We start from the raw sequence: 57,462 nt of genomic DNA on the forward strand, positions 1-57,462 counted from the left end.
GATCCGCCACCGCCTCCCGCTCATCCGCGATCAACGGCACGTTGTCGGGCCCCAGCACCAGCGGGCGGACCGTGAGTGACTTCCAGTCCCGCAAACCGAACTCGATCGGCTGCGCCGCCCACCGCGCGGTCGCACTGCTCTGTGTGGTCACGATCAGCACCGGCTCGCACCGGTACTTCTCGTACAAGAACGACAGGTAGTACGGCCAACTCCCGCGCTTCCGCCCGTCCATCTCCCCTGCGACTCGACCACGAAGAGATAGGGCCTCTCGTCCGTCTCCACCCACAGCAACGTGTCCACCCGACGCTCGACCGGCTCGATCTCCGTCAGATCCACGTTCAGCGCGACGAACTCCCGAGGCTCGGGAAACTCGACGCCCAGCACTTTCTGCAAGGCGTTGGTCAACAGCGTCGGATCCTTCTGGAAGATCCGATGCAACGCCTCATGCGACGACCCACCATCACGCCACCCCCAGCTCACACCACACGTACTTGCCCCGGTCCCCGAACCGGGACGACGGCTGCCAGCCCCAGCACTCCGCACACGCGGCCACCAGCCCCAACCCCCGCCCCGCCTCAAGATCCGTCACCCCCTCCAACGACCCCGGCGGCTCCGGAGGCACGGGATCCGCATCCCACGCTCCGATCCAGACGACGCCCTCCGGGGAACGCCGGACCCTCAGCGCCGCCGGCCCCTTCGTGTGCCGTACGGCGTTGGAGACCAGCTCCGCCGCCAACAGCTCCGCGGTGTCGGCGACCCCGATCAGGCCGTGCATCGTCAGGATCAGACGCAGAGTGCGGCGGCAGATCGTCACCGCTCTGAGGTCGTTGGGGACGGAGAGCGTGTAGTCCCAGGATTCGGGCATGCGTCATCAACTCCGGTGAGGTGGGGGGCATTTCACGCGCGGTGGCATCGCCGCACAGCGAGTGCGGTGCACTTCCACAGCGTGTCCGTTACGTCACTGAAGGTAGAGACATAATTTGGGACGACGCAAGTCGTTGCCGTAATCTTCCCCCCGAACGAGGTTCTGCTTCTCAGCAGTTCACGACCGGGAGGAAGACGTGACGCGCAGGAAACAGCCCACGTCACGCCAGGCGCGCCTGGGTTCCGAGCTGCGCAAACTTCGCGAGGCTGCAGGACTGAAAGGACTCGAAGCCGCCGCGCTGCTTGGGACGGACTCGGCCCAGATCAGCCAGATCGAGTTCGGCACGGCAGGCGTGAGCGAGGATCGCGTACGGCGACTTGCCGCTCACTACTCCTGCGCGGACGCCGAGTTGATTGAGGCATTGGTGACGATGGCGACCGACCGAACCCATGGCTGGTGGGAGGAATACCGGGGTCTGCTACCGACATCGTTCCTGGATCTCGCCGAGTTGGAGTACCACTCCTCGTATCGCCTCGACGTGGAGTTCCTGCACGTCCCCGGGCTGTTCCAGACAGAGGACTACGCCCGTGCCATCTTCTCGTACCGAGTCCCCGAACTCCCCGAGAGCGAGCTTGAGCTGCGCGTCCGTCACCGTATGGAACGCAAGGCCGTCATCGGCGAGCCTGCCCGCGTACCCTACGAGGCCGTGATCCACGAGGCCGCCCTGCGCATCAGGGTCTGCGACCGGGCCGCCGCGCGCGCTCAGCTCGATCGCATCCTTGACCTCTCCGAAGCACCTCACGTCACCGTACGGGTCATTCCGTTCGAACTGGACGGCTTCGCCGGCGCCACCAACGCCATGATGTACGCGGGTGGCATCGTGCCGAAGCTGGACACAGCCGTGCGCGATGCGCCGCATGGCGCGGGGTTCATCGACTCCGAGGCTCAACTCAGCGCATTTCGAACGCTCTTCCGTAAGGTGGAGTCTGCGTCCCTCAATCCCGAGCGCTCGCGTGACTTCATGCACCACCTGTCGAAGGAGCTGTGAGGCACACCGTGACCGTTGACAACTGGCGAAGGTCGTCCCACTCGGGAAGCGGCGACGGCAACAACTGCGTCGAGGTCGCCCACTCCCCCACCCGCATATCCGTCCGCGACTCAAAAGCCTCCACCAGAGCCATCCTCACCCTCCACCCCCGCGCCTTCGCCGCCTTCGTCAACGCGCTGCGGGACGCTCACTCCTGAGCTGCCACCAGCTCCGTCTCGAAGCCGTCCTCGTTCTCCAGGTAGGCCGCGTAGTGGTCCGGGCCGCCGGCGTGGGGATGGCGGTCGGGGAAGAGGAGGGTCCACCCGTGTGCCGGAGCGGCCGTCACCAGTGCGTCGACCGTCGCCCGATCCCGCACATGGAACGCCAGGTGGTTCAGGCCCGGCCGCATCCGGTCGTGGCCCGCGTCCCCGCCCCGTAGCGCCGGTGACCGCTCGACCACCACATATGTCTCCCCCAGGCGCCAGCTCCGCCCCTCGGGCCAGTTCTGGTACGGGGTCCAGCCCAGGCTTCCCAGCAGCCAGCCCCAGGACCCGGCCGCCCGGTCCAGGTCCGGCACCCACAGCTCTATGTGATGAAGCACCCAAGCACCCTCGGCCCAATGGAAGTTGACAGGTGTACTAGAAGAAGGCCGTTCCTGACCCTGCATTCAACATCATGTGGCACACTGCCGCGGTGGTCGATCATTCGTACGCGGATCTCTCGCTCGCCGCGCTCTACGACAGCCTCAACCCGTGGGGGCCGGGTGACGACTTCTACCTGGACCTGGTGATGTCCGCCGGGTCCGTGCTCGATGTGGGCTGCGGGACCGGGCAGTTGCTGCGGCGGGCGCGCGGAGAGGGGCACGGCGGGCGGCTCATGGGGATCGATCCGGCCGCGGCGATGCTCGTGCAGGCGCGGCGCGGTGAACCCGGCGTCGAGTGGGTGCTCGGCGATCTCCGCACCCGCCACTGGGACGGCGCCGGCTTCGACCTCGTCGTGATGACCGGTCATGTCTTCCAAGTGCTGCTCAGTGATGAGGAGTTGCGGGCCGCGCTGACCGCTGTACGCACAGCCCTCTCCCCCACCGGCCGCTTCGTCTTCGAGAGCCGCAACCCTGACGCCCGCCCCTGGGAGAGCTGGACCCGCGACCGCGTGCAGGAGGTCGTCACCGCCGACGACTCGACCGTAAGCGTTCGGCATGAAGTGCTCGGCCCTCCGGTCGGCGACCGGCTCACCTTCACGGAGACCTTCGAGGGCGGCCTCTGGAACCGCCCCCAGGTCAGCCGGAGCACCCTGCGCTTCCTCGGTTCCGCGTCCCTCTCCGGCTTCCTCGCCGGAGCCGGACTGACGATCGTGGCGCAGTACGGCGACTGGGCGCGCGGGCCGCTGACCTCCGACAGCCCCGAGATCATCACGGTCGCCCGGCCCTCCTGACGTCCGCACAACACCGGCTCAGGGTCAGCATGGGCGGCAGGTTCCAGGAGCAGTTGCAGTGAGTCAGGGCTAGGAGCACGTGACTGGTGTCCTGGCTGCTCGTTGGTTCGATCACGGGGACCCGAAGGTAGTGGAGAGTGGTCCGAGGGCACATACGGCAGGACAACAGCTTTCGGCTCTCGGGATTTTGCATCCACTCTGTCCGGAGTAGGTCTGGCCCCGGCCCGGGAGACTGGCCACACTTTGGACTGCAGGGCGTCGATTGTCGGGGGAACTGATGGATCCTACGCTTGCACTTCTGGCCGGCGCGGGTGGCACGGCGCTGGTTCAGGCCATGATGGGTGATGCCTGGGCCGGTGTGCGCGACGCCGCGGCCAGGCTGCTCGGTCGTGGCGACGCAGAGCGCGAGTCGAGCACTCTGACTCTGCTTGACGCGTCGCGGCGATCTGTCAGGCAGGCGACTCCGGGCTCGGAAGAATCCGTTCACGCTGCGCAGAGCGCCTTGTGGGCCGCGCGCTTCGCGGCAGTTCTGGAGAGCGAACCAGAACGTGCGGTCCTGCTGAACGCTCTGCTCAGCCTCGCCGCAGCATCAGCGGCGACCGCCACGGGCGCGAACACGCAGCACATCTCGGCGGGTCGGAACGCCTACGTCGCCGGGCGGGACCAGACTCTTCATTTCGGCTCGCAGCCAGATGGCGGTCGCGACTGACGTGGCGGAACCCGGGGGAAACTACCAGCGTATGGCGTCACGACGCGACGTCTACGGCGCAGGTCGTGATCTGCACCTGAATATAGGCACAGTCAGCGGTGGTCGGGAACCACCGTCATTCACTCTCCCGTACGATCGCAGCAGGCCGGTGTTCATCCAGTATCTCAATCCCGAGGTGCTGGCCTGCTACGGAATGTCATATCAGAGCATTCGTTCGCAGCAGATTTTGCGCTGTTCTCTGCAGATTACGAGACTGGCCGTCCTACTGACCGACGCGAGTCTGGTTTTCCCCGCTTCCTACATTTTCGAAGTGCCGCACTTCTCGGATTTCCTGCGCGAGATCTCGCCACTGATGGCATCGGGCGCGATCACCTGCGTCGCACCCGTAATCGATCTCGAAGAGTACCGGGAACTAAAGGCAGAGGAGTACAGGAAAGACAGCGTCAATCCCTACTCTTCCAAGGTGCTGCACGAAACGGAACGTTCCATGGCCTGGCAGCCCCGCATGGGGAGTTCATCGGCGGACATAGCAGCACTATGGGAATCCGCCTTCGAGAAGGATGGCGACTTTTCCGGGCTCACCGAATCGGTTTCGGCGCGCTGGAGTGGGCGACCGGACGAGATCGAGGAGCTGCTCCACTCAGTACCGAGAAGGCTTGACGGCCAGGCCGTGGTGGGTAGGTTCGTCCAGAAGGTCATCCCCGTCGCACTGTCACCTCGCGAAACGATTCGCATCAACATGTTGCTGTCACGGGCATACTTGATCAGCTATCTGCGGGACCTCAGAGCCAACATGCTCGTGGACTTCGACCACTCAGACCTTTCCTGCGGAATGTCGCCCGAGCGCGACAGCTTTCGATTTTCGCTGATCTCGGCACGACAGTTCGACCTGGCACTACAGTGGATGGGAATTCACGGGTATGTCCATTATGTCGCGACCTGGCATCATCTCATCTCTCTCCGCTCCATGCCCGAGTTCGGCGAATTGACACTCGCATTATTTGCACATAATGCGCCGGTATCGCTCAGATCGGCCGTCATACGGACCCGCAGAACGAGCGATCTCGAGAATGCCGACAATCTTGCACAGGCAAAACGGAATATCTGCGCCGTGGCATCACAGTTGTGCTAGCATTGCAACCCTTCAGCGAAAGCGGGAAGGAGACAGAATGAAGATGTTACTCTCAGTATACTGTTCAGGCTCGATCGCCAAAGGTGCCGGCGACGAAAAGAAATCCTACTGGACAGAGGTCGAGAAAGACGCAGTACGTCAGTCGGTAAACCCCTACGACGTCGCGTTCCTGAATCCCGACGATCCCATTGTCGACCCGGCCAACGTACTCGGTCAGTTCGGTCGCGACATGTACCAGGTGATGATCGCCGATGCGGTGATCGTGGACGCCAGAGAGCGCAGGGGACTGGGTATCGGGGTTGAGCTGGCCGCCGCTGTCGCCCTCGGAACCCCGGTGATCGTCGTGGCCCCGCGCAACTCGAAATACAGGCTCGACGAACTCAGTTACCGCGGCGTCACGGTCACGGACTACATCCATCCGCACCTCGCATCCTTGGCTTCATACGTGGTCGAAAGCTTCTCCGAAGCCGGCCAGGCCCTCGTGAAAACGGTCGGGGAGAAAAGTCCTCCAACTCGTCGGCCCAAGTGGCTGGATCCGGCCATCAAGGAATACTGCGACAACATGCTGCAAAACGATCCGCCCATGCTGGCTGCACAGGAACTGCTGGGACTGACGAAGTAGCCGGAACGCGACGGAGGGCGCCCCGTGATCACCCGTTTACCCGGTAGTTTCCTGGAGAAGATCGAACGCCCGGACTCCTGGCCACGTATCTATTTGGCCCACAACGAGCCACTAGAGCACATCATGTTCGACCGGAACCTGACCGGGATTGAATTTAGGCGTGCATGCCTGGCGGCATCCATGTTATTCGTCGATCACCTCGCCGACGAATTCGATGCAGAGTCCGCTGCTGAACTTCTCATTCTCAGCAAGGGAATCGTGTACCAGCTCGCGGAAGCCGTCGCGAGGCAGACCGGAAAGAATCTGCCGACGAACTTCATCGCGACGTCGCGGGTTTCCGTGTCGGATGATCACGTGGGCATCGCAGTCCCGTATACCAACTTTGACGCCCCGAGCCGTACCTTGCTGATAGGCGACACCGTGGCTTCGGGCGCCACTGTTACAGCAGCGCTTGAGAGATACCGACAGGTCCACCCACTCGACGCGGTCTTCATCGTGTCTTACGCCGGTGCACTGGTCGGGGCGCACAGGATCGCCGAATACTGTCGGCTACATGCGATCGAGGTTGCATTCCTTTTCGGGCTGGCGGGCTTCGGGCTCTCCGGTAATGGGTTCGATCTTTCGTTCCTCCACCCTGAAACAATCACGCGCGACGAATATCGTGTGCGTGCTGCCCGGCAGTTCGACGGCCGCCCCGTCTCAGCCGTCGGCTGGGACTTCGGTTCGCAGGCCACCGCACCCCGAAAGTATCGCCAGCTCTGCTGGATCGAGGCAGAGAAATGGCAGCTCCAGGGAGCTGCCTGCTTCAAAGAAGCCGAGCAGCCGAGCGAACCCAACCTCCTGCGCCATGAAGAAGCAGCCTACTCAGACTTCTCTCCCGCCCTCGGAGACGAGCTGTAAGCGCTCCCTGATAGAGGCAACGATTTCGCCCTGCGGGCTACTGGCATCGATATCGAAGCATGGCCATCGCGAGCTGAAGATCTCCCTCACGGAAGGCAACGTCTCGCGGAACCGCTTGCTCCTCTCCAGGAGCGGGACAATGGAGTCGTCCGGTCGCCGGCGCAGCAACGGAGAATCACAGCATCCAGCATCTTCTCGCGTGTTCTGACCGCAGGTCCCGCACACGAAACGGGCGGCCGAACGTGCGATGAGAATTTCCTGTGGAGCGTCGAGGATGAATCCAACGACCCGGTCACCGGACATGTTGACGGAATCGAGAACAGTCGGAATGTGCATGGCCTGCTCTACTGTTCGCGGATATCCGTCGAAAACAAGTCCGACACCTGTCTCCTTCGGCACATAGGCCTCCAGGAGTCGGCAGTACACCTCGACCGGCATAGGTATGCTGCGCTCCATCCGAGAAGCGATCAGTTCGCGCAGCTGAGGATCTTGGGTGTTTTTGGCTGCTTCTCGTAGAACCTGGCCGCTCTGAAACGCTTGGAAACCGTGTCGATCCGCCAAGAGCTGGGAAGTGGTTGACTTCCCGGCACCGGGTGCGCCGAGGATGAAAATGACGGTCTTTTGCCGGGCGGCAGATTTACTCATTCATCTCCCGTGGCTCCGCAGGGTCACACTGTAGCTACCACGTCAGTCGCAGTTCATGCATCGAACCGGCCCGCGTGCACCACGGAGCTGAAGTCCCGGCAAGGGTCCTCTCTCTACTCCCCCGCCCCCTCCTCCAGCGCCACCAGTGCCGGGTCCAGCACGATGTCCTCGTCCCTCGCCTCCGTCGTCGGCTCCTCGGGGAAGTGGCAGGCCGTCAGGTGGCCCTCCTGGTTGCCGGAGATCCGCACCAGCGGCGGCTCCTCCGTCGCGCACTTGTCCTGGGCCTTCCAGCAGCGGGTACGGAAGCGGCAGCCGGAGGGCGGGGAGATCGGGGACGGGACATCGCCGGCCAGGCGGATGCGCTCGCGGCCGGCCGACTCCCCGTCGTCCGTGAGGTTGACCTCCGGTACGGCGGACAGCAGGGCGTGGGTGTAGGGGTGGCGGGGACGGTTGTAGATCGCCTCCCGGTCGCCGACCTCGATGATCTTGCCGAGGTACATCACCGCGACGCGCTGCGAGAAGTGCCGTACCACCGCAAGGTCGTGGGCGATGAAGAGGAAGGCGATGCCGAGTTCCTTCTGGACCTTCTGGAGCAGGTTCACCACCTGCGCCTGGATGGAGACGTCCAGGGCGGAGACCGGCTCGTCGGCGACGATCAGCTTCGGCTCCAGGGCGAGCGCGCGGGCCACGCCGATGCGCTGACGCTGGCCGCCGGAGAACTCGTGCGGGAAGCGGTTGAAGTGCTCGGGGTTGAGGCCGACGATCTCGAGGAGTTCGCGGACGCGTTTCTCGCGGCCGCCCTCCGGGGTGATGCCGTTGATCTCCATCGGGCCGGAGATGATCTTGCCGACCGTCTGGCGGGGGTTCAGCGACGAGTACGGGTCCTGGAAGATCATCTGGATCTCGGAGCGGATCGGCGCCAGCTGCCTGCGCGTCGCGCGGCTGATGTCCTTGCCACGGTAGGCGATCGAACCGCTCGTCGGCTCCAGGAGGCGGGTGATCAGGCGGCCGGTCGTCGACTTGCCGCAGCCGGACTCGCCCACCAGGCCGAAGCTCTCCCCCACCCGCACGGTGAGGTCGATGCCGTCCACGGCCTGGACGTGCCCGACGGTCCGTTTGATCGGGAAGCCGCCCTTGACCGGGAAGTACTTGGTGAGTCCGGAGACCTCGAGGAGTGGCTCCCCTACGGTGACCTGCTCGCGCTGAGCCGGGAGGACCGTGTCCTCTGTCATGACGTGTCCTCCAGGGCCTAGGCCAGTCGGGGTTTGATCTCTTCGATGAAGATGGTGCGTTTCTGGTCCGCCGTGAGGTGGCACGCCGAGGCGCGGTCGGGGCCCAGCAGCGGGCGTTCGTCCACACAGCGGCCGGCGGCGCCCGCCACCCGGTCCTGGAAGGTGCAGCGCGGGTGGAAGCGGCAGCCGGAGGGCGGGTGGAGCAGGGAGGGCGGGCTGCCGGGGATCGGGCTCAGTGGGGTGTCCAGGTCGGAGTCGAGGCGTGGCATCGAGTTCAACAGGCCCCAGGTGTACGGGTGTTGGGGCGCACGCAGGACCTCGTCCACCGTGCCCCGTTCCACCGCGTTCCCGGCGTACATCACCATGATGTCGTCGGCCATGTCGGCGATCACCCCCAGGTCGTGGGTGATGAAGATGATGCCCGATCCGAACTCCTGCTGCAGGTCCTTGAGCAGGTCGAGAATCTGCGCCTGGACCGTCACGTCCAGGGCGGTGGTCGGTTCGTCGGCGATCAGCAGGTCGGGGTCGCAGACCAGGGCCATGGCGATCATCGCGCGCTGGCGCATACCGCCGGAGAACTGGTGCGGATAGTCCTTGGCCCGTTCCCGGGGGTTGGGGATGCCCACCTTGGCGAGCATCTCCACGGCACGCTCCCAGGCGGCCTTCTTGGAGACCTTGCGGTGCTTCATGTAGGGCTCGGCGATCTGCCGGCCCACCGTGTAGAACGGCGACAGCGCGGTCAGCGGGTCCTGGAAGATCATCGCGGCCCGGTTGCCGCGCAGCTCCTCCATCTCCTTCTCGGTGGCGGTGATCAGCTCCTTGCCGTCGAGCACGATCTCGCCGTCGGTCTTCGTGAACAGCGGGTTGTGCAGGCCGAGGACCGTCAGGTTGGTGACGGACTTGCCGGAGCCGGACTCGCCGACGATACCGAGAGTCCTGCCGCGCGCCAGGTCGAAGGAGAGCCCGTCGACCGCCTTCACGGGACCGTCCTCCGTGGAGAACGTCACCTGGAGATCGCGGACCGAGAGGAAGCCGTCCGGCGCGTTCGCCGCCGGTGCGCCCTCGGGCTTGGTCACTGTGGTCACGGTGTCGCTTCCTAAAGGTCCTAAGAGAGGCGGATGCGCGGGTCGATCCACGCGTACGTGATGTCGGTGAAGATGTTGATGACCAGGATGAAGAAGGCGCCGAAGAGCATCACGCCCATCGTCAGCGGCAGGTCCTTGTTGACCGCGCCGTCCACCGCGAGCCGGCCGATCCCCTGGAGGGAGAAGGTCAGTTCGGTGACGACCGCGCCGCCGAGCAGCGCGCTGAGGTCGATGCTGAAGACGGTGACGATGGGGATCAGCGAGCCGCGCCAGGCGTAGCGGAAGAAGACGTATCTACGGGACATGCCCTTGGCCTTGGCCGTGCGGATACTGTCCTCGGCGAGCTGCTCGATCATCGAGGAGCGGGCCATACGGGTGTACTGCGCGGTGAAGATGGTCGCCATCACGCACACCGGGATCGACATGCCGACGAACCAGCCGACCGGGTCCTGGGTGATCGGCACGTACTTGGGGTCCTCCATCCAGCCGGTGCTGTAGACGAGGACGGTCAGGACGATCGGGCCGAGGAAGTAGATCTGGAAGGAGCTGAGCACCATCGAGGCGCCGGTGGCGACCTTGTCGATGTAGGTGCCCCGGCGATAGGCGGCGATCATGCCCGCTCCGACGCCCACGATCAGGAAGACGGCCGCACCGCCGACGGTCAGCGTGGCGGTGAGCGGGAAGCGGTCCATGATCGTGCTCCAGACCATGTCGCCCGAGTAGAACGACACGCCCAGGCAGGGGGCCGAGCAGTGGCCGGTGGGGAAGTCCCGGCCCATGACGATGCCGGACATGAAGTCCCAGAACTGCTGGGCCAGCGGTAGGTTGAGGCCGAGGGCCTCGCGGATGTCCGCCAGGCGGGCCGGTGTGCAGTCCTTGCCACAGGCGAGGGAGGCGTAGTCGGAGGGGGCGGCCACGAAGAGGAAGAACGTGGCCGCGCCGATGAGGAACAGGGTGACGGCGGCGCCCACCGTGCGCCGGACGATGAACTGGATCATGACGGCCTGGCTGCTCTCTGCAAGGACGGCGAGGACGGGTGAGGGGTTCGCGCAGGGCCGCGGAGGCACACCGGGGGGTGCGCCTCCGCGGCACCGGAGCCGTTGCCTACGACTTCAGGTAGAGCCGGGTGACGTCGATGTAGCTGGAGACGCTGCTGTAGCGGGCGCCGCCGATGTTGGAGCCGAACAGCTGGAGCTGCTTGGTGTACCAGAGCGGGGCGGCCGGGTTGACCTTCTCCAGGATGTAGTGGTGCGCCTCGCGCCAGGTCTTCGCGGCCTCGGTCGGCTGCTGGGTGAGGGCCTTCTTGATCAGCTCCTGGACCTTGGGGTCGTTGATGTGCGAGTAGTTCGCGGAGCCGTCGGCGACCTGGTCACCGTCGTAGATCGGCGTGACGACCGTGCCCGGCGACGGCCAGTCCTGGCCCCAGCCGGTGATGTACAGGTCGTAGGGGTTGTCGAGCTTGCCGATCTGCTCGTAGTAGCTGGCCCCGTCGACCTCCTTGGAGACGACGTCGAAGCCGACCTTGGTGAGGGCGTCCTCGATGGCGACCTTGCGGCGCTGGCCCGCCTCGGTGTTGGCGTAGGCGAAGACGACCTTCTTCTCGGCGGCGGGGACGCTCTTGAGGATCTCCTCGGCCTTGGCGATGTTGCCCTGCGGGGTCTTCAGCCGGCCGTAGGGGTCGTAGGTCGCCTCGTAGCCCGGCAGGGTCGGCGCGAACAGGTTGGGGGCGACGTCACCGCCGTACGCACCGCCCTCGCCGGCGATCAGGGACTTGGAGTTGACCGCGTAGGTGATGGCGTCGCGGACCTTCTTGTCCTTGACCCGGTCAAGGTTGAAGGTGAGCGTCATGACGTACGGCTGGTAGCCCTTGATGGTGCGCTTGTACGTCTCGGTGTTCTTGACGACGTCCTGGATCTGGGTGGCGTCGACGCTGCCGGTGAACTGCATGGCGTTCTTGGAGTCGCCCTGGTCGGCGATGAGCCGCTTGGTCTGGGTGGACTCGGTGATACCGAAGGCGAAGTTGAAGCCGTCCACGTACTGGTGGCGCACGGAGTCGGTCTTGGGGTCCCAGTTGGTGTTCTTGACCAGGACGAGGGACTTGCCGGACTTCGACGAGGCGATCTTGTACGGGCCGGTGGCGACCGGGGCCTTGTCGTAGTTGGCCTTGGTGTCGGTCTTGGCAGGCACGATGCCGTAGCCCGCCATGGCGAGGGTCTGCGGCAGGTCCGGGCGCGGGGTGTCGAAGTGGAAGATCACCGTCTTGTCGTCCGGGGTGTCCAGGACCGAGGCCGGCAGGTGCTTGGAGCCGAAGCCGCCGTCGGGCAGCGCCTTGCGGTAGTCGGCGCCGCTCAGCCAGCTCTGCAGATAGGTCGGACCGTCGAAGATGAACTTCGCGTACAGCCGCTCGACGCTGTGCCGGACGTCGGCGGAGGTGATCACGTTGCCGTTCTGGTCCTTGACCCCGTCCTTCAGGGTGAAGGACCAGGTCTTGCCGCCGTCGGAGGACTTGCCCGAGTCGGTGGCGAGGTCGCCGACGACCGAGACGTTGCCCTTGTCGTCCTCCTGGAACTGGGTCAGCCGGCGGAAGAGCAGGTTGGCGATCTGGCCGGCGTCGGAGACGTAGATCTGGCCCGGGTCCAGGTGGGTCAGCGGCGTCTCCTGGTAGATCTGGATCGTGCCGCCGCTCTTGGCGCCGGCCACGTCCTTGGCGGGGCCGGTGGAGTCGGCCGCGCCGAGGTACTCGACCGCCTTGGACTGGACGGCGGCCTCCTTCTGGTCCTTCTTGGAGTCGGTGCCGGACTTCCCGCCCTCGTTCTTGGAGCAGGCGGTGAGCGCGAGAGAGCCGGCCGCGACGGCGATCACGAGGGTCTGCGCTCTGCGGGACAGCAGTGAGCGATGAGACATCATGTGGCGAATCCACCTATTTGTCGGTTGTGATCCCTGAGTGCTGCCGTGCGCCGGCCGTGAGACCGACGGGGGGCGGCAGCCACCCCCACCCAAGGGACGTCCTATCGCCCGGACTTGGGGTCGAACGCGTCTCGGACGGAGTCTCCGAGGAGGTTGAAGCACAGGACGAAGATCACCAGCGCGACGCCCGGGAAGAACATGAACGCGGGGTCCTGCTCGGCGTACTGGGCGCCGGCCGCGAAGAGGCGTCCCCAGTCCGGGGTGGGCTCGACGAACCCGACACCGGCGAACGAGAGGAAGGCGATGCTGAGGATGGTGCTGGGGAGCTGGTACGTGAACTGCACGAGGATCGGCGTCACGACGTTCGGCAGGATCTCCTTGCTGACGATCCGCCAGGGCGAGGCCCCCGAGACCCGGGCCGCCTCGACGAACTCCCGTTCCCGCAGGGACAGCACGGTGGAGCGGACGATGCGCGCCATGCCCATCCAGCCCAGCAGCCAGAGCACGATCAGGATGGCCAGGGCCCGGAAGTAGGTGGGCGTCTCCTCGCGGGGATCGACGAAGAACGAGGTCACCACGGGCATGAAGGCGATGAAGAACAACTGCTGCGGGAAGGACAGGAAGAAGTCCGTGACACGGCCGAGCCAGTAGTCCGTACGGCCGCCGAAGTAGCCGCCGATCAGGCCGATGACGATGCCCGTGACCATGACCAGGACGGTGATGCCGAGCGCCATGAAGAGCGAGGTCCGCATGCCGTACAGCAGCATGGCGTACAGGTCACGGCCGTACTGCGGCTCGACGCCGAACCAGTGGTCGCCCGAGACGCCGCCCAAGTAGCCGAGCGGCAGCCCGAATTCGTCCAGGATCGGCTTGTCCGCGTAGGTGGGGTCCTGGCCGTACAGGGTGTACGGGTTGGTGCCGGAGAGCTTCGTCAGGAGCGGGGCCGCCAGGGAGATCACGAAGTAGGCGATCACGATGACCGCGCAGACGACGCCCGTACGGTCGCGCTTGAAGCGGATCCACATCAGCTGGCCGGGGGAACGGCCTTCGAGCGAGTCCGCTCCGGACTTCGCCGGGGGCGCTGGTTCGCCCTCGGCGACGGCCGAGGTCCCGCCGTCCTCGATGTCGATAGGACTGGTCACAGTTCGTCCGTTTCACAAGTGTGGGTGGGGGGCTTCCGGGTAGCCCGAGGAACGCACGGCGAAGCGGCGGGAAACCGCAGTCGGACGCGCGTAGTCGAACGGCCGCGCTACACGGCCGGACGGATCCTCAGAAGCAGCCGCCGAACGAACAGGACGAACTGAACAAGAAGGACGAACAGTTGGAACGGGAATGGCCTGATGGCGCGAGTGCGACCCACCTGGTGTTCGTGACACCACGCATGGGAGTTCCTCCTCATGACTTCACGTGTTCACCAACAGGAGGCTTCCGTCCATACCCTCCGACACCCCTGACGGAGGGTCAGACACCCCCTGGTGCTCGTGAGTCGAGCGCTGTCCCCACAGCGCGTGACCCATTGACCCGAGCGCTACGCGGCTAACTATCTGCCATGAGTCAGGTGCCGACCACAGTCTTTAAATCTCAATTCAGTCACAGCTGATGCGAAGTTCTTCCAAAAACTGGACAAACTGTTCGCAGGGAGAAGGCCACGAAACGGACGTGTTACATGGCTATCGGGCGGCGATCTCCGCATTTCGGACACTGGCCGAAGGCTGCCCACGTCCGCTTACCCGAAAATGGGTTGCAAAAAGCCCGGGTACCCCCATCCTGGGGGCACCCGGGCTCAGGCGTCCTGTGATCAGCCGTGCTTGGCGCGGCTGGCGGCGCGGGCCCGCTCGCGGGCGTCCAGGTTCACCTTGCGGATGCGAACGGCCTCCGGGGTCACCTCGACGCACTCGTCGTCACGGCAGAACTCCAGCGACTGCTCCAGGGAGAGCTTGCGCGGCGGGACGATCGCCTCGAACGAGTCGGCCGAGGACGACCGCATGTTCGTGAGCTTCTTCTCCTTGGTGATGTTCACGTCCATGTCGTCGGAGCGCGAGTTCTCGCCGACGATCATGCCCTCGTACACCTCGGTGCCGGGGTCGGTGAACAGCACACCGCGCTCCTGGAGGTTCGTCATCGCGAACGCGGTGACGGCACCGGAGCGGTCGGCGACCAGCGAGCCGTTGTTACGGGTCTGCAGGGGGCCGAACCAAGGCTCGTGGCCCTCGTGGATGGAGTGGCCGATACCCGTACCACGGGTCTGCGTCAGGAACTCGGTACGGAAGCCGATGAGACCGCGGGACGGCACCACGAACTCCATGCGGACCCAGCCCGAGCCGTGGTTGGACATATTGTCCATCCGGCCCTTGCGGACGCCCATGAGCTGCGTGACCGCGCCCATGTGCTCCTCGGGCACGTCGATCGTCATGCGCTCGACGGGCTCGTACGTCTTGCCGTCGACCTGCTTGGTGACGACCTGCGGCTTGCCGATGGTCAGCTCGAAGCCCTCGCGGCGCATCTGCTCGACCAGGATGGCGAGCGCCAGCTCACCACGGCCCTGGACCTCCCAGGCGTCCGGACGCTCGGTGTCGAGCACCCGGAGGGAGACGTTACCGATCAGCTCGCGGTCAAGGCGGTCCTTGACCTGGCGGGCGGTGACCTTGCGGTCCTTGACCGCGGCCTTGTTGTCGGCGCCCTTGCCGGTGCCGCCACGGCCGACCAGCGGCGAGGTGTTCGTGCCGATGGTCATCGAGATCGCCGGCTCGTCGACCGTGATCAGCGGCAGCGGGATCGGGTTCTCGGTGTCGGCGAGGGTCTCGCCGATCATGATGTCCGCGATACCGGCGACGGCGCAGATGTCACCCGGGCCTGCCATCTCGGCGGGCTTGCGGGTGAGTGCCTCGGTCATCAGCAGCTCGGTGATGCGCACGTTGGACATCGTGCCGTCACGCTTGATCCAGGTGACGGTCTGGCCCTTGCGCAGCTCGCCCTGCTCGACGCGGAGCAGCGCGATACGGCCGAGGAAGTTGTCGGCGTCCAGGTTGGTGACGTGCGCCTGGAGCGGGGCCGACTCGTCGTACTCGGGGGCCGGGACGTGGGAGAGGATCGTGGAGAAGAACGGCTCCAGGCTGTCGCTGTCGGCCGGGACGGTGCCGTCCTCCGGCTTGGTCAGCGAGGCCACACCGTCACGCGCGCACGCGTAGACGATCGGGAACTCGATCTGGTCCTCGTCGGCGTCCAGGTCGAGGAAGAGGTCGTAGGTCTCGTTGACGACCTCGTCGATCCTGGAGTCCGGGCGGTCCGTCTTGTTGATGCACAGGATAACGGGCAGGCGCTGCTGGAGGGCCTTGCGCAGCACGAAGCGGGTCTGCGGCAGCGGGCCCTCGGAGGCGTCGACCAGCAGGACCACCGCGTCCACCATGGACAGACCGCGCTCGACCTCGCCACCGAAGTCGGCGTGGCCCGGGGTGTCGATGATGTTGATGGTGATGACGTCGCCGCCATCCTTGGGGTGGTACTTCACGGCCGTGTTCTTGGCCAGGATCGTGATGCCCTTCTCACGCTCCAGGTCGTTCGAGTCCATCATTCGGTCGTCGAGCGACTCGGCGGCGTGCGCAGCGAAGGCACCGGCCTGCTTCAGCATGGCGTCGACGAGGGTCGTCTTGCCGTGGTCGACGTGGGCGACGATGGCGACGTTGCGGATGTCGTGGCGCGTGGCCATAGTGCGGCGTACTCCCGGAGTGTGAGGAAGGGGCCTGCGCGTACATCGGTGTTACGCGGACCCTGCCGGGCTGAACACGCCACGGCCTCACCCCATGGTACGGGGCCAATCGACTGCTGGCTCGCGGGGCTACATATATGCAGCTCAGAGCACTCAACAACGAGCGATCAGGCCATCAACCAGGGGCGCGGGGCTGTATCAACATGCGGCTCCGCCGCGTGGGCGCGACCAGCCCCCACGCACCCGCGCCCGACAACGAGACCCGTCTCCACCTACCCCTTGGTCGGACTCGCCGATACCTTCGCCCCCTTCTTCAAAAAGCCCATGTCCTGATAAACCGGCGTCTGGAACCCGAACGCCCCGACGTTCACCAGCCCCTTCCGCACCCCCACGACCTGGGGCCTCTGGTACAGCGGCAGCGACCCGGCCGAGGCCCAGATCCGCGAGTCCGCCTTCTGCAGCAGCCCGTCCGCCTCGCCCTCGTCCAGCGCCCCCAGCGCCTGGTCGAAGAGCTGGTCCACCTGGTCGGTGCCGACCCTCGTGTAGTTCTGCTCGACGTTCAGCGACCCGTCGGCGCCCACCACGGGCTTCGCGTAGATCGGCCGCGCGTCGGTCGCCGGGAACGCCGACGACGGCCACGAGTACAGCGCGAGGTCGTACTCCCCGGACGCGATGTGGTCCTTGAAGTAGCTCTCGTCGGAGACTTTGGTGATCTCGGTCTGGATGCCGACCGCCGCCAGCATCTGGGTGATCCGTCCGGCGACGTTCTGGAGCGTCTCCGACCCCGGCCCGGACGGCAGCACGAACCGCAGGGTCAGCGCCTTCCCGTCCTTGGCCAGCGGCGCGGCCGCGGCCCCCGCGCCCTTGGGCGCGGCCGTGCCCTTCGGCGCGTACGCCCCCGGCGCCCCGTGGGCGTGGTCCTTCTGGTGGTCGCGGGTGTCCTTGCCGTCGGGCCCCTTGTCGTCCTCTCCGACGATGTACTGCCCGTCCTGCCCGCCCTGGGACTCCTCGCTCTTGTCGCCCTTGCCGGCCTTGTCGCCCTGCTTCGCCTTGTCGCCCTTCCCGTGCTCCGCGCCGGCGGTCTTGTCCTCGGCCTTGATCGGCCCGCCGGCCACCCACCCCGCGTCGGCGAGCAGCGCCTGCGCCTCATGGGTGTCGAGGCCGCCGATCGCCCCGCTGCTGTCGGCGTAGGCGGCCTGCCCGGAGAGGGCGAGGTGGCTGCCGACCGGCACGGCGGGCAGCCCCAGCGGGGTGAGCACCAGCTTGGCCAGGGCCTGGCGGTCGATCGCCCGGGCGACGGCCCGCCGTACCCGATCGTCGGCGAGGGGGCCCTCGGAGCCGTTCAGGGCCAGCTGGGTGTAGGCGGGCTCCAGCGACTTGCGGACGTCGAAGTCGCGCAGCTCGTGCTGCTGCTCCAGCCACTTGGCGATGGCCCTGCCGAGCTTCTTCCGCCCGTCGGGCAGCCTCTCCGCGTCCATACCGAGGGCCAGCGCCCAGGACCGCAGCTTCTTGGCGGAGGTCTTGCCGGCACCTTGCAAGGGCATGCCGGTGCCCTTCTCGCGGCCGGCGACGATGATCTGCTCGGCCTCGGAGGCGTCGATGTCGGCGACGTCGACCGTGCCGGCGGCGAGCGCGGCGGCCCGCTGCCCGCGGTCCACGGCGTGCAGGTCGATCTCGTCGAGCTTGGCCGGGCGGCCCCACCAGCGCGGGTTGCGGGTGAGGACCACGTCCTTCTTGGCGGTGTCGATCCTGTCGACCCTGTAGGGCCCCGCGGTGACCATGAGCTTGCGGCGGGCGCCGTCGTTGAAGGCGTCCGGGGTGCCCATGACGTCCTTCGAGTACAGCGGGGAGAACAGCGACTTCCAGTCGGTGTACGGCCGGTCGAAGGTGACCCGGACCTCCAGGTCGTTGGCGCCGCGCTCGATCTTGGCGATGCGGTCGTAGCCGGCGTTGCGGGCGGTCCAGTAGGCGGAGTCCTTGCCGGACAGGGCGCGCCACTGGGCGGCGAAGTCGGCGGCGCCGATCTCCCGGCCGTCGCTCCAGACGGCCCGCTGGTCGAGCTTGTAGAGGACGACCTGGCGCGGCTCGGTCTCGATGACCTTCGCGGATTCCAGGTAGTCGGGGTTGCGGACCGGCTTCCCGGTGGCGTCCATGGTGAACATCGACGGCAGGACGGCCTGGGCGACCCGGGTGGTGCCGGCGTCGGCGTCGGCCTGGAAGGTGTTGAGGGTCTCCGGTACGGCGTCCACGGCCATCTTCAGCGTGCCGCCCTCGGCGACGGAGTCCCGGGGGACCGCCGCGATGTCCTGTGCGGCGAGCGGCTTGCTGCCCTCGTCGTCGGAGCTGCAGCCGGCGAGGAGGGGCACGGCGAGCGCGCCGGCGGCGAGGAAGGCGATTGCGCTTCGCTGGTGGCGCCGGGATGGGCCTGGGCCGTCGTTCGTCTGCGGCGCCGTCGTGGTTGCTCGCGCAGTTCCCCGCGCCCCTTCGGGGCGCTGCCCGGCGCCGACTCCGCGGTGAGACATCTCTACTACCTCCGTGTGGCCCGGTACCACGGGTGCGGTCTGTTCACGTTTGGGGGTATTTTGGAGTTGATCACATGTACGTCAGAAGTACGGACCCCACTGAAATGGACGGGGTCCGTCGGCCGGGGACGACACGGCGGCGGGGACGGCCAAACCCCACCCGTGCGGCGCAATCCCGGCGCGAACAGAGCGCGTGCGGGCGTGCGACGGAGGCGCGCAATCCGCCAATCGCTGCACATGGCTTCACATCAGCAGGTGTGACGCGCAACACTCGCAGGCGCATGAACGTTGCCGCCTTGGACCACGGGGTCCGGAAGTGAGGTCACGTCATGTCCGTGCACGACGACCTGACGTCAGTCCAGCGCTGCCTTGAGGACCTGAACCGGTCCGTCGGCCGCCTGGAGCAGCAGCTCGGGAGCGGCGGACTGGAGATGCGCCGCGTCCGGGCCGACGCGGCTCACCTGCGCGAGAGCGTGGCCCTGCTGCGGGAGGCGGCCAACACCGCCGCCCCGGGCAAGCGCCCCGAACTCGTCACCATCTCCGACGATCCGTACGACATCAACCTGTGGACGGACACGGACGACGAGGGTCTCGGCGCCCGCGACCGGCACGCACCGTAGGAGCGCTGACCGCAGGCCCCCACCCCCGACCCCGACCGGAGTCATCCGTTGGCCACTGGTACGGAACCACATCAGAACAGCGGCGGTGTACGCACCCGTACACGCGCCGCGATCTCCGCCCCGCACCTGCGGACCGACCGCTGGTGGCTGGCGCCCGCCGTCACCGCGGCCGGTCTGTTCGCGTTCGTCGTCTACTCGACCTGGCGGGCCTTCTCGAACGCGCACTACTACGCGGCGCCGTACGTCTCGCCGTTCTACTCGCCGTGTCTGGCGGAGAACTGCAAGAACATGCCGTCCGGCCCGAACGCCGATCTCTTCGGCAGCTGGTGGGCGATCTCCCCGGCGATCATCATCCTGATCTTCCCGCTGGGCTTCCGCCTGACCTGCTACTACTACCGCAAGGCGTACTACCGCAGCTTCTGGGCGTCCCCGCCGGCCTGCGCCGTGGCCGAGCCGCACGCGAAGTACACCGGTGAGACCCGCTTCCCGCTGATCCTGCAGAACGTCCACCGGTACTTCTTCTACTTCGCCCTCCTGGTCGCCTGCGTGCTGACCTACGACACGGTGCTGTCCTTCCGCGACCCGCACGAGCGCTGGGGCCACATGGGCCTGGGCACCCTGGTCTTCCTGGTCAACATCGTGCTGATCTGGGCGTACACCCTGTCCTGCCACTCCTGCCGGCACATCGTCGGCGGCAAGCTCAAGCACTTCTCCAAACACCCCGTGCGCTACAAGGCGTGGCAGTTCGTCGGCAAGCTCAACGCCCGGCACATGCAGCTCGCCTGGGCGTCGCTGGTGAGCGTGGCGCTCGCCGACTTCTACGTCTATCTCCTCGCGTCCGGTGTCTTCGACGATCCGCGATTCTTCTAATGAGTGGGGCCTTCTGATGGGAGCGGTGGAACGGCAGCAGTGGGACGTCGTGATCGTCGGAGCCGGCGGCGCGGGGCTGCGGGCCGCGATCGAGGCGCGCGAGCGGGGCGCCCGTACGGCGGTGATCTGCAAGTCGCTGTTCGGCAAGGCGCACACGGTGATGGCCGAGGGCGGCATCGCGGCGGCCATGGCCAACGTCAACGAGCACGACAACTGGCAGGTCCACTTCCGCGACACCATGCGCGGCGGCAAGTTCCTCAACCAGTGGCGGATGGCCGAGCTGCACGCCAAGGAGGCCCCGGACCGGGTCTGGGAACTGGAGACCTGGGGCGCCCTGTTCGACCGCACGAAAGACGGGAAGATCTCCCAGCGCAACTTCGGCGGCCACGAGTACCCGCGCCTCGCCCATGTCGGCGACCGCACCGGGCTCGAACTGATCCGCACCCTCCAGCAGAAGATCGTCTCGCTCCAGCAGGAGGACAAGAAGGAGACCGGTGACTACGAGTCCCGGCTGAAGGTCTTCCAGGAGTGCACGGTCACCCGGATCCTCAAGGACGGCTCGCGCGTGAGCGGCGTCTTCGCGTACGAGCGCGAGACCGGCCGTTTCTTCGTCCTGGAAGCGCCCGCCGTGGTGATCGCGACCGGTGGCATCGGCAAGTCCTTCAAGGTGACGTCGAACTCGTGGGAGTACACGGGTGACGGGCACGCGCTGGCCCTGCTGGCCGGGGCGCCCCTGCTCAACATGGAGTTCGTGCAGTTCCACCCGACGGGCATGGTCTGGCCGCCGTCGGTGAAGGGCATCCTCGTCACGGAGTCGGTGCGCGGCGACGGCGGGGTGCTCAGGAACTCCGAGGGCAAGCGGTTCATGTTCGACTACATCCCGGACGTCTTCAAGGAGAAGTACGCCGAGTCCGAGGAGGAGGGCGACCGCTGGTACGAGGACCCGGACCACAACCGGCGCCCCCCTGAGCTGCTCCCCCGCGACGAGGTGGCCCGGGCCATCAACGCCGAGGTGAAGGCGGGCCGCGGCTCCCCGCACGGCGGGGTCTTCCTGGACGTGTCGACGCGGATGCCCGCCGAGGTGATCCGGCGCCGGCTGCCGTCCATGTACCACCAGTTCAAGGAGCTGGCGGACGTCGACATCACCGCGGAGGCGATGGAGGTCGGGCCGACCTGCCACTACGTGATGGGCGGGGTCGCCGTCGACTCCGACACCGCGGCAGCGCGCGGGGTGCCGGGGCTGTTCGCGGCCGGTGAGGTGGCCGGCGGGATGCACGGCTCCAACCGGCTCGGCGGCAACTCCCTCTCCGACCTGCTGGTGTTCGGGCGCCGGGCGGGCTGGCACGCGGCCGAGTACGTGGACGGCCTCGACGCCCGCCCGGAGGTGGCCGACGACCAGATCGACTCGGCGGCGGCGGAGGCCCTGCGGCCCTTCTCGGCCGAGGGCCAGGAACCCGGCTCGGGACCGCCGGAGAACCCGTACACCCTCCACCAGGAGCTCCAGCAGTCCATGAACGACCTGGTCGGCATCATCCGCCGGGAGGGCGAGATGGAACAGGCCCTGGAGCGGCTCGCCGGGCTGCGGGTCCGGGCCCACCGGGCCGGTGTGGAGGGGCACCGCCAGTTCAACCCCGGCTGGCACCTCGCCCTGGACCTGCGCAACATGCTGCTGGTCAGCGAGTGCGTGGCCCGGGCGGCGCTGGAGCGCACGGAGTCGCGCGGCGGCCACACCCGCGAGGACCATCCGACGATGGACCGCAGGTGGCGCCCCGTCAACCTGCTCTGCGGACTGGCGGACCCCACCGGCGGGTTGGCGGCCACCGACCCGGAGCGCGGCCAGATCGACCTCACCCGCGAGACCACCGCCCCCATCCGAGCCGACCTGCTCGCCCTCTTCGAGAAGGAGGAGCTGGTCAAGTACCTCGCCGAAGAGGAGCTGTACGAATGAGCGGCTACACGGCCCACTTCAGGGTGTGGCGGGGCGACGTCGAGGGCGGCGGCCTGGAGGACTACAAGGTCGAGGTCAACGACGGCGAGGTGGTCCTGGACATCATCCACCGCCTCCAGGCCACCCAGGCCTCCGACCTGGCGGTCCGCTGGAACTGCAAGGCGGGCAAGTGCGGTTCGTGCTCGGCGGAGATCAACGGCCGCCCGCGCCTGATGTGCATGACCCGCATGTCCGTCTTCGAACGGGACGAGACCATCACGGTCACCCCGCTGCGCGCCTTCCCGGTGATCCGGGACCTGGTCACGGACGTCGGCTTCAACTACCAGAAGGCCAGGGAGGTCCCGGCGTTCGTGCCGCCGGCCGAACTGGGCCCCGGCGAGTACCGGATGTTCCAGGAGGACGTGGACCGGTCGCAGGAGTTCCGCAAGTGCATCGAGTGCTTCCTGTGCCAGGACACCTGCCATGTGGTCCGCGACCACGAGGAGAACAAGACGGCGTTCGCCGGCCCGCGTTTCCTCATGCGGGTCGCGGAGCTGGACATGCACCCGCTGGACGCGGCGGAGGCGTCCGGCCTGGACCGCAAGCGCACGGCCCAGGACGAACACGGCCTCGGCTACTGCAACATCACCAAGTGCTGCACGGAGGTGTGCCCCGAGGGCATCCACATCACCGACAACGCGCTGATCCCCCTGAAGGAGCGGGCCGTGGACCGCAAATACGACCCGCTGGTGTGGCTCGGCTCGAAGATCAGGAGGCGCCCGGCAGGAGGCTGAGCACCCGCCGGAGGTTGGACTCGGCGATCTCCTGCATCGGTTCGCGCTCCGGGAAGTCGCCGTCGAGCAGCCGCAGCGGCCCGGCGACGAGGTTCAGGTGCATCGCGAGCCGGTACAGCTCCATGCGGTCCTCGTCGAGGTCGGCGGCGCGCAGCAGGTCGTAGGCGGGCCCGAAGCGGAGCTTGAGGAAGACGTGCTCCCATTCGGCGTCGAAGTACATCAGGCCTTCGATGTCGATGAGCGCGGGATCGCCCTCGGCGGTCACCAGGACGTGGTCCGGGCCGAGTTCGCCGTGCACGAGTGAGGCATGCTCGCGCGGCTCGACCGCGTCGAAGAGCTCGTGCACCCGCTCCGTCAGCGCGTCGCGGGCCTCGCGCACCCGGGGGTCGCGCTCGGCGACCTCCGCGATGTCGTGCACCGCGCGGTCGGCGACGACCTGCTCGCAGGAGTTGCCCCGCGGCTTGCCGCCCTCCGCCACGAGGGCGGCCTTGCCGTATCCGGCGGACATGCACTCGCGGAGCACGCCGAGCGACCCCGCGAGGCGCGCCAGCGGCACCCGCGCCGCGCCCGGGTCGCTGCGCAGCATCATCTCCAGGCTGCCGCCGCGGACGTCCTCCACGACCGCCGCGTACGCGGGCAGGTGCTCGGCCTCCTCGTCGGCGAAGAGCAGGCGGGGGGTGCGCACGCCGAGTTCGGTCAGCAGATCGTGGGCGGACAGGAAGAGTCCGAGACCGGAGGCGTGCGAGAAGGGGTCACGGATGTCGGCGTCGACGGGACCCCAGTAGTCCTCCTCCGGGGACCAGACGTAGGCGATCGCGGTCCTTCCGTTGTCCAGGGCGAGCCGGTAGACACCTTTCTTGGAGCCGCCGCGCAGCCGGGTGACGGTGGCGGGGGCACGGCCGAGGGCCTCGCGGGCGAGCGGGGCGAGGTCGTCACGGGTGAGGTGGGCACGAGCGGTTGTCATGACGTACGGACCCAGTCCTTCCGATAAGAGGTCCAGTCATCCTCGGTGGCGGCGAAGTCGACGTACAACGCGACGCCGAAGTTAGCGCGATCCGCGTCCGTCCGTGACAGTCCCAGCCGAACTCCCCGCACGGCCGCCGGTACGGTCTCGGCGTGCGCCCAGTGGCCGAAACGGTTCTCGTGGTAGAAGGGCAGCCCCATGAGGAGGTCGGTGCCGGGCGGTGTGACCTGGAGCGCGAGGCTGGTCTGCTGGGCGACGTACCCGCCGTACAGGCTCTGCAGCGGCTGCATCGTGTCGTATGACATCACCGCGATCTGGTCCACCCGGCGGGCGACTTGCCCGAAATACTCCTGCGACCACCACTTGGGATGACCGGTGACGGTACCCCAGAAGGAGTGAAAGGCCGGGAGCGGGTCGATCTGGTGCGCGGCGACGGAGAGCAGCGGGGTGACCGGGCGCAGGGCGTCGAGGAGGGCGAGGTAGTTCCGGTCGCCGGAGTGCAGGGGCTCCAGGTCGAAGTGGACCCCGTCGAACCCCGCCGCAACGACCTGCCGGGCGGACTCGACCACGGCGGCGCGGGTCGCGCTCCGCTCCAGATGCATGGCGTCCGGCTTCTCGGGTGCGAGTTCGTCCCCCAGCCAAGCCTGGACCCGGACGCCGGGAAGTTTTCGATGCACGGCTGTTATCAGCCAACGGGCCTTGGGATAGGCCGATTTGGGCAGCGTGCCGTTGTGTTCCAGTGGTCCGGCATGGACGTAGAGGTCGCGTATGCCGGTGTCCGCGAGCCGGGCGGCGAGGGCGGTGACGTCGGCGTCGGTCTTACGACCGTCGACCCAGGCGTGACCGAGCCAGATGGCGTCCTTGCTGCGGGTGTGGGTGCCGGGTCTCGGGTCGCCGGTGTAGTTGATGCGGAGGGCGGTCTCGGCGATGAGGAGGGGAAGCAGGAGGAGCAGGATGGCGGCGAGGGCGAGCCGTCTGGCGCGCCGTATCCAGTTCCTCGCTTTCCCACCCGCACCACCCGCGCGACTTTCGCCGTCGGGTGCGGGAGGCCCCGGCGGGGGTTCCGAATCGTCGGTGCCTGCGGCTGACGCGTCGACGGAGTCCGGTCCGCCAGAGGATGCGGAAGGTGCGGGCACGGACTCCGGCCCGACGGGCCGTACAGGAGGCGCGTACGCGGGCGCGCGACCGTCGGCGGGGGCAGGGGGCGCCGAGAGGGGGCCCGAGGCGTCCGCGAGGGCGGGGGATATGGGGGCGGAGTCCGGCCCGGCGGCGGGCGTGGGCTGCTGGCCGTCGGCGGGGGCAGGGGGCGGGGGGTGGGGTTCCGAAGTGTCTGTGGGCGCGGGGGGTGTGGGGGTGGAGGCCGGTTCGTCGGGGGGTTTGGGGGTGGGGTTTGGGGTGTCGGTGGGGTTGGGGTTCTTCTGTGGGTCCGCGCTCCGGTCCATCCTCTGTCCCCCTGCTCTTGTCGTCCCCCGCCTGTCCCCGCCCCGGTCGCGAAGCCGACTGGCTGCCCATACGCTCCGAAATGTGACGTCATCCTTGTTCCGGGGTCGGCCGAGGCATGCGACCGGGCACATAGGTGTGCGGGTGGGGCATGCGGTGCTGGGCGGGGTGGCCGGGGTGGTCTGGCTGGTGTTGCCGGTGATGACGAGCGCCGCTCAAGATCCGGTTCCCGCGGCCGGGGGCCGGACGGTCGTCACGGCCGAGGCCGACGCGGTGCCGGCCACTGATTACGTGCTGCCGCTCGTCGCCGTGGCGGCGGCCGGCGCGCTGGGCGGCTACGGATACGTACGACGGATACGGCGGTCCCGCTCGCGCACCACACCGGGGATCGTGTCCCCCGCCCCGCCCGCGCCGTCACCCACCGACTTCGAGCGGCAGGCCCGGACCTCCCTGGTCCTCGCCGACGACTGCGTCCGCACCGGCCGCGAAGCGCTCGGTTTCGTCGACGTGGCCGAGTCCGTCCTGCGGGCCGTGCGCACGGCCGACACCGAGCTGTCGGCCGCGTTCGCGATATGGCGGCGCTACGAGGAGGGGATGCCGGACGACGCCGCCGGCCGGCGGCAGGCGCTGGTGGGCGTGGTCGGGCGGGGCTCGGAGGCGGGGCGGCTGCTGGACGCACAGGCGGAGGGGTTCGACGCCGAGTGGGGCGCGGGGGACGCGCTGGCGGTGGCCGAGGGACGTTTCCGGGAACTGGCCGCCCGGACCGGCGGGGTGGCGCGCACGCTGACGCAGGCGGGTGAGCGGTACGGGACGACGGCCACCGCGGGGGTGCTGGGATACGTCGAACAGGCCAAGGACCGGCTGGTGTTCGCGACCTCACGGCTCAACCAGGCCCGCCAGGACGCCGATGCGGGTGACGGCGACGGGTTCCGGCGGGGCTTGCGCGCCGCGGAGGGCGCGGTGGCGCAGGCCGGGGTGCTGCTGGAGGGCGTGCAGCGGCTGGCCGGGGAGCTGCGGACGGCCGCGGGGATGGTGCCGGCCGCTCTCACGGGCGCGGAGGCGGAGCTGGCGGGCCTGCGGACGACCGCCTTCCCGCCGCGGCTGGCGCATGCCGACGCCGTACTGGCCGCGGTCCGGGAGGAGTTGACTGGTGGGCCGTGCGATCCGCTGGACGCCTTGCGCCGGATCGCGCGGGCGGTGGAGGGGACGGGGAGCGGGCGGGCCGGGGTGATCGCGGCGGGGGCGGAGCTGGTGGCGCGCAGTGCGCTGGGGGCCGCCGACGACTTCATCGGCACGCATCGGGGGGCGGTGGGGGCGCAGGCACGGGCGCTGCTGGCGGAGGCGCGGGGTGCTGCGCTCGCCGACGCCGACCGGCTGGCGCGCAGGGCGCGGGAGTTGGCGGAGCGGGATGTACGGGCGCACGGGAACCCGTTCGCCGGTGCGGGGGCCCATGAGAGCGGGCTGGCGGGGGCGGTGCTCGGGGGTGTGCTGCTGGGGGAGGAGGCCGATGGGGGGCCGGTGGTGGCGTTCGGGGGGCCGGATACGAGGAGGCGGTTGGGGTAGCGCGCCACAGGGTGGCGCGGCGGGTTGTCGGGCGGCTGCGGGTGCGTGGGGGTTGGTCGCGCCCACGCGGCGGAGCCGCACATTGCTACAGCCCCGCGCCCCTGAAGTGGCGCACGGCAACGCCCCTTTCCTTTACGGCCCGCAGCAGCCCTACTGCCCTCTCAGAACAGACTCAGCAGTGCCTCCGCAGGGTCCGTCAGTCCCGTCTCCCCGTCCGGCAGCGGCAGTTCGAACCACACCGTCTTCCCGCGGGGCGTCCGGCGTGAGCCCCACGCCGCGCTCAGCAGGCCGACCAGCTGGAGGCCACGGCCGCCCTCGTCCGTGTCGCGGGCGCGGCGGCGCCTCGGCTGGACCAGGCCGGAGTCCCAGACCTCGCAGACCAGGGTGCGGTCGAGGAGGAGGCGGAGCCTTATCTCGCCCTCGCCGTACCGCAGCGCGTTGGTGACCAGCTCGCTGACGAGCAGTTCCGCCGTGTCGACCAGGGGCTCCAGGTCCCAGGTGAGGAGCTGGCCGCGCGCGTACTCACGGGCGCGGCCCACACTGCGCGGCTCGCGCGGCAGCGTCCAGTCGCCGACCGACTCGGCCGGCAGCCCCTGGACACGTGCCATCAGCAACGCGATGTCGTCCTCGCCGTGGTGCGTGTCGAGGGTGTTGAGGACGTGGTCGCAGACGTCCTCCAGGGGCTGGGAGGGGTCGGTGAGGGCCCCCACGAACGCTTGCAGGCCCTCGTCCAGGGGGTGGTCGCGGGACTCGACCAGGCCGTCCGTGTAGAGGGCGAGGAGGGAGCCCTCGGGGAGGTCCACCTCCACCTCCTCGAAGGGCTCGCCGCCGACGCCGAGCGGCATGCCGGGCGGGACGTCGAGCATCAGGGCGGCCTCGCCGGGTTCGACCAGCACGGGGGGCAGGTGGCCGGCATTGGCGAACGTACAGCGTCTGGTGACGGAGTCGTAGACCGCGTAGACGCAGGTCGCGAGGTAGACCTCGGAGAGGTCCGCGTCGCGGGGCTGGCGGGCCGTGCGGGTGGCCTGCTGGACCCCGCCTGGGGTGCCGAGGCCGCGGGCGATCTCGTCCAACGCGGAGAGGACTTCGGCGGGTTCCAGATCCAGCAGGGCCAGGGTGCGGACCGCCGTGCGGAGTTCGCCCATCGCGACGGCCGCGCGCAGGCCGCGGCCCATCACGTCGCCGACGACCAGTGCCGTGCGGTGGCCGGGGAGTTCGATGACGTCGAACCAGTCACCGCCGACCTCGGTCGCCGCGTTGCCGGGAAGGTAACGGCACGCGATGTCCAGGCCCGAGGCCTCGGGGTCGCCGGGCGGGAGCAGGGACCGTTGCAGTATCAACGCGCGTTCGTGTTCGCGGCGGTACAGGCGCGCGTTGTCGATACAGACGGCCGCGCGGGCCGCCAGTTCGACGGCGAGTTCCCGGTCGCGGTCGCCGAACGGCTCGCTGCCCTTGGTGCGGGCGAACTGGGCGAGGCCGACGACCGTGTCGTGGGCGACCATCGGGACCGCGAGGGTGGACTGGACGAGGCCGCCCTCCTCGGCGGGCACCTGCTGCGGGCGGGCCGTGCGCAGGGCGTCCGCGCAGGGCGAGTTGAAGGGGTAGTGGTGGACCGCGCCGACGGCGACGGGAGCGCCGCCGCCCACGAAGGGCGCGTCGGAGACCGCGCTGGCGAAGGCGACGCGGCGCAGCTCGGCGCTGCCGTCGGCGAGGCCCGGTGGGGTCTCGTCGCCGGCCAGCAGGCCCTGGTAGAGGTCGACGGTGGCGAGGTCGCAGAAGCCGGGCACGACCACGTCGAGGAGTTCGCGGGCGGTGGTCTCCAGGTCGAGGGAGTTGCCTATACGGGCGCCGGCCTCGTTGAGGAGGGCGAGGTTCCTCCGTGCTGCGGCGGCCTCGCGGGCGGCGGCGCGGCGGGCCGTGATGTCCAGGCCCAGCCAGGCGATGCCGATCGGGCGGCCACTGCCGCTGTGCACCCGGTAGAGGTTGATGGACCAGTGCCGGCGTTCCTCGGAGCCCGGCACGAAGCCCGTGACGTGCATGTCGGTGATGGAGTTGCCGGTGTCCAGGACCCGGCGCAGGGTCGCCGCGACCCGCTCGGCCTCGGCGCGCGGCAGGTAGTCGTGGACTCCCTTGCCGCGGTGGTCGTCGGGGGTGCCGCCGAAGATGGAGGAGAACCGCAGGTTGGCGCGGCGGATCCGCAGGTCGGGGTCGATCAGCAGGAAGCCGAAAGGAGATTGACCGAATATCGACTGCGAGGCCGCGAGGTCGGTCTCGATGCTGCGCAGGGTACGGACGTCGACCACTATGCAGACGGCCGCGTGCTCGCCCTCGGCGGTGCGGGTGGGCATGACGTAGACCTCTGCGAGGCCTTCCTCGCCGCGCCGGCCGTCGGGGCCGTCGGGCATCCGGAACGGGACCACACCGGTCCACTCCCGCCCGTCGAGGATCTCGGCCATCTTCCGCTGGCCGTGCTCGCGCAGGTCGGAGTCGACGAACGCCTCGATGGGGTCCATGCCGACGGCGCGCTCCGCGGGGATGCCGAAGACCTGTTCGGCCCGCAGGCTCCACTGGTCGACCAGGCCGCCGGCGCCGATGGAGAACGAGGCGACCTTGATGTAGTCGTAGATCGAGCCGGGCGGGCTGCTCTGCCACATGGCGTCGCCAGGGGCCGCGGCTGTCTCCGCGGTCCCCGCCCTCACGCCGTCCGAGGGGTCCTCGGACTCCGTGGCCTTAGCTGGTATCTCGCTCACGCGAACCGTCCCCTCCAGCTCACCGCGCCCGGCACCGGTCACCGGATGCGGCTGCCCGCAGTATCCAGCACTACGGTGCCGCCTGACACGGTGTTCACGATCACAGCACGGTCCCGATGATTTCCGGACCGGACCGTGACAACACTTCCAGTCTTCTAACCAGGGAACACGCCCTCGAATCACACACTCCGGCACCCGTTCGCAGGCCACTCTCGCGAGTGGACGCCATAACGGTGCGTGTACACCCCGTTCACCCCGTTCAGCCGGGTACGGCCAGCTCGAACCAGACCGTCTTGCCGGTGCTGCCGGGCCGGGTGCCCCAGCTGCGCGAGGAGCCGGCGACCAACTGGAGGCCGCGGCCGCTCTCGTCGTCGGGGCTGGCGGCGCGTTCGCGCGGCGGGTCGGGGAGCGGGTCGGAGACCTCGACGCGCAGGGTGTCGCCGAGGCCGGCGGGGCGGACGAGGCGGACGCCGATGGGGCCGGTGGCGTGCCGCAGCGAGTTGGTGACCAACTCGCTGACCAGCAGGGCGGTGATGTCGGCGAGAGTGTCCAGGCCCCAGCCCCGCAATTGGTCTCGGACCGCGGTACGGGCGGTGCGCACGGCGCCCGGTTCCGCGGGAAAGGTCCACTCGACGGAGACACCTTCGGTGTCGATCACACCGATCACTTCCCGTGCAGCGTGCGGCATGCCCGCCCATGCCCGGTTTCATTGGGTTAATGGGCACATACCCGATATCCAGGGGGCAGTACCGCGCGGGAGGGCGCGCTGTGGTGCGAATGGCTTACGCCGGGGGTCGTGCGCCTATGAGCTCGGGTGGTGCGGGTGGCGGGCGGCCACGGGTTCGTTGGGGCTTGTCGCGCCCACGCGGCGGAGCCGCACATTGCTACAGCCCCGCCCCCCTGAAGGGGGTGGGGCTTCGCCCCTACCCCCTCCCCGTCAACCGCGCGGCGACCTCGCGTACCGCCGGCACGTCCTGGTCCAGCCAGTGCACGTCCCAGAGTTCCTCCGGTGTCAGCCAGCGGAGTTCGTCGTGGTCCTGGAGGGGCTTGGGGGCCGCGGAGCCGGGGCACAGGGTCGCCGTCCACACCTGGAGGACGTACGGCGCCTTCAGGGGCCACTCCCCCGGCACGCGCGCCACGGTCTCGGTCTCCACGCCCAACTCCTCGCGCAGTTCGCGCACCAGGGCGTGCTCCGGCGTCTCGCCCGGCTCGGTCTTGCCGCCGGGCAGCTCCCAGCGGCCGGCCAGCTCCGGGGGCGCGCTGCGGCGGGCCGCGAGCAGGCGGCCCGCGTCGAGCAGGGCGGCTCCGACCACCACGATCCGTTCGCTCATGGCCCGGAGCCTACGGGAGGAGCCGGACGGCTCAGTTACGGATGCCGCCGTCCCCGTTGCCGTTGCCGTTGCTGTGGCCGATGCGCTCGACCCAGTAGAGCTGCTTGTGTCCGCGGTCGTCGAGACTGTCGGCGATCTTCTGCGCCTCGGCCCGGGTCGCGTACCGGCCGACGCGGTAGCGATTGCCGTTGTCGTCCTGCCGTATGACGAGCCAGGGGAGAGAGACCGTGCCTTCCGTCATCGCGCCCCTCCGTTTCTCCCGGCTCCCGCCCATCCCCGCCCCGCTAAGGAAACCGCACTCCGCATATGCCCGAGCGTACGCCTAACCTTTACGCAGCGAATACGGCTTTTCACAAAGAGGTACGCAACCAGCCAGAACGGCGGGGGCGCACGATGACGAATGCGCCGTTCGGGCGCCTCCCGCTTCGGGTCGCGGGCATGCCGGGGACAGGCCGGATCACCTGGGAAAACGGCCGGATTGCAGCGGCCGGTGTCAGGCCGGACCTGACCGGTGAAGGCGTCAACTATCGCAAGGGTGTGCGCTACTTCACGGGCAGGTGGTACGAGGCGCGGTAGCGGTCGGCCGGGATGACGACGTCCGCAGTCTCCACCGGGCGGCCGGAGGCGTAGTACGTCCGCTGGATCACGAGGACCACATGGCCGGGGACCCCGCCCAGGGTGAGCAGTTCCTCGGCGAGGCCGGGGCGGGCGCCGACCTCCTCGGTGACGTTGTCCACGACGACGTCGATGGCACGCATCCGCTCGACGACCCCCATGCCGCCGAGCGGGCCCTCCTCGGGCAGCATCACGGGGGTGCGGCCGGTGACAGCGAGGGGCTCCCAGGAGGTGGAGAGCATCATCGGCTCGCCCCCGTCCCGGAACAGGTACCGGGTGCGCATCACGCGGTCGCCGATCTGGATGGCGAGCCGGTCGGCGATCACGGCACCGGCCTCGGCCTGCTCACTGCTGGACTCCCAGGTGCCGCGCGCCGCCGCGTCGGACTGCTCCTGCCGGAACGGGGTGGCGCCGCCGGCCGGCCGGAACCCGGAGCGGGCCACCCGGCGCGGCACGGGCCGCTCCCGGACATAGGTCCCGGAGCCGGAGCGGCCCTCGACCAGCCCCTCGGCCATCAGCACCTTGCGGGCCTCCAGGGCGACCGTGTCGGAGACGCCGTACTCCTCGCGGATGCGGGCCTGGGAGGGGAGCCGGGTGTGAGGGGGCAGCGAACCGTCGACGATCTTCTTGCGGAGATCACCCGCGACACGCAGATACGCCGGCTGCTCACCGAAAGTCACTGGCCGCTCCCATCAGGTTGTACAGACAGCTACAGCCTGGCAACCGTGGGTTGTGCCCCGCAAGCAAAGGCCAGAGAATCACTCGATGTGATGACATCTGGCCCGGGGATGCTTTACGCAGGCACTTTCTCCCCGCTATAGCCGCGATCACACCTCCATGCCGGAGCCACTTCCTCCACTGCCGGAGCCGGCGCCTCCGCCGTCGCCGGAGGGCGGGGTGGTGGCGAGGCCCAAAGCCTTGCGGGCGGTGACCGTCCGCTTCGGGTCGAGCAACGCCGAGGCCTTGTCGTAGTGCGCGTAGTAGGTGTCCGCGTCCGTGGCCTGCGCGGCCTTCGCCCACTCCGCGCGGGCCTTGTCCAGGTCCGCGGCCAGGTCGTTCACCGGCCGCTTCGCGTCCGGGTCCCAGTCGTGCGCGCGCAGCGTCCCGGCCTGCTTGCCGAGGGCCGTGGCCACTCGGCCCGCCCAGGCCCGGTAGCCGGGCAGGTCGTCCTCGACGTACTCCGACTCGGGGACGGTGTCGAGGGCCGAGTTGAGGACGTGCGCGGCGTCGAGGTAGGCGATCTGGTCGGCGTCGAGTGTGCTCTCGTCGTTGCGCAGCGAACCGGACAGCTTCTTGCCCTCGGTCGTGCTGCCGAAGACGCAGGAGACCTCCCGGTCCCCGAACCCCCAACTGTCCTCGCTGGGCGTGAAGTGGTACACGTCGACGTCGTGGGGGATCGCCCAGCCGTCCATCGCGTAGCCGTCCTCCAGGGCGTAGCAGCGCTGGTCGGCCGAGTCACCGACGCTGCTGTCGCCCGGGTAGGCCGAGCCCTTGAGGTCGAAGGTGGCGAAGACCTCGCCGTCGTGCGTCCTTTCGCAGTCCACGACGGTGACGTCGGAGACCAGGTCACCGGTGAGCGCCCCGTCCGGGGTGTCGAAGCAGTCACCGGTGGACAGCGAGAGGCTGGAGCTGTCGTCGACGCCCTCCTTGACGCCCTGCCAGAAGTCGGCCGCGCCACCGGTGGCCAGCACCAGCACCGCCAGGGCCAGCCCGATCGAGGAGAACACCGACCCGGTGACCGCCATCGCCCTGCCGCGCTCGCCGCGTCTGCGTATCTGGCCCAGCGCAACCAGCCCGAGCACCAGCCCCACCCCCGGCAGACAGCACAGCAGCCCCAGCACGAGGGAGGCGATGGCGAGGCCGTTGACGGGCGCCGGGACGGCGTAGGGGCTGTAACCCTGCCCCCAGGGCTGGTACGGCGACGGGTACGGCGGCTGCTGCCCGTACGCCGCCTGTGGGTACTGCGGGTACTGCGGCAGGCCCGACTGAGGCGGCTGATACGGCCCTTGTGGCTGGTGGGGGCCGGGGGGCGGAGGTATGGACACCGGTACCGTGCTCCTGAGGGGGCGTTCGGCCGCGTGGAAACGGACGGCTGGACGTACGTACGACTGCGCGCATCGTAAGCGCGCCGTGATCGGGGGCGGAATGAGGGTCGGGACGACGGTCGTGCGCGCGGTGAACGGGCTGACCGCGCGCTGGGCGGCCGCCTCGGAGGGCGGCACGGCGTTCTCGGCGGCCGGGGTGTGGCCGCTGCTGGCCTTCCTGGCGGACGGGGCGGACGGTCCGGCGCGGGACGAGCTGGCGGCGGCCCTCGGCCTGCCGGCGGAGGAAGCGGCGGGCGCGGCACGGGAGTTGCTCGCCGGGATGGCTGGGATGTCCGGCCTGGACACCGCCCTGGGGGTGTGGACCCAGCGGACCCTGGAGCTGCGGGAGGCCTGGGCGGCCGGGTTGCCCGCCGACACCCACGGGGTGCTGACCGGGGACCCGGCGGCGGACCGCGAGGCGCTGGACGCCTGGGCCGTGCGGCGCACGGGCGGGCTGATCGACCGTATGCCGGTCGCGGTCGACCAGAGCACCGAGCTGGTCCTGGCGAGCGCGCTGGCGATGCGCACGCGCTGGCTGGCGCCCTTCGAGGAATGGCCGCTGCAGACGGCGTACGAGCCATGGGCGGCGGTGGAGCGGCTCGGACTGCGCCGCTCCAGCGTCCTGCTGGACCGTATCGGAGTGGCGGACACCCCGGACGGTTTCGTCACCGAGCTGAAGGTGCTGGGCGGCAACGCCCTGGACGTCCATCTGCTGCTCGGCGAGGAGCGGATGACGCCGGGGCAGGTGCTGGGCGCGGGTCTCGGCATCCTGGACGGCACCCACACGGTGGTGCCGGGCGGCCGGCTCCCCTACGGGGAACCCGGACCGGGCGTGAGCGTGGAAAAGGTGCGGTGCGAGCGCCCGCAGCAGCCGCGGCTCGACGTGACGACGGTGGCGTTCGACATGACGGCGAGCCACGATCTGCTGGAGCTGCACCGGCTGTTCGGACTCACCACGGCGAGGGACGCGTCCCAGGGACACTTCCCCGGCGTCAGCGACTTCCCGCTCGCCGTCGGCTCGGCCGAACAGGCCACGATGGCGAAGTTCGGTGCGCTGGGCTTCGAAGCGGCGGCGGTGACGGCGTTCGGAATGGCCGGGGCCGGCGCCCCGCCGCCGCGGCGGCATGTCACCACCGAGATCAGGGCCGCGTTCGACCGTCCCTTCGGCTTCCTGGCCCTGCACCGGCACTCCCGGCTCGTCCTCGCGGCGGGCTGGGTCACGGATCCCCTGCCCTTCCCCACGTACTCCTGGGAGGACGACCAATGAACGACACCGTCCGCGCCGTCAACGCGCTCACCGCCCGCTGGGCACGGCAGACCAGACGGGGCACGGTCTTCTCGGCCGCCGGTGTCTGGACCCTCCTGGCCTTCCTCGCCGACGGCGCCACCGGCCCCGCCCGGGACGAGCTGGCCCGTGCCGTGGGGATGCAGGCGGACCAGGCCGCCGCCGGTGCACGGGAGTTATTCATCGGGCTCGACTCGATGTCCGGCGTCGAGTCGGCCCTGGGGCTGTGGACCGACCGTGCCCTGGAGGTGCGCGAGCAGTGGGCGGCGGGGCTGCCCGCCGACGCGCACGGGGTGCTCGGCGACGATCCGGCGGCCTCCCAGGAGGCGCTGGACGCGTGGGCGGCGAAGCGTACCGGGGGGCTGGTGGAGCGGATGCCGGTCCGGCTGGGCGAAGCTGCGCGGATGGTCCTGGCGACCGCGCTGGCGCTGCGCACGGAGTGGCAGCATCCGTTCCGGGAGACGGTACTGCGGCCCGGCTCCGGGCCCTGGCAGGGCCGTACGCTGGCCGGCCTGCACCGCAGCAGTGTGCGGCCGGACCGGATCGGCGTGACCGACGGCCCGGACGGGCAGGTCACCACGCTGAAGGTGCTGGGCGGCAACGGCATCGACGTGCATCTCCTGCTCGGCGCGGAGGGGATGGCCCCCGGTCAGGTGCTGCACACGGGCATCGGCGTCCTGGAGCGGGCCCTGCCGGTGACGACCGGCGGACAGCTCCCCTACGGGCCGGCGGGACCGGGCGTGGTGGTGGAGCGGCAGCCGTCCGTCACCCCGGATCCGGTGCGGCTCGATGTGACGACCCCCGGCTTCGTGGTCCGGGCCGACCACGATCTGCTGCAGCTCCACGGCCTGTTCGGGCTGTCCACGGCCACGAACGCCCGCGAGGGGCACTTCCCCGGGATCAGCGTTGCGCCGCTGGCCGTCGGCGCGGCCGGGCAGTCCGCGGTCGCGGAGTTCGGCCCGCTGGGCTTCCGGGCCGCCGCGGTGACGGCCGTCGTGGCGGCGCCGGGCGGCGGACCGCCGCGGTACGCGCACGAGTCCACCGTCGTCCGGGCCGTCTTCGACCGGCCGTTCGGCTTCCTCGCCGTCCACCGCGGGACCCGGCTGGCGCTGGCGGCGGGGTGGGTGACCGACCCGACCGTGGCCGGCTAGTCGAAGTCGGTGGCCCGGGTGCGCTTCTCCCAGGCGGCGATGTCCTTTCGTACGGCGTCCAGTTGGGTCAGTACGGCGGTCACCGCGTCGTCGCCCAGGGGCAGGTGCAGCGGGGTCTCCTCCGCGTCCAGGGCGGCCAGGATCAGGGCGGCCGCCTTGGCGGGGTCGCCGGGCTGGCCGCCGTGGCCGCCCTCGACGGCGGCGCGGGTCCCGGCGACCTTGGCGTAGACCCCGGTGTCGGAGCTGGCCCCGGCCCTGCCGCTCTCGAAGAGGGCGGTACGGAACGCGCCCGGCTCCACGATCAGCACCTTGATGCCGAACTCCCGCACCTCGTCGGCGAGCGCCTCGGACATGCCCTCGAGGGCGAACTTCGTACCGCTGTAGGCGGAGAAGCCGGCGAAGGACATCTGCCCGCCCATGCTGCTCATCTGCACGATCGCGCCCGAGCGCTGCTCGCGCAGTTGGGGCAGGACCGCGCGCACCAGCGCGGCCGGGCCGAGGACATGCACGTCGAACAGGTCGCGCAGTTCGGCGTCGGTGGTCTCCTCGAAGGCGCCGACATGGGTGCGGCCCGCGTTGTTGACGAGGACGTCGATACGGCCGTGGCGGGCGATGACGTCCCGTACGGCGGGCTCGACCGCGGCGATGTCCGTGACGTCCAGCCGGACGGAGTCCACCCGGCCGGGGTGGGCGTCGGCCAGGTCCCGCAGTGCCTCGGGGCGGCGGGCGGCACCGACGACGGTGTCGCCCGCGGCGAGCGCGGCCTCGGCGAGCGCACGGCCGAAGCCGCTGCTCGCGCCGGTGATCAGCCAGACCCTGGTCATACGCCGTCTCCCCTGTTCCTCCGCTGCACGTTCAGCCAACCACCCTCACCCGGAAGGGAGTTCATGTCCAACGGGTTTCCGGAGCGGGTTCACCTCACCGGCGTAGGCCGGGCAGAGCGGCAGCCGTACGGTGAACACCGTGCGGCCGGGCTCGCTGTTGACGTCCGCCCGGCCCCCGTGGGCCGCGGACACGGCGGCGAGGATGGCGAGGCCGAGGCCGCTGCTGCCGGTGGCACGGGAGCGGGAGGCGTCGCCGCGGGCGAACCGTTCGAAGACCCGGGGCAGCAGGTCGGGCGGGATGCCGGGGCCGTCGTCGGCGACGCGGATCACCGCCTCGTGGGCGTCGCTGCGGACGGTCACGGTGACCTTGGTGCCAGGCGGGGTGTGGGTGCGGGCGTTGGCGAGGAGGTTGGCGACGACCTGGTGGAGGCGGTCCGGGTCGCCCTCGACCAGCATCAGGTTGCCGGGCATCAGGAACTCCCAGCGGTGGTCGGGTCCGGCCGCGCGGGCGTCGGCCACCGCCTCGGCGAGCAGCGGGCCGAGGCCGACCTCCTCGCGGGCCAGCGGGTGGCCGGTGTCGAGGCGGGCGAGCAGCAGCCCTGTCGGGTTCTGTTGCTCAGGTGGCCGGTGTGATGCGCAGCCTGATGGTGCGTGCTTCCGGGCGCAGGGCGAACTCCGGCCATACGTCGGGTCCGCAGGCGCGGGAGCCGAGGCCGTGCTGGGCCGCGTCGATGATCAGGTGGCTGGTGGTCGACTCCGGGAGTTCGAAGGGGTGGGCGGCGCGGTCGAGCTGCTGGGGGGTGTGGCGGCCGAGGGTGAAGCCGGGGCGCCGCCCGCGGGTGTCGGGGAGGGCGTCGAAGTGCAGGGCCTCGGTGTCGCCGCTGGTCAGGGTCAGCCGGCGGACCTGGGAGCGGTGGCCGGTCTCCTGGGGGCGGGCGTAGTCCGCGGAGAGCTCGCGGACGCCGGCCGAGAAGCGGCCGGTGCGGGCCGCGCGGATGCTGTCGGGGTAGGACTCCAGCGGGCCGAGGCCGAACCACTCCGCGCCGTCCACGGGTGCCGTCCCGTCGGGCAGTTCGAAGCGCACCCCGATCCGCGGCCACACCGAGGACCAGCCGCGTCCCGGCTCGATCTCCACGCGCAGTTCCAGCTCGCCGTCCTCGACCGTCCAGACGGACTCCACCGTCACCGACAGCGCGGAGTCCGCGGCGGAGACCCGGTCGACGGTGCGCAGGGCGTCCGTGGCCTGTTCCACGCTGATACGCCGTGCGGTCAGGCGGTCGAGCCCGTCGCGGCGCCACAGGTCGGCGCTGGACACGTCGGCCGTGCTGGCGTCGCTGCCCTCCAGCCGGTCGGCGGTGCCCTCGTCGTTGTCGGTGGGCGCCCGGAACAGTTCCAGCCGGGGGCCGGACACGGCGCGTCCGGCGAGGCGGGTGAGGGAGCCGCCGGTGAACTCGGCGATGCCGAGCGCCAGGGTTCCCTCGCCGTGCTGCCAGCCGGTGCGGGGCCGGACGGCGGGCACCGACCGCCGTACCGAGCAGTCCAGTTGGGCGGTGGCGATCTCGTGCCCGGCGGGAGCCCAGGCGGTGTCGGCGGCCAGGACGGCCTCGACCGTCAGCCAGGTCTCGGCGTCCGGGGCCGCCTCGACCGGCGGCAGCGCCACCCGCTCCGACGCGCCCGCCGCCACGACGGGGACCTCCAGTTCCCCGGCTGCCACGGGCTTCCCGTCGTGCTCGACGCGCCAGCGGAACCGCAGGTCGGAGGTGTCGGCGGAGTGCCGCAGGTTGGTGACCGCGAGCTTGCCGCCGTCGAAGGCGAAGCGGACCGGCTGGACGACCGCCTTGAACTCGTGGAGGCCGGGCGTCGGCACGTCGTCGCTGAGCACCATGCCGTCCATCACGAAGTTCCCGTCGTGCACGACTTCTCCGAAGTCGCCGCCGTAGGCGTGGTACGGGGTCCCGTCCGGGGCGGTGGCCAGGATGCCGTGGTCGCGCCACTCCCAGACGAACCCGCCGTGCAGCCGCGGGTACCGGTGGACGAGGTCCTCGTACTGGTCGAGGGCGCCCGGTCCGTTGCCCATCGCGTGGGCGTACTCGCAGAGCAGGAACGGCTTGGTGCGCTGCCGGGCGCCCTGGGCGGGGGTGCAGCCCAGCAGCGGGGCGGTGGAGCCGTCGGTGCCGATCTGCTCGGTCTCCGGGACCGTCGAGTACATGCGCGAGTAGACGTCGGTGTAGTCGCCGCTGTAGTCGCCCTCGTAGTGCACGGGACGCTCGGGGTCGCGGGCGTGCACCCAGGCCGACATGGCGGCGAGGTTGGACCCGGTGCCGGCCTCGTTGCCGAGCGACCAGAGCACGACGCTGGGGTGGTTCTTGTCCCGCTCGACGGTGCGCTCGATACGGTCCAGGCAGGCGGCGCGCCAGGCCGGGTCGTCGGTCGGGTTGCCCGTCCAGCCGACCTTGTCGAAGCCGTGGGTCTCCAGGTCGCATTCGAGGACGACCCAGAAGCCGAGTTCGTCGGCGAGGTCGAGCAGCCGGGGGTGCGGCGGGTAGTGGCTGGTGCGGATGGCGTTCACGTTGAACCGCTTCATCCGCGCCAGGTCCTCGCGGGCGTGCGCCTCGTCGAAGACCCGGCCGCGCTCGGGGTGGGCCTCGTGCCGGTTCATGCCGTGGAAGACGACCCGGCGGCCGTTGACCAGGAAGCGGTCACCGCGGATCTCGACGGTGCGGAAGCCCGCCCGCAGGGTGATGCTCTCGGCGGCCGAGGACACGGTGACGTCGTAGAGGCGGGGCAGCTCGGCCGACCACGGCTCGACGCCCGGGATGTCGAAGGGCGCCACGTCGGCCGCCGTCTCCCACACCCGCTCGACGCCCAGTTCGGGGATGCGCAGGGTGACGGGGAACGCGGCCGCCTCCGCGGTGAGCTGTGTCTCGACACGGCCGCGCCCGTCGTCGTACCCCGTGCGCAGCCAGACGTCCTCGATGCCGCCGGCCGGGCGGGCGAGCAGCGTGACGTCCCGGAAGATGCCCGGCAGCCACCACTGGTCCTGGTCCTCCAGGTAGCTGGCCGCCGACCACTGGTGGACCCGTACGGCGACGACGTTGTCACCGGGGCGCACGGCGGAGGTGACGTCGAACTCGTGGGCCAGCCTGCTGCCGCTCGCGCTGCCGATCTCGGTGCCGTTCACCCACACCTTGAACAGCGACTCGACCCCGTCGAACCGCAGCACGATCCGCTCGGCGTCGGACCAGTCGTCCGGGAGGTCGAAGTGGCGGCGGTAGTCGCCGGTGGGGTTCTCGTCGGGGACGTGCGGCGGGTCGATCGGGAACGGGAACTGGATGTTCGTGTAGATCGGCCGGCCGTAGGCTCCGTCGCCCTCCAGCACCCAGTGCGCGGGCACCGGGATGCCGTCCCAGCCGTGGTCGTCGAAGTCCCCGGCGGCGAACTCCGTAGCGACGGCCGCCGTGGGCGACAGCCGGAAGCGCCAGAGCCCGTTCAGGGAGCGGGAGGGGGCGTCGGAGTGCAGCCACGAGCGGGCCGGGCGCAGGGCGCCGTGCCAGGGTGCGGTGTCCGATACGTACGCGGAGAGCTCGGAGGGCAAGACGTCACAACCTTCCTGGTGATGGGGGGTGTCGGTCATCGGAGTACGACCGTGCGGTTCTCCCACGGCCCGAGGACGAGTTCGAGCCCGTCCCGTGACGGCTCAGGGATGCTGGGCCGGCCGGGCGGGTTGACGTTGGCACCTGGTGGCGCTGCCTTCTGGTTGGAACGAGGGGTCGAGAGCGGTACCGTGAGCGCTCACGGGAGCGGTAACGGGAAGCGATTGGGAGTGTGGGCTCCGGTCCGGCCGGGTGTCAAGGCTGAGGACGCCGGCCGGGGGGCATACTCGGTGTCCCTGCGACGCGGGCGCGTCGGCAATTTCGCGGAGGTGAGTGATGGCGTCGTCGGGGACCGGACCCCGCAGGGTGACCATCGACGATGTGGCCGAGGCCGCGGGCGTGTCCCGGCAGACCGTGTCACGGGCGCTCAACGACAAGGGCGAGATCGGCGTCTCCACCAAGCAGCGCGTCCTGGACGCCGCCCTCGCACTGGGGTACCGGCCGAGCAGGTTCGCCAGGGGGCTGGTGCGGCAGGACACGTTCAGCGTGGGACTGGTGATCCCCGATCTGCTCAACCCGTTCTTCACCGAGGTCGCCGCGGCCGCGCTGGACGCGGCCCGGGCCCGCGGCTGGCATGTGGTCGTGTACGACACCGGTGACCGTGTCGAGGAGGAGCGGGGCACGCTGGAGGTGATCGCCTCGCAGGTGGACGCGGTCGTGGGCTATCTGAGCCTGCCGGAGGACGAGATCGCGAAGCTCACCCGGGGACTCCCCGTGGTCCTCATCGACCGCAAGCACCGCACCGAGCGGTTCAGTTCGATCCGGATCGACGGCGAGGCGGGCGTCCACGCGGCGATCCGGCATCTGACCGGGGCGGGGCACCGGCGCATCGGCATGCTGGACCACGCGGAACGGTCCGAGCCGAGCGTCCGGCACGAGTGGTTCGACGGCGCGATGGCCGCGTGCGGACTGGACGCGGGTTCGGTGGCCCGCGCGGACCAGAGCGTCGAGGGCGGGGAGCGGGCGCTCCGGGAACTCCTCGCCCGGCACCCCGACCTGACCGCCGTGTTCGTCTTCAACGACATCATCGCCGTCGGGGCGCTGCGCGCCGCGCGCCGGCTGGGCCGGGAGGTGCCCCGGGACCTCGCGGTGATCGGCTTCGACGGTCTGCGGCTGGGCACGCTCGTGGAGCCGCCGCTGACCACGGTGGCCCTGGACACCCGCGGCCTCGGCGCGCTCGCCGTCGAACAGGCGGCCCGCCTGCTGACCGGAGGCGGCCCGCTGCGCGCCGACGAACTGACGGTGGGGGCGGAGCTGCGGGTGCGCGAGTCGGGGTAGGGGCTCACCCCTGCCCGGGAGTTCGGTACCGGCCGCCGGGGCCTGTCACGCCTCCGCCCGCTCGACGGGGTTCCCGTCCGTCATGCCCAGGCGTGCCTGTTCCTCCTCCACGATCCGCCGGGCCAGTTCGAGGTCCGAGACGTCGACCGCGTCCGGGGTGGCCTCGGCCACCGCGCTGCGGCGGGCGTAGGCGTCGAACAGACGGGTCTTGCGCTCCAGCATCCTCACCAGGCGTTCGTCCACTCCCCCGGTGGCGAGCAGGCGGTGCACACGGACCGGTCTGACCTGGCCCATGCGGTGGGCCCTGGCCACCGCCTGGTGTTCGATGGTGGGCTTGATCTGCGGTTCGCAGATGACCACGACGGAGGCGGCCTGCATGTTGAGGCCGACGCCCGCCGCCTGGATCTGCGCCAGGAGCACGGCAGGGCCCGGGGCGGTGGCGAAGTCGTCGACGAGCTGCTGCCGGCGTGCGGCCGGGACGCCACCGGTGAGCGGGCCGAAGACCGCGGTGCCGCCGTCGAGTGCCTCCTCGACCACGCGCAGGACGTCCTTGAAGTTGGAGAAGACCACGGTCTTCTGCCCGTTCTCGCCGGCCTCCTCGACGATCTCCCGGAGCCGTTCCAGCTTGGCCGACTTCTCCGGGCGCAGATACGCGGCCCTGCGCATCGCCATGAAGTTGCCGGCCCGCACGGCTTCCCGGTACGCCTCCTCGTCCGACGCGCTCAGCTCCTCCCACTCGTCGGTGTGCTGGAGGCTGGGGAGCTCCGTCAGCACGTCCTGCTGGTTGCGCCGCAGATAGACGGGGGCGACGGCCTTGCGGAAGGCGACCGAGCCGGCCAGGGCGTCCCCGTCGTCCAGGGACTCCGCGACACCCCGGTCGAGCATCCCGACCAGGTTGCGGAACTCCGCGATCCGGTTCTCCATCGGGGTGCCGGTCATGAAGAGGGTGCGCTCGCAGCGCTCCGCCCACTCGGCGACCGCCTGGGACCGTTTGGCCTTGGGGTTCTTCACGGAGTGCGCCTCGTCGACCACGAACAGGCCGACCTCGCCGCCGCCCGGTGCGGGAAAGCCGCGCAGGGCGTCGAACGTGGTCACCCCGACCCCGCCCCGTCCCTTCCAGTCGGCGAACGCGTCACGCCGGTCGGGGCCGTGCAGCAGCAGCACGCGCAGGGCGCTGCGGGCCTCGATCTCCCGGGTCCAGTTCACGAGGACGCTCGCCGGGCACACGACCATGAAGTGGCTCTGCCCCTCGGCGGCCAGGTGGGCCAGCACGGCGATCGCCTGGATGGTCTTCCCGAGGCCCATCTCGTCGCCGAGGATCACCTGGCGCTGTGCGAGGGCGAACCGCGCGCCGAACGCCTGGTAGCCCCGCAGGGAGACCCGCCGGTGCGAGTCGTCGAGGTGCTGGGCCCGGACCCGTTCGGCGATCTCGTCCGGCAGGAAACCCTCGGCGGCGGCCGCGTCGGGTGCGGCGCCGGAGATCTCCGCGAGCAGGCTGTAGTAGTCGGCGGAGCGGAGTTCGAAGTCCGCCCAGGCGGCGAGGTCGGACGACGGTCCCCGGAGCAGGTCCACCGAGGCCTGGGCGAACAGTTCGGGCAGCAGCGCCCGCTCCGCCTCCTCCACCAGTGTGCGCAGTCCGGTCACCGCCGTCAGCGCGCGGGCCTTCTTCTCCCGGCCCGCGAGGAGCATCCGGAACCGCCCGGCGGCGGGCCGTGCGTCGGCGAGCAGCGGCTCCAGCCGTTGTGACAGGGTGCCGGCCCGGTCGACGGCGCGCCGGGCGTCCGGGCCGGCCTCCACCAGGACGTGCAGCGCCGTGACGAGTGCGGTGGTGCTCGGTTCGGGCCGGTCCACGTCGATATGGACGGCGACGGTCTCGTACGCGGCGTCGGAGAGCCTGCGGGCGGCGGCGAGCATCTGGTCGACGGTGCGCTGTCCGACGCCGGGGATCTGCCGCAGCCGATAGGGGCCCGCCGCGAGCACGGCGCCCACGGTCCGCAGTCCGCTCTGCTCGACGCTGCCCAGCCGCAGCCGTCCCTCGGTGACGTCCTGCAGCCGGGCGACCGGGATGGCGTCGAGTTCCCGCCGCACCGCGGTGTCGTGGATCGGCGTCAGAACCGCCCGTACCGCCTCGACGGCCCCGCCGTGGTCGCCGACCACGTTCCGAGCCGCCTCGTGCAGCCGCGCAGCCCTCGCGACCACGTCCCGCTCCGCCCGCCCCACGCGCCCCGCCCCTTCCTTGCCGTCCCCGCATCCTCCCACCACGCGCACCGGCCGCCGACGGACTCCGACAAGCGGCCGACCGGCGCCGAGGAGCCCGCGATCGACGCCGAGAAGTCAGCGCGGAGCCGCCGCCCGAGGCCGATGAGCCGACGAAGCGATCGAGCCGTTGCCGAGGAGCCGACGGTGCGATCGAGCGGACCACCCGCGCGCCGGTTTGCCGTAGTGCGTCACTACAGGCTCGATCATGTGAGCGCGCCGGGGGGATCCGCGGGTTCCGGACCGGCCGCGATCCTGCCGCCCGATCCCCGAACTCCTATTCCGGTGCCGGATGCCGCAATTGACGTAGCGTCATACCACTTGCGGCATACGGCTTCCGTACTCGTGGGGTGCGCGGCTACGTTCTCGCCGTGACGGACTCCGGCCCGCAGCGTCGTGGCTTCGCCTGGCTCCCGGTCTCGGTGGTGGCGCTCGCGGTGATGGCGTTGCTGCTGATGTTCGCTTCGCGGTACGGCTATCACCGGGACGAGTTGTACTTCCGGGTGCTGGGCCGCCATCCCGCCTGGGGATACGTCGACCAGCCGCCCGGCACACCGCTGCTCACCCGCGCGTCGATCGCCGTGTTCGGGGACACCGTGCGCGGTCTTCGGGCGCCCGCCGTCCTGGCGGCGGGCGCGGTGGCGTACCTGTGCGCGCTGGTCGCCCGGGAGACCGGCGGCGGCCGTGGCGCCCAGACGCTGGCGGCCGCTGCCGCCTCGGGGACGCTCGTGCTGACCTTCGGGCATCTGTTCGTGACCACGTCGCTGGACATGGTCATATGGCTGGCCGTCGCCCTGTTCGCCTTCCGGGCGCTGCTGCGTGACCAGCCGAGGTGGTGGCTCGCCGTCGGCACGGTGGTCGGTGTGGGCCTCTACAACAAGCTGCTGGTGCTGCTGCTCCTGGCCGCGCTGGGTGCCGGTCTGCTGGCGGTCGGACCGCGCCGGGTGCTGCGCTCGTGGTGGCCGTGGGCGGGGACGGGGCTGGCCGCGCTGATCGGCGTACCGAACCTCGTCTACCAGGTCACCCATCACTTCCCGGTGCTGACCATGGCCGGCGCGCTCCGCTCGGACAAGGGCGCCCTGGGCGGCGTGCTGAACATCCCGTTCTTCTTCCTCACCGTCGGACCGCCGCTGTCGTACATCGCCGTGGTGGGCCTGCTCCGGGTGCTGCGCAATGCGGAGTTACGGCCCGTACGCGCCTTCGGCGTCGGCTATCTCCTGCTGCTGGTGCTGCTCTGCGCCGTCGCCGCACAGCCCTACTACGCCATGGGCATGGTGCTGGTGCTGTACGCGGTGGGTTCCGTGCCGGTGGCGCGGGGGCTGGCCGAACGGCGGCGCGGCCGGGCGCTGTTCGCGCTCCTCCTCGCACTGAACCTGGTGACCTCGGTGGCGTTCGCCCTGCCGGTGCTCTCCCTCCACAGCCAGGAGAAGCTGCACCTCGCCGAGGCCGACCAGGGACTCGGGGACGAGATCGGCTGGCCGCGCTACGTCTCCCAGATCGCCGCCGTCTACCGCCCCGGCGCGATCGTCATCACCGGCAACTACGGCGAGTACGGCGCCCTCGACCGCTACGGCGCCGCCCACGGCGTCCCCCGGCAGGTCCTCTACAGCGGCCAGAACGCCCTGCGCACCCTGGGCACCCCGCCCGACTCCGCCCGGACGGCCGTCGTCGTCGGCATCGACGACCGGGCCTGGCTGTCCGCCCAGTTCGCCGACTGCCGTGCCGAGGGCCGGCTGGACAGCGGCTACCACATCGACAGCGAGGAACAGGGCCGCGCCGTCTACCTGTGCCACGGCCCGGTGCGGCCGTGGCACGTCCTGTGGCCGCGTTTCCTGCACTACGACTGACTACTGGGCGCGGTGCTCCTCCACGTCCATGGCCTGGTTGATGACCTCGTTGAGGTGCTCGGGATCGGGGACGTGCTTGAGGGTGAGCAGGCCGTGCTCGGAGGCGGACTGGATGGAGACGGTGCCCTCGTGCAGGATGCGCTCCCACAGAGTGGCCCTGAACGACACGTCGTTGATCCGCGACAGCGGAATGCTGTGCTCGGTCTTGGTCAGGAAGCCGCTGCGCCGGTAGATCCGCTTCGAGGTCACGAGGTACACGGTGCCGCGCCAGGCGAGCAGGGGTATGAGCCAGAGCCAGAGCGAGGCGATCACCGCGAGGCCGGCCACCACGTAGTCGGCGGCGGGGCCGAAGTCCAGCAGCCAGAACAGCACGCCGGCCACCAGCCAGACCAGGACCAACAGGACGAACTCCGTGAACAGTTCCGTCCAGTGCTGGCGTGTGGCGTACACCAGCTCCTCGTCATCCGCGAGGTATCTCTCCGCGTAACCCATTACAGTCCTCTCGACCCGACCGGCGCTGTGCCGCGCAGAGCCTACACAGCGGTGGTTACGCGGATTTCACGAGTTCAGGCGGCACACCCGAGGCGGCTTCAGCCCGTTGCCGCGGACCGGCCCGCGCGGCGCGAGCGGCGGTTGCGCCACCGGGTCACCAGCCACAGGACGTTGACCCCGCCCAGGGTGACCAGCACCGCGGCCGAGTCGGCGATGCGGGCGAGGCCGTGGCCCGGTCCAAGGCCCCGGGCGGCGCGGACCAGCAGGGTGATGTCGGCGGGGAGGGTGACGGCGGCCATGAAGGCCAGACAGACCACCGTGCCCGCCACGAGGACGGCGCTGTAGAGACGGACGGCCCGGCGCTCGTGCGGGGGCAGCCGGGTGCTGGGGTCGGCGGCCCCGCCCCGGCGCCCCGGGGGCCGCATCGTCCTGCGGAACACGTAACGGGCGTAGGCGAGTCCGTCGCCGTACAGGTTCCGGCAGCCGGTGAGGTCCTGGAGGACGAAGTACAGGTCGGTGCGGGTGAACACCATGAACTGGAAGGGCAACGGCAGCAGCGCCAGCAGCAGGGCCGCGGCCAGGATCCGGTGGGTCGTCGTTGCGGTGTCCGTGGCGGCGAGGACCAGGAGCAGGGCCGACGCGACGGACAGGTTGAGCGCGATGCCGGCGAGGTAGGCCGTCAACCGGTGGCGGCGGGGGGCCAGTTCGATGCCGCTGATGTCCGTCTGCATGACCAGGAACTGCAGCCGGGTGCCCAGCCGCATCTTCCCCGGGACGCCGGCCGCCCGGGCGGTGACCAGGTGCGCCAGCTCATGGGCCAGCAGCAGCGTCCAGCCGGCCGCCGCCCCGGTGAGCAGGACCAGGCTGCCGTGCGGGCTCCACAGCAGGTCGCGGTAGCCCGGGAGCAGGTCGGGGCGGTGGAGGAGGACCGCCACGGCGGCCAGCAGCAGGGCCCCGACGAGGACGGGCAGCGCCGGGTGCAGGGCGTAGCGGACGTGGTGGGGGCGCAGCCGTGGGAGGGACGCGCGCGGTGGTTCGGGGTCCGGAACCGGGTGGTCCCCGATCCGCGCCACGAACCCCAGAGCGGCCAGGTCCCTGACGAAGTCCGGGATGTCGAGTTCCTCACCGGTCTCGGCGCACAGGATCTCCGCGGTACGGCCCACGCTCAGCCCCTCGCCCAGGAGTTCCACGGCACGGGCCCCGGCCGCCGGCAGGGCGACGAAGGTCCGGGTGGCCATACGGCCCACGATCCACTCGTCCCGGTCACGCCGTACACCGAGGTCGTGCAGCAGGACGCGCGTCGACGGCTCGATCCGGGGGACGCCCTCCGCGGCGGTGTCCGTCACGAGGGGTCCGGGAGGGCCGAGGGGTCCAGCGGGGCCGGGCTCGCCGCCGCTGCCGCGCCGCATGCCGGGCAGTCGGGGCGGCGCTCCGCGCGTTGCATGACCGGGTCGCCGGGCATCATGAGGTTGAGGCCGAACCGGTAGCCGGGATCGATCCGGGGGATCCCGCACAGCAGCATCAGCGCGGCGTGGGCCAGCAGGCTGCCGGACAGGCCCGCGGTCACGGCGTTGACCGGGTTCCACGGCATGCGCGGTGAGGCGACCTCCTCGTCCTGGCCGGGCGCGAGCCGCAGATCGCGGCGCTCGGCCTCGGCGCTGCGCAGACACTCCCAGCACGCGCCCCGGCCGGGCGCGAAGACCCCGACGCTCACCAGGGGCCCGCGATAACCGGCCTCGGCCCACGGTGTGCCGGAGGCGAGACAGACCTGGTTGGCCCATCTGCGGATCACGGCGGGACGGTCGGCGGCGAGGAGGAGTGCGTCGTACCGCGAAGCGGTGCCGGGACCGCCGGGGCTACCGGGACCGCCGGGGCTACCGGGAACACCCGGACCGCCCGGGCCACCGGAGGCACCGCGGCCGCCCGGACCGCCGGAAGCACCAAAACCGCCAAGACCACCGGAACCACCGGAACCACCGGAACCGCCGGCACCACCGGTCAGCAGGTCTTCGAGGTCCGCCGGGCCGTGTACCTCGCGGCGTTCGCCGGTGACCGTCGTGTCCGAGTTCAGGGCGCGCAGCGCCGTCAGTGCCGCGTCGATCTTCGGCGTGCCGAGGTCGCGCTCGCGGAAGAGGGTCTGGCGGTTGAGGTTGGACAGTTCGACGACGTCCGGTTCGACGCAGTGCAGCCGTCCGACCCCGGAGGCCACCAGGTCCCGTGCGGCGGTTCCGCCGGTACCGCCGACACCGATCAGCAGGACCCGGGCGCGGCGCAGCCGCAGTTGCGGCTCCCACGCGCTCTCCCTCGGCCCGAGGTCCATCCAGCGCAGCAGCGTCATACCCCTGCCGTACCGCTCGCGTTCCCGTCCGGACAGCTCGGCCGACGGCTCGGCTCCGGCGTCCTCCACGTACCCGGCCGTGGTCAGGTCCGTGATCGCCTGGACGATGTCCGGGTCCGGCAGCGACAGCCCCGGGTGGTGGCGGGACACCTCGGTGACGATGTCCGCGGGACTCCGCGTACCGTCCATGGCCTCCACGAGCGTCCACACCCAGCCGTCGGGATCCAGGACCTCGGCGCCGATGCCGTGCACGACACTCCCGATCCGTACATGGCCGTCGACGGTCCGGTAGGCCCGGTGTTCCGGCTTGATCCGAGGCCGCCGCATCGCGGGCACCGTCATCTTCACGCCAATCTCGTGAGCCCCAACTACCCGAACAAAAGCGGACGTTGACAAGAGTTGTCGGCCGAGCCAACTCTGGCAAGAGCACCTCGAACACGGCACGCCCCAACCGGCGACGGAAGGACACGGCATGGCGAACAAGATCGAGATCCGGCCGCTGGACAAGAAGGAGACCACCGGCGACAGCGGTGGCAACGGCGGCTCGTGACCGGACGCGGATGATGGACCGTTATCCCACGGTCGCGGAAGTCTCCGATTCGGCGCGGCAGTTGGTCTCCCGGTTCCCGGGGTCCGGCCGGCTGCGCCGGATCGGCACGTCCCGTGCCGGTCGCCCGGTCGAGATGCTGTCCGTGGGACACGGGCCGCGTCATGTCCTGGTGGTCGCCCGGCCGCATCCCGACGAACCCGTCGGCGGCGCGACCGCGCTCGCCCTGGCGGAGCGGCTGGCACGCGGCGACCGCCTGTCCCCGGCGATCGACCCCGCCCTCGTCACCTGGGACATCGTCCTCTGCCTGGATCCGGACGGTGCCGCACTGAGCCGGGGGATCGAGGAGGCGACGGCCGGCCCCGGCCACACCCTGGACGCCTACTACCGCAGCGCCTACCGCCCGGTCGCGGCGGAGCAGCCGGAGTGGGCGCCGATCGAGTCGGCGCAACTCCCGGAGACGCAGGCCCTGTTCGATGTGATCGACGAACTCGGGCCGGTTCTGCAGTGCTCCCTGCACGGCGTCGAAGCGGGCGGCAGCTGGGTCCAGTTGACCCGCGGCCTCCCCGGACTCGGGCGCCCTTTCCGGGCGTCCGCCGCGGAGCTCGGCATCCCGGTCCAGCGCGGCACGTTCGACGCCCTGTACTGGGAGAACCCCGGCCCCGGGGTCTACGTGCTGCCGCCGCCGGACAGCACCGGCCGGCTGGCGGCCGGGTCCGAGAACATCGGCCGGTCCACCTGGTGTGCGCCCCAGCGGTACGGCGGTGTCACCGCGATCGTCGAAGTGCCCATGTGGGCGAGCGAACTGGCCGCCGACCCGTCCCCGCACCCGGACGCCGCCGGCGCGCTGCGCGACCTGGCCGCGCTGGTACGGGACGGCGGACAGCAGGTGACCGCCGTCCTCGACAAGGCGCGCACCTTCCTGCCGCCGGCCGCGGACAATCCGCCCCGACGCGTGCTGGAGTGGATGTCCGACGGTCTGTACGACCTGGTCGCCGACTCCTGGGAGCCGCTCGCCCGGCAGGCGGCCGACGGTCCCCGGCGTCTGACGACGGCCCAGGTCTGCGCCCTGGACATCGTGGCCCGCCGCCAACCGCTCCGCGCCGCGGGCTTGTTGCTACGGCTGCTGGCCGCGGCGGACGACACCGCCGCCCCGGGGCTGCACCGGGATCTCGACGAACTCTTCACCGCCTGGTGCGCGGACTTCGAGCAGGCCCTGCGGCTGCGCTGGGTTCCGGTGCGCGACCAGGCCGAGCTGCAGGCCCGTACGGTCGTGGCCGCCGCCGGGACCGCGCTGACGACGGGAACCGCCCCCCGTTGAAACGCGACCCGACGACGTCGTCCCCGCCGCGCATCGCCAGGGCCCTGGCATCATCACCCGCATGGACGCCATCGGAAACCCGGACATCCTCAGGGCGATCGCGGACGAGCTCGGTGACTGGCGCAAGCTCGCCCAGCCCCTCGTGGCCCGCTACCGGGTCGCGGACGGTGTCGGCGGCGCCGAGTTCGCGGCGGCCGTCGCACGTGAGGCGGCCGCTTCCCGGTACGACATCCCGGAGGTCCGTCTCGGGCCGGGACACGTCGACATCACCCTGTACAGCGTGGACCCCGGGAGCGGCCGGCGCGGGGTGACGGCAGGGGACCTCGACCGGGCTCGCGCCATCACCCGGCTGGCGAAGGAGCACGGTCTGACCGCCGTCCCCGGCGAGGTCACCCAGATCGAGCTCTGCGTCGACACCGCCGCGGATGCCGTGCTGGGGCCGTTCTGGGCCGCGCTGCTCACCGGGGACCCGGAGAACACCCCCGTGACCGACACCGTCTTCGATCCCACGAACCGGGTGCCCGGTACGTGGTTCCAGCGGACCGACGCCCACCCGACTCCGCGTCAGCGCTGGCACATCGACCTCTGGCTCGCGCCGGAGGCGGCGCCGCAGCGCATCGCGCTCGCCCTCGCCGCCGGGGGCACCTTGGTCGATGACACGGATCCGTCGTTCACCGTGCTCGCCGACCCCGAAGGCAACAGAGCGTGCGTCTGCACCGCGCTCGGCCGGGGCTGAGGCCACGCCGGCCTGGCGGTTCCGCCGATCGTCCACGGCGCGCTACGCGTCCCGGCGCAGGGCGGCGGCCGTCCACTCACGGGCTGCGGCCGCCCGGTCCGGGTCCGGCTGGGGCGTGCCGTTGATCGTCGCCACCAGGGAGTGGTACCTGGTCAGCAGCTGCAGGCCGGTCGACGTGGCAGCCCACTGTGCCGCCCTGCCGTCCGGGTCGAACTCGACGATGCTGCGCCGGGCCCTGTCGACGTCCGCAGCGCGGCGCGGCGGGCCCGGAACTGACGCAACCGGTCCTCGACCAGGCGCAGATGCGTGACGGCCAGGTCGTGCAGGGTGGTTTCCGCGGCCAGCACCCGGCGGATGTCGTCCAGGCCGGCCCCCAGGTCGCGCAGGGTGCGCACGAGTTCGAGCCGGGCGATGGCATGCACGTCGTACCGCCGGAAGCCGCCGTCGGTGAGGCCGGTGGGCGTGACGACGCCCTCGTCGGCGTAGAACCTGATCGCGCTCACGCTCAGGCAGGTGCGGCGGGCGACGTTCCCTATGGAGTAGAGCTCGTTCACACCCGTCACTATGGGATCTCAAGCGACTTGAGAGTCAAAGGGGGCGGCGGCCATGTGCCGCTCCCCCCTCCGATACGTGCTTCAGTCGACCACGTGCTTGAGTCGGCCAGGCTCGTTCCGGCGGTGGCGGCCGTCGGTCCGAGGTGGTCGCGCCCGGGTGCGCAGGGCTTCGGGGCCCCGCGACCTGCGCTCTATTCGCGGATGCCCGCGACGTCGATCGCCCGTCGGCGGGTCTCCCGTCCGGTCGCCCCGGACGCGGTGACGACTGTGACGACGGCGCAGAGCGCGACGGTCCCCAGGACCTGCGCCCAAGGGATCACCGTCGGCGCGTCCGTCACGAGTCTGCTCAGCGAGACGTGCTGGGACACCGCCGCGAGTGCGGTCGCCACGGCGGCGAGTACGGTGCCGACGACCACCGCCACGGCGGCCTCGGCGGCAGCGACCTTCAGGATCTGACCGCGCACCGCGCCGGCCAGCCCGAGCAGGGCGAACTCCCGCCGCCGCCCGGCCATCGCCATGATCAGGGTGTTGGCGACCGCGATCAGCGCATAGGCCAGTGCGATCCCCAGGATGACCACCGCGGCGTTGTTCGTCTGCCGGGCGGCGTGCTCGTGCTGGGCCTCCAGGTAGGCGTCATGGGTCAGGAGGCGGGCGTCGGAGCCGGCCAGCGCCCGGTTCACCGCAGCCGTCCGCTGCTCGTCGAGCGGCCGGCCGGCGCCCGCCGTCGAGTCGAGGTAGACCTGGTTCGGCGGCACCGCGCCGGTCAGTGACGCGGACACATAGGTGTCGTCGCCGGTCAGACCGCGCGCGACGACCGCCGCGATGACGGTGGGAACCTTCTCGCCGGTCGGCAGCAGCGTGATCACGTGGTCCCCGGCCGACAGGTCGTCGGACTGGGCCGCGTGCTCGTCGATGACAAGGAAGTTCTCCGGCGGCGAGGCGAGCGAACCGGAGACCAGGGGCGGTGTGACGGTGCTGCCCAGCGCCGTCGCGGGTACGGCGTCGGTGGTCAGCGAGTCGATCTGCTCTCCCTTGGCGGTACCGATCCGGATGTTCATCGAAGCGACGGGGGTGACCCGGACCCCAGGCACGGCCGTCAGCCGCTCCAGCGTGCGGGCGTCGATCCCGGAACCGCCGGGCACGACGACGTCCGCCGCCTGGATCTCCTGCCGCTGGCGGACCAGGACCGCGGCGTCACCGGACTTCTGCATCGTCAGCAGGGCACCGACCAGCCCGACGGCCACCACGATCGGCGCCACCGTGGCGGCCGTACGCCGTCGCGAGGTGAGGATGTTCTCGCGCACCAGCAGCGGTCCGGCCTTGGCCGAGCCGCGCAGCGGGCCGGTCAGCAGCCGGGTGACCGGTCGCAGCAGGATCGGCGCGAGCAGGGTGACCGCGCCGACGTAGAGGAGCGGCACCGCCTCGTACCGGCGGGCACTGGCCGCCAGATACGGCGAGGTCCGGGAGATCACGATCCCCGCGACGACCGCGCCGATCAGCATCCCGATCCCGAGCAGCCAGCGGATCGGCGTCATCCCGCGACGCTCCACCACGCTCTCGCGCAGCACCTCGATCGGCCGGATCAGCGAGACCCGGACGAGGGTGGCGGCCGAGCCGGCCAGCGCCGCGGCCACGCCGACGACGAAGGAGATCAGCAGCGGCAGCGGGTTGAAGGGGATGGTGAACCAGGACGGGGCGACGTCGTGGTCGAGCATCCAGGAGCGCAGCGGCACGGTGCACAGCGGGGCGAGGACGCAGCCGACGGCCGCCGCCGCCAGGCCGATCAGCATCGCCTCGCCGAGTACCATGCGCCGCACCTGCCGCGGCGCGGCACCCACCAGCCGCAGCAGCGCCAGTTCGCGACGGCGCTGCTCGGTGGCGAAGGCGAAGGTCGCGATGACGACGAACACCGCGACGCACACCGCGAGTCCGGTCGTACTGCCTGCCATCGCCTGGGCGTTGGCCAGCGCCTCGGCGCCGCCGGTGTCGTCGGGGTCGATCCGCTTCAGGTCGTCGCCGCTGAGGACCAGGGCCCGGCCGCCCACGAGGGTGGACACCCGGCTCGCACTCTGGTCGGTGACCAGTGCGTTGACGCCGGGCGACAGGCGCTCCGCCTCGGCACTGCTGAAGAAGACCGCGTTCTCGAACCAGAGCGCGTCGGTGACCCCCACCACCCGGTAGGGGCCGGCGCCGTCGGCCGTGACGGCCTCGATCCGACGTCCTGTCAGCGACTTGGTGCCGCCCGCGACGACGATCTCGTCCGCGGCCCTGGGCGCGCGCCCGGCCAGGAGGTGGTAGCCCGCGAAGGCGGCCGAGGTCCAGGGGTGGCCGGTCGTCGCCCCTGAACCGATGCTCAGCCGTACCGGGAAGCTGCGGTCGGCGGTGGCCTTCCCGGCCGCCGTCACCTTGGTCACGACGTCGGCGGGCAGTACCGCGGGGGCCTTCATCGGGCGCCCCTCGAAGCCCTGCGGCGTGACGGCGGTCGAGGCTTCCTTGAACCGCTGCGGCCCCGGATGCGGCGTGCCGAAGGTGGCCGCCAGGGTCAGCGTCATCATGCCGATCATCGTCGTGCCGAGGGCGAGGGCGAGGAAGGCGCCCACGAAGCCCATCAGACGGTGCCGGAGGGTGGCTGCGGCGATGCTCAGCACGGCTTCGTCCCGCTCTCGCCCGGCTCCAGCGCGGCCATCCGCAGGGCCACGGTCTCGACCGTCGGCTCGAACAGCTCACCGGTCACCCTGCCGTCGGCGAGGAAGACGACCCGCTGGGAGTACGAGGCGGCCACCGGGTCGTGCGTGACCATGACCACCGTCTGCCCGTGCTGCTCGACGACGCCGCGCAGCAGCGCCAGGACCTCACGCGCGGTACTCGAGTCCAGCGCACCGGTCGGCTCGTCCGCGAAGATCACCTTGGGCCTGGTCACCAGCGCCCGCGCGATCGCGACGCGCTGCTGCTGGCCACCCGACAGTTCGGCGGGCCGGTGCTCGCCGCGCTCGGCGAGACCGACCTCGGCCAGCCCCTTGTCGATGGCCGCCGGATCGATCGGACGCCCGGCCAGGCGGAGCGGCAGCTCGATGTTCTGCCGGGCCGTCAGCGCCGGGATCAGGTTGAAGGACTGGAAGACGAAGCCCATGTGCTCGCGGCGCAACTCGGTCAGAGCCCGCTCGGAGAGCCGGTGCAAGGGCGCGCCGTCCAGCAGGATCTCGCCCGCGTCGACCCGGTCGAGGCCCGCCGCGCACTGCAGCAGCGTCGACTTGCCCGAGCCGGAAGGCCCCATGATGGCGGTGAAGGTGCCCGCCTCGAAGCCGACGTCCACCCCGTCGAGCGCCCGCACCGTGTTGTCGCCGCGGCCGTACGTCTTGTACACGCCCTCAAGCCGCGCCAGCACGCCGGAGCCGTCGCCCGCCGATAACGTCCCGGTGCGCGCGTCACGACGCTGTTCGTCGCGGTTACGGTCTGTGATTCTGTTGAGCAAGGACTTGGACCTCTCGGAGTTCTCAGGTGGGTTGACGTACGGACGCTCCCGATGCGGGCCCCGCGAAACGCGAATCCCGCTCACTTCCCAGAAGAACGCTCCACAGTCCCTCGATACCTGAGCACCGGACCTGGTTTGATCTGGTCTTGACCAAGCCCCCTTGATCAGCCGCCGGTAGCGGGGCGGCGATTTACCACCGCTACTCCCCAGCGGCGAGGGCCGGTTACGGTTCCGGGATGCTGACGAACCTGATCGCTCGGACGCCCGCCCGTCTGGGGCGCATCCTGCTCGCGGTGGCCGTCTTACTGTTGGCGTGGACCGTGTACCTGGGCTCCGTCATGGGCGGCGAGGTGCCGGCGCAGAACTGGTCGGTGTCCTGGACCGGCCTCGATCTGCTCGAGGTCGCCACACTGACCGCCACCGGCCTGCTGGCGATACGAAGGAGCCGCGCGGCCTCGCCGGTCGCCGCCGCGGCCGCGGCGCTGCTGCTGCTGGACGCCTGGTTCGACGTGATGACCGTGGACGGCCCCATCGACTGGTACATCGCGTGCGCCATGGCCCTGGGCGTGGAACTGCCCGCCTGTTACGTGATGATACGTCTGTCGAAGACCGCTTTGGACTGGCCCGGCCGGCCTCCTGGTGATTGAGCAGACCTCGACGCCGGTCACATCGCCTTGGGGACGCGTCAACTTCGGTCTTGCTCCCGGTCGGGTGGTGGAAGGGGCAGCCGTCTGGAGGCTGCCCCGGCGCGCCGTCAGGGGCGTGTCTGCATGCCGTTCAGGCGGAGACCCGCCGTGGGCAGACCTCTGCCGAGTTCCGCGGGCAACGGGCCTGCTTCACCGGGCCGGCCCCGCACGACGCTGCCGCTCTCACCTCCCCCAGGGTGATCGAACAGCGGTACAGGAGCAGTCGGCGCCGGAGCACCGTACGGGCGGTCGCCGTTCCGCCCCGTCACCAGACCGGTGAGGCGGCCGGAGGGCTCCACGCCGAGTTCGCCGACCAGCAGGGTGCGAAAGCGCTGATACTCGCGGTGTGCCTCGACGAGGTTGCCCTCCGCCAAGTGCACCAGGATGACGGCACGCCGCGCGCTTTCCCGCAGCGGGTCGCCGCGGACGGCCGCGAACGCCATGTCCAGGGCAGCCGCGTACTCTCCGCCCGTGCACAGCACACCGGCGGCTGCCTCCAGCGCGTGCAGGTGGAGTTGACGCAGCCGGTCCCGCTCGAAGACCACCCAGTCCTCGCACCATCCGGGTAATAACTCGCGGATCCGCAGGTTCGGCAGGGCATGGCTCGTGGCGCCGGAGTCGGCCGACCGGCCGGTGACCCGGTGGGCGAACTCGGTCACGTCGGCGCTGATGAAGCTCGCCAGCGCCAGCTGGCGGTGCTCGCCGGCGACCAGTCCCGGAACCACCTGGTTGACCCGCCACACGGTCGTCCGGAGACTGCCGAGCGCACGCTCCTCGGACACCTCCCCCCACAGAGTGCCCGCGACGACCGTTCGCGGCGAGGGCCCCTGGATGGTCAGATAGGCCAGCAACCGCTGGGCGCTGTCGGCCAGATGAATCCGATCATCCCCTATCTCCAGCCGGAAACCGTCGAACAGCTTCAGGTGCCCGGGCCTGGTCATCGCCTGCTTGGGCACGACGCGAGATGCCACTTGCTCCCCCCTCATGCTCCCCCCGCTGAACTTGTTGATATCCACAACAAATGTATGGGTGGGCGCCACCTCAGTACAGGCCGAACGAGGCTCAGGGTGCCGGTGCCACGAATGTGACGGTCCTGTGACGGCGGCGGCCATAGCCTCGTCGCCGGCGAGCCACCGGCCGCCTGACCGTCCGGCCTTCGCGCGCGGCCCATCGCGCCGGCGGCCCGGAGAAGGGAGCACCGTGACCACCAGCACTCCCTACCCCGGCGTCTACGTCCAGGAGGTCGCCGGCGGGGTACGGACCATCACCGGCGTCGCG

Annotated in this window: 48 protein-coding genes and 2 pseudogenes (2 of these 50 cut by a window edge); 20 read left to right on the plus strand and 30 right to left on the minus strand. The window is 70.3% G+C overall.

Annotated elements, in window-relative coordinates:
• Both EDD90_RS20170 and EDD90_RS20175 read right to left on the minus strand, forming a co-directional pair.
• Positions 1-480 (minus strand): annotated as a pseudogene (locus tag EDD90_RS20170) (hypothetical protein); it reaches 422 nt to the left of the window's first position.
• Complete coding sequence (locus tag EDD90_RS20175; protein ID WP_123974363.1) at positions 461-865, minus strand: ATP-binding protein; 405 nt, start codon at positions 863-865, stop codon at positions 461-463. Before EDD90_RS20175 ends, EDD90_RS20170 begins: the two are co-directional and overlap by 20 nt.
• 196 nt (positions 866-1,061) lie before the next feature.
• Between EDD90_RS20175 and EDD90_RS20180 the strand changes: the two genes are divergently transcribed.
• Complete coding sequence (locus EDD90_RS20180) at positions 1,062-1,913, plus strand: helix-turn-helix transcriptional regulator (protein WP_123974364.1); 852 nt, start codon at positions 1,062-1,064, stop codon at positions 1,911-1,913.
• Positions 1,914-1,921: 8 nt separating this feature from the next.
• Positions 1,922-2,110 carry a DUF397 domain-containing protein gene (locus tag EDD90_RS20185; protein ID WP_123974365.1) on the plus strand — a complete coding sequence of 63 codons (189 nt, stop codon included), beginning with the start codon at positions 1,922-1,924 and terminating at the stop codon, positions 2,108-2,110.
• Here the strand turns inward: EDD90_RS20185 and EDD90_RS20190 are convergent.
• Positions 2,101-2,493, minus strand: coding sequence for a VOC family protein (locus EDD90_RS20190; protein WP_260327955.1), 393 nt, complete (start codon positions 2,491-2,493; stop codon positions 2,101-2,103). The genes EDD90_RS20185 and EDD90_RS20190 overlap by 10 nt on opposite strands.
• Positions 2,494-2,567: 74 nt before the next feature.
• Between EDD90_RS20190 and EDD90_RS20195 the strand changes: the two genes are divergently transcribed.
• From EDD90_RS20195 to EDD90_RS20215, 5 genes are all read left to right on the plus strand, one after another.
• Positions 2,568-3,326: a trans-aconitate 2-methyltransferase gene (locus EDD90_RS20195; RefSeq protein WP_221305113.1), complete on the plus strand. Its 759-nt coding sequence runs from the start codon at positions 2,568-2,570 to the stop codon at positions 3,324-3,326.
• Between the two features lie 277 nt (positions 3,327-3,603).
• Positions 3,604-4,035, plus strand: coding sequence for a hypothetical protein (locus EDD90_RS20200; RefSeq protein WP_123974367.1), 432 nt, complete (start codon positions 3,604-3,606; stop codon positions 4,033-4,035).
• Positions 4,036-4,066: 31 nt separating this feature from the next.
• Positions 4,067-5,167 carry a hypothetical protein gene (locus EDD90_RS20205; protein WP_123974368.1) on the plus strand — a complete coding sequence of 367 codons (1,101 nt, stop codon included), beginning with the start codon at positions 4,067-4,069 and terminating at the stop codon, positions 5,165-5,167.
• 37 nt (positions 5,168-5,204) lie between these two features.
• Positions 5,205-5,789: a hypothetical protein gene (locus EDD90_RS20210; protein WP_123974369.1), complete on the plus strand. Its 585-nt coding sequence runs from the start codon at positions 5,205-5,207 to the stop codon at positions 5,787-5,789.
• A 24-nt stretch (positions 5,790-5,813) separates the two neighbouring features.
• On the plus strand, positions 5,814-6,689 hold the full coding sequence (locus EDD90_RS20215; RefSeq protein ID WP_123974370.1) for a hypothetical protein: 876 nt from the start codon (positions 5,814-5,816) through the stop codon (positions 6,687-6,689).
• Here the strand turns inward: EDD90_RS20215 and EDD90_RS20220 are convergent.
• The 8 genes from EDD90_RS20220 to EDD90_RS20255 all read right to left on the minus strand — a co-directional run bounded on the left by EDD90_RS20220 (position 6,654) and on the right by EDD90_RS20255 (position 18,786).
• The gene (locus EDD90_RS20220) at positions 6,654-7,334 is read right to left on the minus strand and encodes a nucleoside monophosphate kinase (protein ID WP_123974371.1); all 681 of its coding nucleotides are present in this window, start codon (positions 7,332-7,334) and stop codon (positions 6,654-6,656) included. The genes EDD90_RS20215 and EDD90_RS20220 overlap by 36 nt on opposite strands.
• A gap of 113 nt (positions 7,335-7,447) precedes the next feature.
• Positions 7,448-8,566, minus strand: coding sequence for an ABC transporter ATP-binding protein (locus EDD90_RS20225; RefSeq protein WP_123974372.1), 1,119 nt, complete (start codon positions 8,564-8,566; stop codon positions 7,448-7,450).
• A gap of 17 nt (positions 8,567-8,583) precedes the next feature.
• Positions 8,584-9,651 (minus strand): ABC transporter ATP-binding protein, encoded by a 1,068-nt coding sequence (locus EDD90_RS20230; protein WP_123974373.1) that lies wholly within the window; start codon positions 9,649-9,651, stop codon positions 8,584-8,586.
• Positions 9,652-9,671: 20 nt separating this feature from the next.
• Positions 9,672-10,649 carry an ABC transporter permease gene (locus tag EDD90_RS20235; RefSeq protein ID WP_123974374.1) on the minus strand — a complete coding sequence of 326 codons (978 nt, stop codon included), beginning with the start codon at positions 10,647-10,649 and terminating at the stop codon, positions 9,672-9,674.
• Between the two features lie 106 nt (positions 10,650-10,755).
• Positions 10,756-12,558, minus strand: coding sequence for an ABC transporter substrate-binding protein (locus EDD90_RS20240; protein ID WP_260327956.1), 1,803 nt, complete (start codon positions 12,556-12,558; stop codon positions 10,756-10,758).
• A gap of 101 nt (positions 12,559-12,659) precedes the next feature.
• Positions 12,660-13,700 (minus strand): ABC transporter permease, encoded by a 1,041-nt coding sequence (locus EDD90_RS20245; RefSeq protein ID WP_185149166.1) that lies wholly within the window; start codon positions 13,698-13,700, stop codon positions 12,660-12,662.
• 656 nt (positions 13,701-14,356) lie between these two features.
• Positions 14,357-16,264, minus strand: a complete 1,908-nt coding sequence (gene typA / locus EDD90_RS20250; RefSeq protein WP_123974375.1) for a translational GTPase TypA — start codon at positions 16,262-16,264, stop codon at positions 14,357-14,359.
• A gap of 272 nt (positions 16,265-16,536) precedes the next feature.
• The gene (locus EDD90_RS20255; protein ID WP_123974376.1) at positions 16,537-18,786 is read right to left on the minus strand and encodes an ABC transporter family substrate-binding protein; all 2,250 of its coding nucleotides are present in this window, start codon (positions 18,784-18,786) and stop codon (positions 16,537-16,539) included.
• 329 nt (positions 18,787-19,115) lie between these two features.
• Here EDD90_RS20255 and EDD90_RS20260 point away from each other — a divergent pair, with 329 nt between their 5' ends.
• From EDD90_RS20260 to EDD90_RS20275, 4 genes are read left to right on the plus strand one after another with little or no spacing between them, the layout of a single operon-like run.
• The gene (locus tag EDD90_RS20260; protein WP_123974377.1) at positions 19,116-19,406 is read left to right on the plus strand and encodes a hypothetical protein; all 291 of its coding nucleotides are present in this window, start codon (positions 19,116-19,118) and stop codon (positions 19,404-19,406) included.
• Positions 19,407-19,454: 48 nt separating this feature from the next.
• Positions 19,455-20,276, plus strand: a complete 822-nt coding sequence (locus tag EDD90_RS20265; RefSeq protein ID WP_123974378.1) for a hypothetical protein — start codon at positions 19,455-19,457, stop codon at positions 20,274-20,276.
• Positions 20,277-20,292: 16 nt separating this feature from the next.
• Positions 20,293-22,224: a fumarate reductase/succinate dehydrogenase flavoprotein subunit gene (locus EDD90_RS20270; RefSeq protein WP_123974379.1), complete on the plus strand. Its 1,932-nt coding sequence runs from the start codon at positions 20,293-20,295 to the stop codon at positions 22,222-22,224.
• Positions 22,221-22,997, plus strand: a complete 777-nt coding sequence (locus EDD90_RS20275) for a succinate dehydrogenase/fumarate reductase iron-sulfur subunit (RefSeq protein WP_123974380.1) — start codon at positions 22,221-22,223, stop codon at positions 22,995-22,997. The genes EDD90_RS20270 and EDD90_RS20275 overlap by 4 nt, the downstream gene beginning before the upstream one ends.
• On the opposite strand, the gene EDD90_RS20280 is transcribed toward EDD90_RS20275, so the two are convergent.
• Complete coding sequence (locus EDD90_RS20280; RefSeq protein WP_123974381.1) at positions 22,972-23,961, minus strand: phosphotransferase family protein; 990 nt, start codon at positions 23,959-23,961, stop codon at positions 22,972-22,974. The two genes, EDD90_RS20275 and EDD90_RS20280, sit on opposite strands and share 26 nt — an antisense overlap.
• Positions 23,958-25,097 carry a glycosyl hydrolase family 18 protein gene (locus EDD90_RS20285; RefSeq protein ID WP_123974382.1) on the minus strand — a complete coding sequence of 380 codons (1,140 nt, stop codon included), beginning with the start codon at positions 25,095-25,097 and terminating at the stop codon, positions 23,958-23,960. The genes EDD90_RS20280 and EDD90_RS20285 overlap by 4 nt, the downstream gene beginning before the upstream one ends.
• 448 nt (positions 25,098-25,545) lie before the next feature.
• On the opposite strand from EDD90_RS20285, the gene EDD90_RS20290 reads away from it, so the two are divergent.
• Positions 25,546-26,964, plus strand: a complete 1,419-nt coding sequence (locus EDD90_RS20290; protein WP_311737211.1) for a hypothetical protein — start codon at positions 25,546-25,548, stop codon at positions 26,962-26,964.
• A 161-nt stretch (positions 26,965-27,125) separates the two neighbouring features.
• Here the strand turns inward: EDD90_RS20290 and EDD90_RS20295 are convergent, their stop codons facing one another.
• The 6 genes from EDD90_RS20295 to EDD90_RS20320 form a co-directional block, all read right to left on the minus strand.
• Positions 27,126-29,714 carry a SpoIIE family protein phosphatase gene (locus EDD90_RS20295; protein WP_123974384.1) on the minus strand — a complete coding sequence of 863 codons (2,589 nt, stop codon included), beginning with the start codon at positions 29,712-29,714 and terminating at the stop codon, positions 27,126-27,128.
• Between the two features lie 259 nt (positions 29,715-29,973).
• On the minus strand, positions 29,974-30,402 hold the full coding sequence (locus EDD90_RS20300; RefSeq protein ID WP_123974385.1) for an ATP-binding protein: 429 nt from the start codon (positions 30,400-30,402) through the stop codon (positions 29,974-29,976).
• Positions 30,403-30,637: 235 nt separating this feature from the next.
• A complete protein-coding gene (locus EDD90_RS20305) occupies positions 30,638-31,045 on the minus strand; it encodes a (deoxy)nucleoside triphosphate pyrophosphohydrolase (RefSeq protein WP_123974386.1) in 408 nt (135 codons plus the stop codon).
• 31 nt (positions 31,046-31,076) lie between these two features.
• On the minus strand, positions 31,077-31,286 hold the full coding sequence (locus EDD90_RS20310) for an SPOR domain-containing protein (RefSeq protein ID WP_123974387.1): 210 nt from the start codon (positions 31,284-31,286) through the stop codon (positions 31,077-31,079).
• A 301-nt stretch (positions 31,287-31,587) separates the two neighbouring features.
• The gene (locus EDD90_RS20315) at positions 31,588-32,340 is read right to left on the minus strand and encodes a GntR family transcriptional regulator (protein WP_123974388.1); all 753 of its coding nucleotides are present in this window, start codon (positions 32,338-32,340) and stop codon (positions 31,588-31,590) included.
• A 147-nt stretch (positions 32,341-32,487) separates the two neighbouring features.
• A complete protein-coding gene (locus EDD90_RS20320; RefSeq protein WP_123974389.1) occupies positions 32,488-33,705 on the minus strand; it encodes a DUF4190 domain-containing protein in 1,218 nt (405 codons plus the stop codon).
• 100 nt (positions 33,706-33,805) lie between these two features.
• Between EDD90_RS20320 and EDD90_RS20325 the strand changes: the two genes are divergently transcribed.
• Together EDD90_RS20325 and EDD90_RS20330 are read left to right on the plus strand one after the other, a co-directional pair.
• Complete coding sequence (locus EDD90_RS20325; RefSeq protein ID WP_123974390.1) at positions 33,806-35,011, plus strand: serpin family protein; 1,206 nt, start codon at positions 33,806-33,808, stop codon at positions 35,009-35,011.
• Positions 35,008-36,180 (plus strand): serpin family protein, encoded by a 1,173-nt coding sequence (locus EDD90_RS20330; RefSeq protein WP_123974391.1) that lies wholly within the window; start codon positions 35,008-35,010, stop codon positions 36,178-36,180. The genes EDD90_RS20325 and EDD90_RS20330 overlap by 4 nt, the downstream gene beginning before the upstream one ends.
• Here EDD90_RS20330 and EDD90_RS20335 read toward each other — a convergent pair.
• From EDD90_RS20335 to EDD90_RS20345, 3 genes and pseudogenes are all read right to left on the minus strand, one after another.
• Positions 36,177-37,004 (minus strand): oxidoreductase, encoded by an 828-nt coding sequence (locus EDD90_RS20335; RefSeq protein WP_123974392.1) that lies wholly within the window; start codon positions 37,002-37,004, stop codon positions 36,177-36,179. The two genes, EDD90_RS20330 and EDD90_RS20335, sit on opposite strands and share 4 nt — an antisense overlap.
• A 45-nt stretch (positions 37,005-37,049) precedes the next feature.
• A pseudogene (locus EDD90_RS20340) lies at positions 37,050-37,601 on the minus strand (sensor histidine kinase); the annotation flags it as partial.
• Between the two features lie 19 nt (positions 37,602-37,620).
• Positions 37,621-40,638 (minus strand): glycoside hydrolase family 2 TIM barrel-domain containing protein, encoded by a 3,018-nt coding sequence (locus tag EDD90_RS20345; RefSeq protein WP_123974394.1) that lies wholly within the window; start codon positions 40,636-40,638, stop codon positions 37,621-37,623.
• A gap of 295 nt (positions 40,639-40,933) precedes the next feature.
• On the opposite strand from EDD90_RS20345, the gene EDD90_RS20350 reads away from it, so the two are divergent.
• Positions 40,934-41,935, plus strand: coding sequence for a LacI family DNA-binding transcriptional regulator (locus EDD90_RS20350; protein ID WP_123974395.1), 1,002 nt, complete (start codon positions 40,934-40,936; stop codon positions 41,933-41,935).
• 45 nt (positions 41,936-41,980) lie between these two features.
• Here the strand turns inward: EDD90_RS20350 and EDD90_RS20355 are convergent, their stop codons facing one another.
• Entirely contained in the window at positions 41,981-44,155 is a 2,175-nt protein-coding gene (locus EDD90_RS20355) for a DEAD/DEAH box helicase (protein WP_185149167.1), read from the minus strand.
• Positions 44,156-44,562: 407 nt separating this feature from the next.
• Between EDD90_RS20355 and EDD90_RS20360 the strand changes: the two genes are divergently transcribed.
• Positions 44,563-46,038 (plus strand): glycosyltransferase family 39 protein, encoded by a 1,476-nt coding sequence (locus EDD90_RS20360; protein WP_221305114.1) that lies wholly within the window; start codon positions 44,563-44,565, stop codon positions 46,036-46,038.
• Here the strand turns inward: EDD90_RS20360 and EDD90_RS20365 are convergent, their stop codons facing one another.
• The 3 genes from EDD90_RS20365 to EDD90_RS20375 all read right to left on the minus strand — a co-directional run bounded on the left by EDD90_RS20365 (position 46,039) and on the right by EDD90_RS20375 (position 49,210).
• Positions 46,039-46,530: a PH domain-containing protein gene (locus tag EDD90_RS20365; RefSeq protein ID WP_123974397.1), complete on the minus strand. Its 492-nt coding sequence runs from the start codon at positions 46,528-46,530 to the stop codon at positions 46,039-46,041.
• 98 nt (positions 46,531-46,628) lie between these two features.
• On the minus strand, positions 46,629-47,876 hold the full coding sequence (locus EDD90_RS20370; protein ID WP_123974398.1) for a hypothetical protein: 1,248 nt from the start codon (positions 47,874-47,876) through the stop codon (positions 46,629-46,631).
• On the minus strand, positions 47,873-49,210 hold the full coding sequence (locus EDD90_RS20375; protein WP_123981416.1) for a ThiF family adenylyltransferase: 1,338 nt from the start codon (positions 49,208-49,210) through the stop codon (positions 47,873-47,875). The genes EDD90_RS20370 and EDD90_RS20375 overlap by 4 nt, the downstream gene beginning before the upstream one ends.
• A gap of 221 nt (positions 49,211-49,431) precedes the next feature.
• Here EDD90_RS20375 and EDD90_RS20380 point away from each other — a divergent pair, with 221 nt between their 5' ends.
• Together EDD90_RS20380 and EDD90_RS20385 are read left to right on the plus strand one after the other, a co-directional pair.
• The gene (locus EDD90_RS20380) at positions 49,432-50,736 is read left to right on the plus strand and encodes a M14 family zinc carboxypeptidase (protein ID WP_123974399.1); all 1,305 of its coding nucleotides are present in this window, start codon (positions 49,432-49,434) and stop codon (positions 50,734-50,736) included.
• 61 nt (positions 50,737-50,797) lie between these two features.
• Positions 50,798-51,472, plus strand: coding sequence for a VOC family protein (locus tag EDD90_RS20385; RefSeq protein ID WP_123974400.1), 675 nt, complete (start codon positions 50,798-50,800; stop codon positions 51,470-51,472).
• A 152-nt stretch (positions 51,473-51,624) separates the two neighbouring features.
• Here the strand turns inward: EDD90_RS20385 and EDD90_RS20390 are convergent, their stop codons facing one another.
• The 3 genes from EDD90_RS20390 to EDD90_RS20400 form a co-directional block, all read right to left on the minus strand.
• Positions 51,625-52,026: a MerR family transcriptional regulator gene (locus tag EDD90_RS20390; RefSeq protein ID WP_260327957.1), complete on the minus strand. Its 402-nt coding sequence runs from the start codon at positions 52,024-52,026 to the stop codon at positions 51,625-51,627.
• 191 nt (positions 52,027-52,217) lie between these two features.
• Positions 52,218-54,674, minus strand: a complete 2,457-nt coding sequence (locus EDD90_RS20395) for an FtsX-like permease family protein (protein ID WP_123974401.1) — start codon at positions 54,672-54,674, stop codon at positions 52,218-52,220.
• Positions 54,668-55,498, minus strand: a complete 831-nt coding sequence (locus EDD90_RS20400; RefSeq protein ID WP_398924868.1) for an ABC transporter ATP-binding protein — start codon at positions 55,496-55,498, stop codon at positions 54,668-54,670. The genes EDD90_RS20395 and EDD90_RS20400 overlap by 7 nt, the downstream gene beginning before the upstream one ends.
• A 236-nt stretch (positions 55,499-55,734) precedes the next feature.
• Between EDD90_RS20400 and EDD90_RS20405 the strand changes: the two genes are divergently transcribed.
• Entirely contained in the window at positions 55,735-56,145 is a 411-nt protein-coding gene (locus tag EDD90_RS20405) for a hypothetical protein (RefSeq protein WP_123974402.1), read from the plus strand.
• Between the two features lie 107 nt (positions 56,146-56,252).
• On the opposite strand, the gene EDD90_RS20410 is transcribed toward EDD90_RS20405, so the two are convergent.
• Positions 56,253-57,155, minus strand: coding sequence for a BTAD domain-containing putative transcriptional regulator (locus EDD90_RS20410; protein ID WP_185149168.1), 903 nt, complete (start codon positions 57,153-57,155; stop codon positions 56,253-56,255).
• 229 nt (positions 57,156-57,384) lie between these two features.
• Between EDD90_RS20410 and EDD90_RS20415 the strand changes: the two genes are divergently transcribed.
• Positions 57,385-57,462 carry the 5' portion of a phage tail sheath subtilisin-like domain-containing protein gene (locus EDD90_RS20415; protein WP_260327958.1) on the plus strand. The gene runs 1,533 nt beyond the window's last position, so 78 of the gene's 1,611 nt are visible here — the first part of the coding sequence; it begins with the start codon at positions 57,385-57,387; its stop codon lies beyond the right edge, outside the window.

It is taken from the genome of Streptomyces sp. Ag109_O5-1, from assembly GCF_003814875.1.
GTDB lineage: Bacteria > Actinomycetota > Actinomycetes > Streptomycetales > Streptomycetaceae > Streptomyces > Streptomyces sasae.

Coding starts and splice junctions, on each gene's coding strand:
- EDD90_RS20335 (WP_123974392.1), bottom strand. CDS start 37,004: ATGACCAGGGTCTGGCTGATCACCGGCGCGAGCAGCGGCTTCGGCCGT.
- EDD90_RS20220 (WP_123974371.1), bottom strand. CDS start 7,334: ATGAGTAAATCTGCCGCCCGGCAAAAGACCGTCATTTTCATCCTCGGC.
- EDD90_RS20375 (WP_123981416.1), bottom strand. CDS start 49,210: ATGACGGTGCCCGCGATGCGGCGGCCTCGGATCAAGCCGGAACACCGG.
- EDD90_RS20200 (WP_123974367.1), top strand. CDS start 3,604: ATGGATCCTACGCTTGCACTTCTGGCCGGCGCGGGTGGCACGGCGCTG.
- EDD90_RS20195 (WP_221305113.1), top strand. CDS start 2,568: ATGTGGCACACTGCCGCGGTGGTCGATCATTCGTACGCGGATCTCTCG.
- EDD90_RS20205 (WP_123974368.1), top strand. CDS start 4,067: ATGGCGTCACGACGCGACGTCTACGGCGCAGGTCGTGATCTGCACCTG.
- EDD90_RS20385 (WP_123974400.1), top strand. CDS start 50,798: ATGGACGCCATCGGAAACCCGGACATCCTCAGGGCGATCGCGGACGAG.
- EDD90_RS20255 (WP_123974376.1), bottom strand. CDS start 18,786: ATGTCTCACCGCGGAGTCGGCGCCGGGCAGCGCCCCGAAGGGGCGCGG.
- EDD90_RS20345 (WP_123974394.1), bottom strand. CDS start 40,638: ATGACCGACACCCCCCATCACCAGGAAGGTTGTGACGTCTTGCCCTCC.
- EDD90_RS20210 (WP_123974369.1), top strand. CDS start 5,205: ATGAAGATGTTACTCTCAGTATACTGTTCAGGCTCGATCGCCAAAGGT.
- EDD90_RS20225 (WP_123974372.1), bottom strand. CDS start 8,566: ATGACAGAGGACACGGTCCTCCCGGCTCAGCGCGAGCAGGTCACCGTA.
- EDD90_RS20365 (WP_123974397.1), bottom strand. CDS start 46,530: ATGGGTTACGCGGAGAGATACCTCGCGGATGACGAGGAGCTGGTGTAC.
- EDD90_RS20305 (WP_123974386.1), bottom strand. CDS start 31,045: ATGAGCGAACGGATCGTGGTGGTCGGAGCCGCCCTGCTCGACGCGGGC.
- EDD90_RS20300 (WP_123974385.1), bottom strand. CDS start 30,402: ATGCCGCACGCTGCACGGGAAGTGATCGGTGTGATCGACACCGAAGGT.
- typA (WP_123974375.1), bottom strand. CDS start 16,264: ATGGCCACGCGCCACGACATCCGCAACGTCGCCATCGTCGCCCACGTC.
- EDD90_RS20330 (WP_123974391.1), top strand. CDS start 35,008: ATGAACGACACCGTCCGCGCCGTCAACGCGCTCACCGCCCGCTGGGCA.
- EDD90_RS20310 (WP_123974387.1), bottom strand. CDS start 31,286: ATGACGGAAGGCACGGTCTCTCTCCCCTGGCTCGTCATACGGCAGGAC.
- EDD90_RS20325 (WP_123974390.1), top strand. CDS start 33,806: ATGAGGGTCGGGACGACGGTCGTGCGCGCGGTGAACGGGCTGACCGCG.
- EDD90_RS20235 (WP_123974374.1), bottom strand. CDS start 10,649: ATGATCCAGTTCATCGTCCGGCGCACGGTGGGCGCCGCCGTCACCCTG.
- EDD90_RS20240 (WP_260327956.1), bottom strand. CDS start 12,558: ATGATGTCTCATCGCTCACTGCTGTCCCGCAGAGCGCAGACCCTCGTG.
- EDD90_RS20175 (WP_123974363.1), bottom strand. CDS start 865: ATGCCCGAATCCTGGGACTACACGCTCTCCGTCCCCAACGACCTCAGA.
- EDD90_RS20260 (WP_123974377.1), top strand. CDS start 19,116: ATGTCCGTGCACGACGACCTGACGTCAGTCCAGCGCTGCCTTGAGGAC.
- EDD90_RS20275 (WP_123974380.1), top strand. CDS start 22,221: ATGAGCGGCTACACGGCCCACTTCAGGGTGTGGCGGGGCGACGTCGAG.
- EDD90_RS20350 (WP_123974395.1), top strand. CDS start 40,934: ATGGCGTCGTCGGGGACCGGACCCCGCAGGGTGACCATCGACGATGTG.
- EDD90_RS20280 (WP_123974381.1), bottom strand. CDS start 23,961: ATGACAACCGCTCGTGCCCACCTCACCCGTGACGACCTCGCCCCGCTC.
- EDD90_RS20405 (WP_123974402.1), top strand. CDS start 55,735: ATGCTGACGAACCTGATCGCTCGGACGCCCGCCCGTCTGGGGCGCATC.
- EDD90_RS20380 (WP_123974399.1), top strand. CDS start 49,432: ATGGACCGTTATCCCACGGTCGCGGAAGTCTCCGATTCGGCGCGGCAG.
- EDD90_RS20270 (WP_123974379.1), top strand. CDS start 20,293: ATGGGAGCGGTGGAACGGCAGCAGTGGGACGTCGTGATCGTCGGAGCC.